This window comes from Polaromonas jejuensis NBRC 106434, from assembly GCF_001598235.1.
Lineage (GTDB): Bacteria > Pseudomonadota > Gammaproteobacteria > Burkholderiales > Burkholderiaceae_C > Polaromonas > Polaromonas jejuensis.
The window spans coordinates 1-56,106 of the sequence record NZ_BCYO01000001.1; the positions used below are offsets into that span (position 1 = coordinate 1).

The following is a 56,106-nucleotide window of genomic DNA, read 5'->3' on the forward strand; positions in this document are numbered from 1 at the left end:
TGGCCGCCGACCGCCCGCAGTTCCTTGATGACTTCAACACGCTCTTCTACGGCACCAACCGCCCGGGCGCCAAGGTGTCGCAAGGCGTATTCAAGCAGACGCTGCAGATCGCCCTGCAAGCCTCCATCAAAGCCACCATCGACTGCGTGACCGCCTTCTCCGAAACCGACTTCCGTCCCGACATGGCGAAGATCGACGTGCCCACGCTTGTGATCCACGGCGACGACGACCAGGTGGTGCCCATCGAGGCCACTGGCAAGCTCGCGGCGGAAATGATCAAGGGCGCGCAGCTCAAGGCCTATGCCGGCGCGCCGCACGCCACCTGCAACACGCACGCCGACCAGGTCAATGCCGACCTGCTGGCGTTCATCCGGGGCTGAGGGACCTGCGCCCCGGGGCGCGCAGGCCGGGTACCGTCGACACCTGAACCGCAGAGCCCTCATCGAGAACCTTTCATGACCACTTCCTCCACACTCGCTTCGATTCAGGACAACCCGTCGGAGCACCGCTTCGAATACGCGTCGCAAGGCGAGCGTGCGGTCACCATCTACGCGCTGGCGGGCAATGTCATAACTTTCCTCCACACGCGGGTGCCCGAAGCCCTGCGAGGGCAAGGCGTCGCCACGCAGTTGGTGTTGGCGAGCCTGGCCTCCGCGCGTGAGCGCGGCCTTCGCGTCATACCGCAGTGCCCCGTGTTCGCGGCCTACATGCGCGCGCATCCCGAGACGCACGACTTGCTGGCCGATGAAGGCTGCGCCTTGCTCGGACTCTGACAACGGAAAGGCTCTCATGACATCGCCCGCTGCCATCGATACGGTTGAGGAACTCCACCGTCCCCGGGTTCGCCTGCTCGGGTCTGCCTATTCCGCGCGGGCCTTCGAGATTCGCGACTTCCTGAGCCGAAGCGTCGTCACCTATGACTGGGTCGAGTTGGACGAGGCGGCCGCGCGCCGCATCCTCGGCATTCGTCTCGCCGGGTCCGCCCGAGAGCTCGTCGTAGCTCGCTGCCGCACCCCAATAGAAACCTCCACGGCATTTCTACCGTGAAGGTTTAATTTTTCTTTTCCAACAACTAGCTTACGCTAGCTGAAAAATCAGAAGAAGTGGCGAATGCCCAAGCCGTAGGTAACGATCTTGGTTTCGGCCGCTGCGTTCAACACAAAGGCCTTGGTGTTTTGGGCACCAGCATACAGGCGGGTACGCTTGGACAGGTCATAAGTACCCAAAATTGAGTAGCCTTTGCCCGTGTGGGTCACGTCACCAGCGTCGCTCTTGGAGTGTGCGTAGCCTGCAGAAATGGCAGCAGCACCGAAAGGCACAGACACGCCAAACTGGTATTCCTTGTCTTTGGTCGTGGCGTTCTTGGCGGTTTTGTAGCTACCCACCAGCTTCGCAACGCCAAAATCATAGCTTGCACCAATAAGGTTGAACTTGTTCTTGTCTTGAGTAAGAAGCACAGGATCCTTAGCCTGCTTCTCTTGTTGATATGCATAACCCACCAACAGCGGGCCGTGTTCATACTTCACATGGAGGGAGTAGATGTTTGTTGCATCTGCAGATGCCGTCTTGTTCTCACCCAAGCCAAGAAGAACAGAACCGCTGAAGCCAGCGTATTCAGGCGAAGTGTACTTGATGGAATTGCTGACACGGTCGGTGTAATCAGCCATACCGTTGTCAGCAACAGCGCCGGTGGCAGAAAAGGTGACTGCATCATAGTTGTGGTTAACATCGCCGTGCAGATCGTCAAATGAAGATTCCTGACGACCCATAGTCACGGTACCAAAACCGCCTTGCAGGCCCACGAAGGCATGACGGTCAAACAGAGCGCCTGCAGTTCTGAATTCACCGGTGTCTAGTTTGAAACCGCTTTCGAGCTCGAAGATGGCTTTCAAACCGCCACCCAGGTCTTCAGTGCCCTTCAGGCCAAAACGCGATCCATTGACACCAGACGTGTTGATGACGGTTTGATTGACGCCAACGCCACCAACTGTCTCTTTAGTGCTGCCCAGCCAGGTGTCTGCTGCGCCGTAAAGGGCCACGGAAGATTGTGCATAGGCACCGGCCATTGCACCAAGTGCGGCCAAAGCGATCAGGGTCTTTTTCATTGAGAATTTCTCCAAGTAGTTAAAGTTAAAGATTGCTTACCAGCGCTGGCTTATTGCGACAGAACCGAAGAAATTGCAATAGGCCTGCGCCACAGGGTCTGCTCCACGGAGCGATTGCCGCTTGACCGGAGCCATCTCCAGACGTCGGCCAAGCGGCACTGTCACTTCGCCGCGAAGGTCAGAAGTCGAGCCGGCTCGTTAGAGCATGTAGAACACCCAGGCGGAGATACGCCCGATGAGGCTGGCATGAACACTTTTCCAGTGACTGCATCCACGGACACGGAATGTGCGTTATTCCCCGAAGGCAACTGGGTTACGAGGGTTCGAGTGCCAGCATCGATGATCGCGAGAACGGGCGTGCAAGGGCTTGCGGCGCTGCATGCGCCGTGGTCGTTCGCTTTGCCTGAGGCATTCCAGCGGCTCGCAGCGCTGTAATAGCGATTGGTGGACACGTCATATTCAATCTGATCACCTCCTCCGGCATTGACCGACGCAACGATATTGCCCGTCGTTCGGTTCATGATAAGGACGAGCAAGGGTGCGCCGGCCGTTTCTGGGCGGCAACCCACCGCCACGTCCGTGTTCGGCCCAAGCGCCAGACCAGTCGGATCGCAGTCGCCTAGGCCGAATTCGCGCATGCCAGCCAGAGTCGTGTAATTGACCGTCGCACCAGGGGTAATGGATCGGATAGACGCGCCGGGCATCGCAACCAATTCGCCGTGGGGATTGTCTGTCGTTCCGTCGTTGTTGACGTAGAACGTATCGGATCCCGGATCGTAGCGGCACTGCTCAAGCCCGCCGGACGGCTTTCCTTTTGAGTCTGTAAATGTGACTTGGGCAACGACAGCCTGGGTCGCTGTGTTGATGACGGTCGCAAACGGAGTGTCGGCCTCTGGCGATGAAATCATATACAGGCCGTGTACTGCATCGACGCAGCCCTCATCCGCGCGCGTGCCTGAAGCGCCCACGACAATGGTCTTGATGATTTTCTTCGCGGCTGGATCAATAATCTTGACCGAGTTCACATCGCCAACGTACAGAAGGCTCCCCACCGCATTAATACCGTTCGGACCGGAGCGTGGAATGTCGGCTTTGCCGTTGGTCTTGACGTTGCCGGCAAATGCATTAGGCCCCGATCCTTTGATCTGTCCGACCTGCACGCTGGTTGCTGTGTCAAAGACGTCAATAGCCGCGTTGCTTTTGTCGCTCAGGTAATAGCGGTTGCCGACCACTATCCCCAGATCAAAGGAAAAGTTAGTTCCTGTGCTTACACCTGTGATAGGGCTCGCAGCCAATTGACGGGGCTCCGCGAACGCGCCACCGCTTGCGCAAGCAGATACCGCCAATGCCAGTACTAGGGTTGAAAAAATTCCGTGCTTCATCTATGTCTCCTTGGGTTGAAATCGATAGCCGTCGCCTCAATGGCACGAGAGGGATCGTGACCAGGAGGGCTTCTTCATGGTTGCTCCGATAGGGGTAGCAGTACGCGGAGTTGAGTAAATGTCAAACTGCTACTGCCATCCCGCACAGCCGGGGGTCTCCCATTGGCCACGGTTTAAGATGGGTTCGCCAGCCGCTTGCAATGGCAACGAGTGGTTTCTTCATGTTGGTTTTTTTGATGATGAATTGCTGCAGCGCTGGTTACTCCAACGCCGATCGGCAAGGAAATGGAGGGTGCTTTCTCGGGCTGCTCGTGGCACGTATGGGATCACGCTTACGCAGCGCCTCTGCGCCGAGTGGATCGCAACTCAGCTGTCGAGTCGCAGCCCGGCCCTGCGCTGTTTTCGAAACTCGCACATGTCCCCCGATGACGACCCTGCGGATATGCGACGAGCATGTATCGGTGGTTCGGATCAATCGACCTTCATTCCGATTTTTTTGATCAGCGCGGCAGAGTCGCTCGTTTCAGCGTTGACTAGTGAGGCGAACTGAGCCTGTGGCATGGGCGCGACCTCAGCACCAAGTGTCTCCAACCGCTCACGCACCACGTCTGACTTCAGCGCCTTGATCGTTTCTGCGTGGATACGCTCCACCACGTCCGCTGGCGTCTTGGCTGGCACAAACATACCAACCCAGAAGGTGTAGTCCGAGCCGGTAAAGCCCGCTTCCAGGGTCGTCGGCACGCTGGGCAGCACAGGGGAGCGCTTAGGGGTGCCGACCGCTAGTGCAACCAGTCTGCCAGACTTGATCAGGGGCAGCGCCGAGACCAAAGGCGCGAAAAACCAGTCGATCCGACCCGCCATGACCTCGGTCAAGGCTTCTGGCGTACCTTTGAAAGGGACGTGGATTGCATTGATTCCCACCGAGGCACGAAATTTCTCGGCGTTCAGGTGCGTGGCGCTGCCGTTGCCCGCCGAGGCGTATGTGTACGTCCCCGGCGCCGCCTTCGCCTTTTGAACCAGTTCCTGTACCGTGTGGAAGTCCCTGCCTGTCCCAGTGACCAGCACATTTGGCAAGGTGGCGAGCATCGTGATTGGCGTGAAGTCCTTTAATGTGTCGTACTTCAGCCCTGGGTACAACGCGGCGTTAGCGACATGGCTTGCGGAGTGAATGAGCACCGTGTACCCATCGGCTTTGGCGCTCGCGACCTGGTAGGCACCCAAAGTACCACCTGCTCCGGGTTTGTTATCAATCACGATGGGCTGCTTGAGGGCCTTCGACAGCTGCTCGCTCAGCGCTCGTGCCGTAATATCTGTTGCCGAACCCGCTGTGTATGGGACCAGAAACCTGATGGGTTGCTTCGGATAGGTGTCTTGCGCCCGTACGGGTGATGCACGGCCGACGAGTCCGGCGACCAGGCCGGCCATCAACAGATTAAGCGCATGACGACGGTTCTTGGGAGTGGCTTTCATGGATTTCTCCTGGCTTTTTGAGTACAAATCAATTCACTGCTAGGCCTTGTTGGGCATGACCAGCAGCACGGTTACGGGTGAGCTGGTTTGATTGATTAGCTGCCGCGCCTCTTCGGGCTCTATACGGCAGCTGTCCAGCGGCCTTAGCTTGACCTCCTGTATGAGGGAGCCCCGGCGAGCAACGACTGTCAACTCGCCCGATAGCACCACGTAGAACTTTTCGACGTCGGAGGCCGAAGATGTCGTTCCCCCTCCGGGTTCGATGACGGAGAGTCCGATCCATGCGCTCTGGCTTGGGCCAGCCTCTTTGCCTTGCAGACGTCGCATCACCATGCCTTGGTGACCTGGTGCGTCGTATAGGGGGGCTTTGTTGTGTTCGACGATATTCATCACGCTGCTCCGGACTTAAGGCGCGAAAACGATGCGGTCGCGCGTGCCTGCAAGCACACGGCGATAGGCGGTCGGTGCTTCGTCCAGCGGAATCAGCGTCGCCTCATCAACGCCGAAAGCCTTGAGCGAGCCGTCTTCGAAGCCTGGCAGCAGCAGCGCCAGAATCCGGGCGCACTGGCTTACGTCCAGCTTCAAGGTATCCACACCCAGCATTTGCAGATTTCTTCGATAAAAGGCCAGGATGTCGAAAGGGACGCTGCGCTCAATCGTCGAGATGAGAATTTGCACACCGCCCACTGCGAGACTGTCGATTGCTGTTGCGAAGTACGGTGATCCAACGGTGTTGTAGGCAATGTCGGCGCCTCTTCCGGCCGTCGCCTCAAGAACAGCGGCGGCGAGCTCCTGTTGCGAGCCATTGACCATGTGAACAGGCCCCGTGCTATGCCCCACATAGGCTTCGGCTCCCACTTCCACGCCCACCACGGTGGCGCCTGCTCGGGTGGCAAGTTGAACTGCCGCTTGGCCTACCTTCCCATTCGCGCCGAACACGACCACTGTTTGGCCGGTGCCTTGGAGGCCAGCGCGGCGCAGACCCTCATGCGCGGTGACGAAAGGCACGCCGATCGTCGCAGCCGCGGCGAGCGACATCTTGCTCGCAGTGCGTGTCAGTGCCTGCACCGGAAGCACCAGATAGCGCGCGTGGGTACCGTCACGTGTGATGCCCAGATCACCGCCGGTGCCCCAAACCGCGACACCTATCCACTCGCGCGGCCCGGCAACAACGCGTCCGGCGAAGTCTCGGCCGGGGATTCGCGGCCAAATTGCGCGGGGCATCAATCCGAGCGCCGCCTTCACGTCACTTGGGTTGACCGCGGCCGCGAGTACTTCAATCACGGCTTCGCCGGCTGCCGGCTCGGGCAGGGGCATCTCGACGATCTCGGGCTGCAGCGCATCTGCGGTAGCTGCTTTTTGGTTCAGACGTAACGCGCGTCCAGTAGTTTGGTTTTTCATCATGTATTTCTTTAGGTAAGCAATTGCATAGAACTGGGCGTGCCGATCAAGGTCTATTCGAGGTGCGCAGCCCCCAGCGCTCGCGCGCCTGCTGGGGCGTGGCAAGCCGACCGCCGAGGTCCTCGACGATCCTTCGGGCCTTGTTCACGAGTTCGGCGTTACTCTTGGCCAGGAGGCCGCGGTCCAAATAGACGGTGTCCTCCAAGCCAACGCGCACATTTCCACCGAGCAGGTAGGTCTGTGCCACTGCGGGGAATGCGTGACGACCGATAGCAAACGCTGACCAGTTGGCTGTTGGGGCGATAAGGGAGCGTGCGTGCCACAGGGTTTCGGGCTTGAAGGGCATTGCGTAGCGCACGCCCATCACCAAGGTGTAAAGACCAGGGCCCTCGAGGCTGCCGTCGGCTATCAGCGCCTGCGCGAGCATGAGATCCCCGCTATCGAAGCACTCGAGCTCAGGAACCGTACCAGCGTCGCGTATGACCTTGGCCATCCTGCGAACATTTTTCGGCGTGTTAATGACGACCTGATCTCCCGAGTTCATCGTATTGAAGTCGAGCGAACAGATATCGGGCTTGAGCGCGGCGATATGTTCAACCCGACGCTCTGGAATCATCAAGTTGCTGCCAGGTGCCGCCACCTGTGGATCGTCATCGCTCGGAACGAACCGCCCCCCCGGTCCCGTGGTCAGGTTGATGACGAGATCCGCACGACGAGTCCGAATTTCGGCAACAACTTCAGCGTATAGGTCCACGTTCATGGACGGTCGCCCAGTCTGCGGATCGCGTACATGGATGTGCACTACGGCTGCACCCGCCTCCGCAGCCTCAAGGCATGCGGTGGCGATTTCGGCCGGCGTGATAGGCAGATGCGGCGTCTGGTCAGGCGAGGTCAGGTTGCCTGTGACGGCACAAGTCAGAATGGTGGGTTGGTCCATCGGGTGTCTCCAGCTAACTATGGGTTGGGCGCTTATCCGAGGTGACGCCCACCGTCCACGACGATGATGCTTCCCGTGGCGTAGCGCAAAGAGGTACAGCACGCGACGATCGCCGCTGCGACGTCGTCGGCCACTCCCACGCGCTTAAGAGGAATCGTTTGTCCAACCCGCTCGTTGAACGCCGCATCGCGGCCCGGAACGAAGCCCGTATCCACGACCCCCGGTGATACGGCCAGGCAGCGTATCTGCGGACCCAATGTCTTCGCCAGGGCCTTGGTCAGTGCATCTGTGCCGGCCTTGGCTGCGGAGTAAGCCAGATTGCTGCCCATGCCGGTGAATGCGGCGATGGACGAAACGTTGACCACCACGGAATCGCCCGCGGCTTTCATCTGGGGGGCGAAGGCCCGGATGGCCGCGAACGTGCCGCGCCAATTGGTCGCGAAGATGTCGTCGATCAGCTCGTCGCTCAGGCCGCACAGGTCGGCCGCGGCAACGGGCTTGGTGAAGCCGGCACAGTTGATAAGCACACTGGCATTGCCGGCTTCCTTGCGTACGAGTTCAGCCGCGGCCTCCAGTGAGGAGCTGTCCGTCACCGAGGCCGTGACTGCAAAGTGGCCCGAGCCGGAAAGCGCATCTAAAACTGGCTGAGCGTCTCCCGCATCTTTGCGATGGAGAAGGACGACCCGGGCGCCAAGTTGAGCCGCTCTTTGCGCGGTGGCAAGTCCGATGGCGCCGGTACCACCGGTGATGACTGCGATTTCGCCGTCCAGGCGTTCCCGCGGTGCGAAGGTTCTTGTATTCATGTCGCTCTTTCAGTCAGGGAATTGGGCATTTGGGGACACGGGTAGCACCGGGCTCGAGCCGTAAATCGACGTCGAGCTTGAAACCGCCCTGTCCATCCGGCTCGAAAGTCCGCAGGAGCGAACCAACCGCACCGAAAACGACATCGTCATAGGCGTGCGGGTCTTCTGCGTCGAAGTACTGCGTCGCAAGCACCTTGTGCCCAGGTGCGACAACGATGAAATGCAAATGGGCGGGGCGCATGGAATGGCGCCCTTGTGCGGCGAGCAGATCTCCGCAAGGGCCATCAATGGGCACGGGGTACCCAGCGGGCCGGACGCTGACGAAGGAGAACCGGCCCTGCGCATCAGTTTCGAACCGCCCGCGCAGATTCATCGGTTGTTGGGTCGAGTCCTGGTTCTCGTAGAGACCCTTGGGGGAGGCCTGCCAGGTCTCCACCCGGGCGCCGGCAATTGGCGTTCCATCCAGGGACCGGACATGACCAGTGACTGTCAGCAAGGGGCCCGGTGTATCAGGGGAAGTGATGCATTCGCCGTTTTGACGAAGTGGCTGGTTGGCACGCCAGAACGGGCCAATCAGCGCGGGTTCTGTTCCGCCCGCCTCCAGTGCATGGCGGGCGTCGCGCAGCTGCACCAAGGTCGCGAGTCCTAGAATGTCTGCGAGCAGAATACCTTCATGCTTCTTTGCACCACTCGCTTGCCCAATGCGCACCAGAAAATCCAGCCCATACTCCAGCTCCGAAGGCGTGAGATCGACTTCCAGGGCAAATGCATGCACGTGCTTAATCAGTGAATCCAGGATATGCCGAAGCCGTGGATTGGCGGTTGTCGCGTTCGTCTCGAGGACGGCTTGCAGCAATGCGGCCGGATCTGACGATGGCAGAGCTTTTTTTGGGGGAGGTGGTATTTGCATTTAAGGCACCATTAAGGCAATCGATTGCCTTAAATTTACTTCAAAAACTAAAATGGTGCAAGTTTTTGTCCGTTATTGGATTGTTTTCTCCCTTATTTGAGTTTTTGATCGCCAATATTTCATATTACGAAAGACAAACGTTTGTCCAAAATAACGCCTGACGATAATCAAGCAACCAATCCACCGACGATCGAGGACATCGCCAGGGCGGCCGGCGTCCATCCTGCGTCCGTGTCTCGAGCGCTTCGCGGGATCGACAAGAAGGTGTCTGCGCAAACGCGCCAAAGAATTGAACAGATAGCCAAGGAGATGGGTTACCGCCCCAACGCGGTAGCCGCGTCATTGCGGACCAAGCAGACAAATCTCATTGGCATCGTCGTGCCTGACTTGGGGAATCCCCTTTTTGGCCCCATCGTCCAGGGACTGGAGGTTGAACTGCGAAAGCAGGGGTTGATGTGCCTGGTGATTCAGACACCCGAGGAACCCGACGAAAGGCGGGATGTGGTGGTCGCGCTCGCCAACCGGCAGGTGGGAGGCCTGCTCATCCTCGCGGCGGAGAGTGACGATCCGATGCTGGCGACCGCAGAGCAGCTTTCAATCCCCACAGTCCTGGTTAACCGCGGCTTTGGTGAACGACGGTTTTCTAGTGTGGTCAATGACGATAGCGAAAGCGTTCACCTGGTGCTTGAGCACCTGATGAAGTTGGGTCACAGGGCTATCGCCCACATTGCAGGGCCGAGCAGTTCATCGACGGGACGAGCCCGCCGCCAGGCTTTTGAAGAGTTGAGCGAGAGCCTCGGAATCCAGACACGCGTGGTCGAGGCCCGGGCGTTCACCCGGCAGGAAGGTTTGACGGCGGCGCTTGAGTTATTGAATCAGACCAAGGCGTGCACTGCGATTTTTGGCGCCAATGACTTGATTGCAATGGGCGTATTGGACGCACTTCATCAGCATGGCTTGTCCGTCCCGGGGGATGTATCGGTGGTGGGCCATAACGACATGCCATTTGTCGATCTGATCGCCCCCCCGCTGACGACGGTCCGCATTGCGGTGGACCAAATGAGCCGCCAGGCCGCGCAGCTTCTGCTTGAACATCTGAAGACGCCCGGCCAAGCCCCGAGCAGGCGGGTTCTGACGCCGAAGCTTATTGTCAGATCGTCCACAGCATCCGCTCGAAAGACAAGCTAGCGTCTTTGAAGGCAAGGATTCCGATGCTGGACGGCAGCAGGGTCGAATCCGACGGCGTATTCGCGGCTGGATTTCAACCCGGGACTCCATCAAGTAACGCTCTCAGTTTGCGTAGTTTCCTGTCCTCGCCGCAACCTTGCGCCATCGCGCGGTTTCAGTTTGGATTCGCTCACGGATAGCTTGCGGCGATGCAGTGGAAAAGGCGGGATCGATCCCTTGCATAAGCAGCTTGTCGCGAGTGGATTTCGAGGACAAAATCTGTGCGGTTTCATGTGCAATAAGCGAAACCAGCGCAGGGGGCGTGCCAACGGGGGCAAACAGGCCGTACCACATGCCGGCATCATAGCCATCGATGGTTTCGGCAACGGTGGCGACGCCGGGAAGCTCGGCAATGCGCTTGCGGCTCGCAAGGCCCAGCGCCTTGATTCTCCCTTCCTTGACGAGAGGAATGAGTTGCGGTGAGGGGCCGGCGCCGAGGTCGATGCGCCCGCCTATCAGGTCTTGCAACGCGTCGCCCAGGCCCTTGTAGGTAACCATCGTCACGTCCACGCCGGTCTGCACTTTCAGCAAGTCTATGGTGAGGCTCGTCGTGCTGCCGAAATTCAACTTGCCGGGGTTGGCCTTGCCGTACGCCAGCATTTCGCCTATCGTTTTGAACGGGACTTGATTGGATGCGACGATGAGCACCGCCGAGTCGCCCAGTGCACTGACCGGGACGAAATCGCGCTCAAGGCTGTAGGAAAGCTTGCGATAGAAGGCCGCATTTGCGGCATGCACGCCGCTCAGGATGCCCAGCGTATATCCGTCGGGTGCGGCCTTGGCAAGCACTTCCGCACCGATGTTGCCGGCGGCGCCCGGACGATTCTCCACAATGACAGGCTGTTTGAAGCGTGCGGCCAGGCCATCTGCCAGCGTGCGAGCGAGGATGTCCTGCGCCCCGCCCGCGGGGAATGGAACGATGATTCTGAGGGGTCTGAGCGGAAACACCTGGGCCGAGGCGCAGGCACAAAAGGCGAGCGCCAGTGCAGCACATGCATTGATGAGCGAACGAGAAAAAAAGGACCTGGGATGCATTTGGATCGCCTGGGAAGTGAAGAAAGGATGGGTGCCTACCAAGGAAGCTTAACGTCGAAGCTGCGGGCGACAAGGGCCAGCTCATCGCGTACGGATGGTGGCAGCATGATGCCGGCGGCCTGGCGGCTCCGGGATTCGCGGGTGCCGCGTTCGCCAGGCAGAAGTACTTCGGGCATGCCGTGCGCCACCGGCAGCTTCTTGATCTGCGTCACCAGATCCTCCATGTCACCGAAGAAGTGGCCACCAGCATCGATGCGTGCCACGTCGAGTGCGAGCACGAATGCGTTTTGAAACTGAGGCTGCGAACCCGGCGGCGCCGAAAGCCCTGGCGCAAGAATCGGGTTTCCCGACAGTATGCTGGCCAGCACTTCGACCATCAGTGCCAGCCCTGACCCCTTGGGGCCGCCAAGGGGCGCGGGCATGACGGCCGCGTCGGCATCGGTGGTGAGCTGGCCGTGAGCGTCGAGCGCCCATCCGGCCGGTATCGCCTGTCCCGCCTTGCGCACCTGCATCAGCTTGCCCAGTGAAACCACGCTGGTTGCCATGTCGAAGACGAGTGGCTCAACGCCGGCGCCCCTGGGGGCCGCTATCGAAATCGGGCTCGTGGAAACCGCCGGCCTTGCCGCGCCGTGATAGCCCATCATCGGGCCGGACGCTACGACGGCCATGCCCACAAGACCCTGTGCTGCAATGGCCTGCGTGTAGTAGCCCAGTGCGCCGGTGTGTGTCGTGTTGCGAAGGAGCGCAATACCCACACCACCGTCGCGCGCCAGCTGGATGGACTGCTCAACGGCCTTCCCCATGCCTACCGCACCGGGGCCTCGGCCTGCGTCGAGCATGGCAAAGGCGGGCAACTGAAGTACCACTTCGATGCTCGCGTCGCGTCGCATCTCGCCAGACGCGAGCCATCGCAAGTAGAGGGGAAGCCTCGAAACTCCGTGTGAGCCAGTGCCGCGCAAGTCGGCCCAGATGAGAACATCCGCGACCTGTACGGCCTGAGCAGGATTCAGCCCGGCCGCTTCCAGAAGCATCACGGTGAAGCTATGCAGATCGTGGTGATCCACCGGCGCGAGAGCGCTCATTGGCCGCTGCCTTTCTTCGAGTGTGTTTCGCATGCCTTGTCTTGCCCGGCCAGATTCTTCGCGAGCCAATCGCTCAGGAGATTGAGCGCTATGGTGTTTTCGTCGGCGAAAATGAAATGATCGATGCCTGCGAAAAGGTGAAGATCCACAGGCATCTTCGCGTGCCGAAACAGCTCGATCGACTGACTCGTCGGCGTGACCGAGTCGAACGAGGGATGCAGCAGCAGCAGGGGCCTGGGCGCGATCTGTGCGACCACGTCATTAGGCCGAAAGCGGAACATGCTTTCGACGACCTCGTATGGAAAATCCATGAAGGCGCCGGGCGGTAGTCCTGCGCGCATGTGTTGGGGGATGGGCACGATGTCAAAGCGCGATACGCGCATGGACTCGCCGGCCCGGCTTCGTGCGCGACCATCTTCCATCATCGAAGTGAACTTTTCCCACGCCTGTGGCGACGCGTGCTGTTCGCGGAATTTGCTGGCGCCATCGCCCCAGCCCGCGGATGAGATGCAGGCGGCAATCCGGTTGTCGGTAGCTGCCGCGTACACGGCGATGGCCGCGCCGAAACTGTGGCCGAATATTCCGATTCGGCTGGTGTCGACGTTGGCGTTTGAAAGTAGCCATGTGACGGCGTTGTGCGCGTCACGCACCTGGTCTTCGCACAACACCTTGGCGCGTTCGCCCTCGCTTTCACCGCATCCACGCATGTCGAAACGCAGGGTTGCATAGCCCAGCTTGTCGAGAAAGGCGTGTGTGATCGCCAGGACGTGGTCTTCTTTGTTGGCGCCAAATCCATGTAGCAGGACCACGATGGGATACGAGGCACCAGGCATGGTGGCTGCCAGCTGGTCCGGAATACTGAGGATTCCCGACAGCATCAGGCCGTCAGATGGGATGCGGATGGTTTGTAGCATGGGTATCTATGCGTTCGTGCGCGAGAGGAATTCTTCAACGCTGGTCGCCAGAGCGACCGGCGTCTCGTCCATGGGGTAATGCCCGGAATTGCCTATGACCTGAAGCTCGGCGTTCGGATACCAGCGCATGTAGGTTTGCCGCATGACCTCTTCGGTCAGGCCGGGATCGGCTTCGCCGACGATCACCTTGACTGGCTGCGCCGCACCCGCGATACGGCTTGAGAAGTCGGTCCTTGCCCACGACTCCAGGTAGGTTGCGAACGCGTCCTGGCGTGACCGGTCGAGTGAGCGCTGCGTCATGCAGTCGAGCCAGTGGCCCGAAAGACGTCCACCGGTGCTGCCGTCCAGGATGGCGCGCCGTGCTTGCGGGTTGGCTGCGGCACTGCAGAAGAGTTTCCAGGTTTCATCGCCGAAAGGAACGCCGCTGGCCGGCACTGGCGTCACGGCCACCAAGGCGCGTACACGAGGCGCGGCATCCGCGAGGACGTGCTGTATTGCGCTGCCGCCCATGGAGTGGCCGAGGAGCGAGAAGCGCTCCCATTGCAGCTGGTCTGCAACCGCGATCGCGTCCGATGCTATTTCCGAAATCGTGTAGTTCCCCTGCAGGTGCATCGACCCGCCATAGCCGCGGCAATCCATAAACGCATACGTGAATTTTTGTGGGTCGATCACATCGACGAAAGGTCCCCATCCCTCCGCGCAGCCAAACCAGCCATGAAGGGCCAGGACCTTGATCGGGCCGTGGCCCACCGTTACGACGCTGTTTGCCATGTAATCCTCGCTTCTTGTTTCACGTGTTATCCCGCATTGACCTGCGGATGGTTGCATGCCTAGAATCCCGGCAGACCTTTGAGCTACTTACTGTAGTCAGGGAAAGAGAAAAATGCACAACGCGCCATGCCGATACCGTACCCAATCGTCCGATTCTTTTTTTCTGCGTAGGAAGGTGTGATGAAAGACTCACGCCAATCCTCGGTGATGCAGGGAGAGTTCGGGCGGATCACGCTGAACCTCACAGCGCGCGACCTGGTCGAGCATGCGCATTCGGAGTACAACTTCATCTTCAAGATTGGCGGCGGCGACACCGGGTTCACGGTCAATGGATCGGCATTCGAGCTGAATGACAACAGTGCCATCCTCGTGAATCCGTGGGAGCCCCACGCCAAACTCCAAAGCCGGGGCGCCGCCACGCTGGTGTTGACGGCGCTGCTGAACGGGCCCTGGATGACGCAGGTGTTGGGCGTTCAGTCACCGCCGCGCGCAAAGATGTTTCCGTCCTCTTTGGTTCAATTGACGCCTGAAGTGCGCGAATGCGTCGTGCGAATTGCGATCAGCTTGACCTCTGGTATCGAGATGTCCGATGAGGAGCGCACACCGATCTTGAGGGACCTTGTCCGTGCGCTGGTCAAGGCATACTGCGACCAGGAGTTCTCGAAGAAAGCGCTGCTGGCCGAGCGGCCTATGGATGCGCGCGTCATGCGCGCTACGCGGTTCATGCGCGAGAACGCGGCCAGCAATCCGAGTCTTGAGGATGTGGCTGCGCATGTGGGGCTTTCACGTTCGAGATTTTTCGAGCAGTTCAAGAATTGCCTGGGCGCTTCGCCGCAGCAATACCTGGATTGGGAGCGCATGACCTTGGCCACGCGCATGTTGTCCGATCCGAATTCGCGCGTCACTCAAGTCTCGGACGACCTGGGGTTCTCGGCACCGAGCCATTTCGCACGATTTTTCGCCCGGCACATAGGTTTCCCGCCAAGTGACTTCAAGCGCGGCATGCTGAGCCAGGCCTCACCTGATCAGGCTTGAGCCGCAGCCGGTGGACTCCAGAACGCCGCAGGGAGCAGAATGCGATTTTCCTGGTGCACGGCAAGCCCCGCAACCTTGGCGAGGTAGCTCTGCCATGTGGGATCGGCCGTCAGTCGCGCGCGGCGCGCCAGGCGATCTTCGAAACTGTTGAATCCCCAGAGGTGAATAACCTGGTTCAGTGGGCCGATTTCAGTCACCATGCAACCGAGCCAGTGGCCTAGTATTCTTTTTTGTATCTCCAGCCCTTCCTTCTCGTAGGTCGCCAGGTATTGGCGCATTTTTCCGGGCTCCAGGGTATAGGTGCGTTGTTCGATAAGCATGTCAATCTCAGGTTTGTGTGCGTGCGTACTGCAGAAAACTGTCGTCTGTGAGTGCCTTCAGGTCCGGGACGGAGCGAATATTTCCCATCTTCAGGTGCCACTGAATCAATTCGTCAACCGCGACGAACGATGGAGCGCCGCTCGCGGGGAAGTCGAGCATAGGCGTTTCGGGCCACATCTCCATGTTGTATTTCTTCAATTGCGCCGTAATTTCGGAGGAACCTCTCGCGCCAGGATCGATGAATGCCTGGCGGTAGTCGCGCAACGCGCGCATGTACGCGACCATGTAGCGGCGCCCGGCCTCCCGGTTAGTCTTCGTCAATGAAGGCCCATAGATCAAGTAGCCGTTGGGGAAGTTGGGGCGGAACTTGTCCATGGACATGATGCGCACGCCATTGATTCGCTTGAGCACAAGTGTGGCGTGCGGTTCGTTGATGCAGGCGGCATCGATCGACTTGTTGCCCAGTGCCGCGATGACGTTGGGCAGGCCTAACTGAATGATCTCGAATTCCTTCTCGGTCACGCCGGACTGCAGCGCAAGCTGTGAAACGAACCAGCTGCTTGGCGCGGCCAGGCCCGAGGCGAGCTTCATCCCTTTCAGGTCTGCGGGTGTCTTGTAACGGCCACTCTCGACATGGTCGCGCCGCATCACGAAGCTGATGGAGCCGTGCCCCGGCGAATGCTGGCCCGCCGTCGCGACGATGGTCAGGTCGATGTTGCGGCTGCGCGAGTTGAAGATCATCGGGTTGGGGCCGCTCGCCAGCGTGTCCAGCGCGCCAATCGCCAGCGCCTGCGCGGCTTCACCCGAACCGGGGAAGGCCTTGATCTCAACGTCCAGGCCTTCCTCGCGAAAGTACCCTTTTTCTGCGGCGATGATCGAGACCGCATCGAACATCGCAGCGATGATGCCGACGCGCAGCTTGACCGGTGGCGATAGCGGTATGCGTGCGTTGGGAGCCTTGACGGTCTGGGCATGCAGGAAGGGGTGCGAGAGCGCGAGTGCGACGCTTGAACCCGCCAGCAGCGCCCGGCGTGAGAGCGATTTTGTATTCATGCTTTGTCTCCGGAAAATGTTTTCTGAAGTGCGCTGCCTCAGCGGCGCTTCCACGGAAGCAATCGGGATTCGAGTGCGTCAATCAGCCAGAACGAGGTAATGCCGATGCATGCAATAACGACCAGACCTACGTACATGTCTTCGACTGTCATCAGCTGCCAGGCGCGCCATATCAGGAAGCCGACGCCTGATTGGCTCGACACCATCTCGGCAGTCACCAATAACAGGAGCGAGGAGCCCCAGCCCAAGCGCAGGCCGGCCACGATCATCGGTAGCGCACCGGGAAAGGCGATGGTGGTGTAGGTGGCGATGCGCCCGGCCTTGAAATTGGCGCCAACGTCGAGATAAATCCTGTCGATATTGGAGACGCCCGCGGCTGTCGCGATCAAGACCTGAAAGAAAACGCCAATGGCGATGATGGCCCACTTCGATTCCTCGCCGATGCCGAATACCAGCATCAGCAGGGGCAAAATTGCCACCTTGGGTATCGGAAACAGCGCTCCAACGATCGGCTGTACGGCGGCCCGTACGATGGGTACCAACCCCATGATGGCACCAATAGCGATGGCAGGAATGGCGCCGAGAAGAAAGCCAATGAGCGCTCGCGACAGGCTGATCAGAACGTGGTAGGCCAGCGAGTTGTCCCATGGCATTTTGAATGTCATGTGGTAGAAGGTGTCAACGATGGAGGAGGGCGCTGGAAAGAAGCGTTGGTCCAGCACATTGGACCGCGTCAGCGCCTCCCACAGCCCCAGAAGCAGTACAGGTGCCAGCACGGCGACGACGCGTTCGATGGTTTCCGGTGACACCTTGCGAACGACCAACCGTGACGATGCGCGTACCTCGACCAGCGGGGCGGGTCCAGGGACAGGAAGAACGTTCGGCGTGCTCATGCAAGTTCCTTTGTCAGACGGGCGTGCATCACTTCTTCGCGCAGTTCTTTCCACATCCGCTCGTTGAGCTCCGCATAGCCGGGGCTTGACCGGATCTCGTAGGCGCCGCGTGGACGTTGCAGCGGCACGTCGATGTCCGCTTTCAGCGTTCCGGGGCGTGCGGTCATCACCAGCGCACGGTCGCTGAGTACCAGCGCCTCATCGATCGAATGCGTGATGAACAGAACTGTTTTGCGTGACTCTTCCCAGATACGCAGCAGCTCTTCCTGCAGGATGGCCTTGTTCTGCTCGTCCAAGGCCGCGAACGGTTCGTCCATCAGCAGAATCTCCGGGTCATTGGCGAACGCGCGCGCTATGGAGACGCGTTGCTTCATACCGCCGCTCAGCTGGTGAGGAAATGATCCCGCGAACTGCGAGAGGCCTACTTTTTCCAGGTAGTGGCGTACCGTGTCGCGGCGCTCGGCCTTGGGAACCTTGCGCATGCGCAAACCGTATTCGACATTGTCTGCAACCGTCATCCATGGAAAGATCGACTGTTCCTGGAAGACCATCGACAGCAGCGGCTTGGTCTGGTTGAAATGTGTGAGCCTGAGCTCCCCTGACGTGTGGGTCTCAAGCCCGGAGACGATGCGCAGAAAGGTTGTCTTTCCGCAACCCGATGGACCGACAATGCAGCAAAACTGTCCCCGCTCGATCACAACGTTGACGTCCTGCAGCGCAACCACGCGGCGGCCGCCGGAGACGAACTCCTTGCAGAGATTGCGGGCGGCGATCTGCGGTATGCGAGCGGGCGAGCACAGGTCAGCCATTTGGGGCGAGATCACCGGGTTTTGTGTCATGGTGTCCATTGCGTGTGAAGGTGCGGTCAGGCTTGCTTGCGCAATGACTGCGAGAGCTTCTCTGCCAGCTGTGCCGACAGAATGTTCTTGGGAAGCATGGCGTGCATGGTTTGTGCGGGTACCTCGTTGTAGACCGACCCGCGCTGCCGTGCGAATTTAGTGGCCCGGAAGCTGCCTGCCAGGCTGAACAGCGCATAGACGTCAGCGCGGTCCATCGATAGCGCGGCGCTGACCCAGTCGAGCATGCCGCGTAGCGCGTTGACAAGCGCGTCGTCCAGCGTCTTGCCGAATCCCACCCCGATCCAGTGCGTCGGCGTCTCGGCCAAGGGCAGGCCGGCAGTGACCTTTTTGTGAAGCACATACTGGATACGCAGGTCTTCCATCGCCGTTTCCATCGCGGTCTGGTTGACCATGCCATCGCCTTGCACAGCGTGCGAGTTGCCGGTCCACAAGCGGCCACCCGGATGGAATACGGGGAGGAACAGCGCCGTGCCTTCGACCAGTTCGTGCAAGCCGAGCTTGCCGCCATAGGCGCCATTCAGAATGCCGCTGACCGCCTTGTCGCCTGGTGGCTGGGTCGCAAAGAGCCCTTGTCCGGGGTGCAGCTCAAGCCGAATGCCTGGCGTGAATTCCACGCTCTTGCGGTCCGAGTCGAACTTGAAGTACTTCAGGTAAGGTTTGTCAAAATCCTCGGGGATGGCGCCGACGTTGGCCGGCGCCGAGTTCCATGCCCATTCGATCGGCCGCGCGCGTACCGTGCGGATTTCGACCAGATCGCCGGGCTCGGCATCGCGGATGATGACAGGACCGATGTTCGAGTAGGGGCCGTTGGGATACCGGCGCCGGATCGGCTCGCGCTCGGCAAACGACATACCATAGCGAGGTTCGTTGGCCCAATTTACCCAGGTGTTTGGGTAAGAAACGATGTCACCGGAATCGATGGTGGCCGCGGGGGCGGCTTTCGGGTCGAGCAAACCGACGGTGACGGTTTTGGAGTTCGATTCAACAACATGTGTCCTGCCTGGCGCGGGCGCCTTGTCGATGGCTGGGCCTGAATGGCCGGCTGCTGCGCATCCGGCGAGCGGCGCGACAAGCGCCGCCGCCGCACCTCTCAAAAGATGGCGTCGTCCGGTGGGCATGCCGAGAGACTGGGCTGCGCCCTCAAAGGCGTCCAGGGACACGCTGCAAGATGTCTGACTTTGCATGGTCGGATAGTTTTATGAGGTTCAGGGTCGACTGGACGATGCGCCTATGGCTGCGATACCTGCACGGACTGCGTCTTCGTCAAACTGGCTCGACGCGCCGCTCCCGGCCGCTGCACCCACGAGGAGGCCGTTGATGAATATCGGCAACGAGCCTTGCGAAGGGAACATGGGGCCGCCGTAGCTCAGCGAGCTGATCTGCCCGAATACGATCGGGTTGGCCTTGTAGCGCTCCATCAGCGTCTTGCCTGATTCCCCTCCGGTTGCAACGCTGGCGATGGCTTTTCCGCGTGCTACGTCGAAGGTGCCGAACGGCATCCCGTTCATTCTGGCGCCGGTGATCACATGGCCACCGGAATCGACCACCACCACCGTGACCGCGGTGTTGTTCTGCCTCGCAAAGGCAAACGCCGATTGCATCAGTGCGGTGGCTTGTTCCAGCGACAGATTTGCATTGGCGATCACGCCGGATGCTTGCTGAGCGTGCGCGGTGCCACCGACCAGTTGCAGCAGGACCGACAGCAAGATAGTACTCATGCTCTTTTTCATGGATGTCTCCTCGTGATGCCCGTGTCGGGCGGATGGAACATGGCATATGCCCCGCACAATTCTGGGTCAGAAGCGGTGTCGGATGCCAAATGCGGTGGTTGCCTGCTTGGAGTCCGGGCTGTACAACTTGTCCGCGTAATACATCGCATACAGATCGGTTCGCTTGGACAGGTTGTAGTCGTAGCCGAAGGCAAAGGACTTGCGGCGATCAATCGTCGTGGCAACGCGGTCGTTCGCTCGCATGGTGGCGTACTCCGCCAGGATCGCACCAGAACCGACGGGGACGGCCACGCCGAGTTCGGTGACTTTGCGGTCGGCATTAAGGGCGCTATTCTGATAGGTTTCCCGGACCTTGTGGTACTGCGCAGTGAGCTTGGCTACGCCGAAGTCGTAGGAGCCGCCCACCATCCAGACACCTTGCTTGTGCCCATCGTTTGCAGTGTTGAGGTTGATCTGGCGTGTGGCCACAACCAGGGCGAGTTGCTGGTTGGAATAGCGCAAGGCTCCGTCCGTCGCGACATCGCGCTTGTAGTTGACGCCACTGGGCTCTTCCTGGCCAAGGCTATGCTGCAGGTCGGCTTCAAAGCCATTCATGCGCGGCGATTGGTACTTGATCGAATTGTTCATGCGCGTATCGCCGAGCACGTTATTCTTGAAGGCGTTGGCGAAAATGGGGCTGATGCCTGTGGCGCCTACAAACGGCGTGAAATTGGTAGTCGCCAGTGCATAGGGCGTTGGCATGCGACCCATGGTCAGTTGGCCGTATGGACTATCGATCCCCACAAACGCTGCGCGCGCGAAGAGCGGGTCCGTGTCGTTGCGCCCGGTGGCTCCGGTGTCCACGCGGACAAAGCTCTCGAGCGCGAAAACGGCCTTGTAGCCGCCCCCCAGGTCCTCCGTTCCGCGAACGCCCCAGAACGACGTGGTCAGGCCGCCCGAGTTCACCACATTGGTAGTGACGGACCCCGTAGCCGTGGTGTTCTTGATCTGGCCGGCAAATGTGTCCAGCACGCCGTAGATTTGGACGGTGCCTTGGGCGAACACGTTTGCACAGGCCACGAGTGCGGCGCCTGAAACGATAGTAGAGCGGATGAACATGCTTGCTGGTCTCCTTGGGTCATTTGTGGATAAACAGGTGAATGGATCGTTCGCATCCGTTCACCGCAGATTGCAGAATAGGTGCGACCTGCATTACCGAGTGCACCGGAAGTTCCGCTCAGTTACCACCAAGTCCGATTCTTTTGATTGGATGCCGTGGCGATGCTGAGCAGGCGTGACTGTGCGGCATGCCCGTGCCTGCAGGGGGCGAATGTCCGGTGCATGGACACCGATTGATGTAGGCGCGACGGGCGCGCTCAGTCGTAGGTGAACCCGCGACCTTCCTTGAGGGCTCGCTGGATGGCCTTTGCTTCTCTGTGAAGCAGGCGTGCGATTGACGCGACGCGCTGCTGCGACATACGGCTGTCCACCGCAGCGACGCTGATGGCGCCTATGGTCTGACCCAACGCGTCCCGGATGGCCACGCCCACGGCGCTGACGCCCAAGGTGACGCGATTGCGGATGTAGGCGTATCCGTGCCGGCGGCAGCTGTCAATCGAAGCAAGAAATTCAAACTCGGGCAGCTTGCCCTGTCCCAGCACGAGGGGGGTTACGACCTTGGTGATCCCGGCGCGCTCGTCGTCGGGAAGATCCGACAGTATGGCGAGACCGGCTGCGCCCAACCCCAGCGGCCTCCTGCTCCCGATATCGAGCGTGAATACACGAATGGGGGATGGACCTTCTTGCCGGTCGATGCACACGGCCTCAAAGCCGCTGCGAACCACGAGATAAGCGGTGTCGCCGATTTCCTGAGAAATTCGCAACAGAGAGGGATGGCACGCGCCGCGTATGTCGTACTGTTGGGCGGCGGCCAGGCCCAGTTCGAACGCAAGCGGGCCGAGCGCATAGCGCCGCGTGGCCTGCACTTGACGCACCATCTTTTGGAGCTGCAGGCGCTGCAGCAGCCGATGCACTGTGGGGTGCGGCAGCTGCGTCAGTCGCGCGAGATCCGTCAACCCGAACCCTCGCTCGCCCGCCGTCGCGAGCAGGCGCACCAAGTGGAGCGCGCGCTCGAGGGAGCCCGCGTCCGAGTTGGCGGTGGATCTTGGTTTGCTCATGAACGCATAGTCGATGGCTGGAAATGACGAGGCAAGTGTAGTCGCCGGCTCCGAGAAACGGCATCGGTTTCTTGTGCGGGACTGGAAGTCGCGACCAAAGACATGTCCATCAGATGAACATCCGGATTCGCCGCCGCAAAGGCTGCTTACAGTAGCGCTCAGGCGAGAGAGCCTGTCTTTCTACATGGAGTTTCAGATCATGTTTCACTATTTCCCGGGGAACTACATGTGGTCCTTGGCCGTCAACAGGGCGCTCGCCAGCGGCGGCATGTTTGGCGAAATCAATTGGGCGTGCGAGGGTTTACGTGACGCTTCCCGCAATGGACCACAGGGTGACAATGAAGCTTGGCACTTATCGTGGCTCAGATTGGCAAAGCAGTTGGAGGACATCGCCAAAGATGCTGCATCAAGCGGCCACAAGATCACGGCGCGTGATCACTTCATGCGAGCGGCGCTTTACTACCAATGGGCCGAAGCTTTTCTCAAACCAGATGACGCGCGTTGCGAGCCGGTGTTTGCCAGCCATTTACACGCGTTTGCGCAAGGCGCGCAACGATTCGATCCCCCCATCGAGATAGTGAACATCCCTTTTGAGGGGGCAACGCTCCACGGATACTTCGTGGCAGCGCCCTCCGCCTCGGATGCGCGGCCCGCCGTCGTGTTATCCGACGGCCTCGATGGGACCAAGGAAGAGATGATCTATGTCGCGCTCGCGTTGGCCGAGCGTGGCATCTCAACGCTGGCGATTGACCACCCGGGCCAGGGGGCGACGCTGCGCCTGTCGGGCCTGAAGGCACGCCATGATTCAGAAGTGGCTGCTGGCGCGGCATTGGACTACCTGGCTACGCGCAATGACGTTGATGCGCAGCGCGTGGGCATCGTCGCGGCGAGCATGGGGGGCTACTATGCGCCCCGTGCCGCGGCGTATGAGAAGCGCTTCAAGGCCTGTGTCGCGTGGGGCGCTGTGTATGACTACCACGGCATCTGGGCGCGGCGCTTCAAGGCGCAACCTGGGAAGCCTATCTCGCTGGATGTGACGCAGGCCATGGGCACCACGGGCGACCATATTCTGCACATCCTGGGTATGCCAGATTATGACCGCGCGCTTCGCTATCTGGAGCCCTTTCATTTGCGCGAAGCTGCGAAAAACATTACGTGCGACATCCTTATTTTGCATGGCGAGGATGACAAGCAGACGCCCGCCAGCGAAGCGAAGATGCTGTTCGACAGTATTCCTTCGTCGAGGAAGACGATGCGCGTCTTCACGCGCGCCGAAGGTGGTGCCGCCCATGTACAGCTCGACCGACCCGAACCAGCCTTGAGCATGCTGTGCGACTGGCTTGTCGACAGGCTCTGAGGCGCACATGGCTCAACCGATATAGGAAACTTACCCTTGGGAATTTCAAAATCTGCTGGACCCCAAAGATTGGACGGCAAGGTTGCGGTCGTTACGGGCGGCAGCAGCGGGATCGGTGCGGCATGCGTGCGTGCCCTGGCCGCTGAAGGCGCTAGCGTCGTGATCGGCTACCACCGTGGACAGGCTCGGGCCGAGGACCTGTGCGCGGAGCTGCCAAAGTTAAGCGTCGAACAGGTACACCGTGTGCTACCCATTCCCCTGGGTGACGGCATGGCTCATGCTGAAGTCGCACGGGCTTTGCAGGCCGCAGCAGGCAGGGTCGACATCTTGGTCAACTCGGCGGGATTCACGCGCCGGATTGCGCACACCGACCTGGAGTCCCTCGACGATGCGGTGTTCAACGAAATCCTTGTCGCCAACGCAGGGGGGCCGTTTTCAATTACCCGTGCATTGATGCCGTTGCTGCGTGTATCGGGGGACGCGCTGGTGGTCAACGTGTCGTCCATATCCGCCTTTACCGGATCGGGCAGCAATATCGCTTACTGCGCCGCCAAGGCGGCGCTGGACACCATGACAATTTCGCTCGCGCGTGCCTTTGGGCCTGCTGTGCGTTTTCTTTGCATTTCTCCGGCGGCGGTGGATACCGGCTTCGTCGAAGGTCGAAGCCGTGCGGAGCTTGAGAAGAAATCCGCCCAGACGCCGCTCGGGCGTATCGTGACGCCGGATGACGTGGCGTTGGCAGTGCTCGCCTGCGCCACGCACCTCAAGACAGCAACCGGTACGCGCATCGTCGTGGACGGAGGGCATCAACTGTGACCCAGCTGAATCGCACCCACGATCCGGCCTTGCGCAGTTGGGTCGAATCGGCCAACGCCGAGGGCGCGGACTTCCCAATTCAGAACCTGCCGTTCTGCGTGTTTCGTCGCAAGGGCGTGGACGAACCCGCGCGTTGCGGCGTGGGCATTGGCGATAGCATCCTGGACATCGGCCTCTGCACACCCCTGTTTGACGGCGCCGCGTCACAGGCCGCGATGTCCTGCCGGGAGCCGTCTCTCAACGCTTTGATGGCGCTTGGCCTTGATACTGCCTCCGCATTACGTGCGAGATTGTCGGAGCTCTTGAGTGCAACTCATGTTCAGCATCGGGCTGCGCTGGCCGAAGCGTTGCTACCCATCACGGCGGCGGACCTGGTGCTGCCGGTGCGGGTGGGCGGCTTCACGGACTTCTTCGCATCCGTGCACCATGCAACTAATGCGGGCCGGCTGTTCCGGCCGGACATGCCGCTCCTGCCAAACTATAAGTTTGTGCCGATCGCGTACAACGGCCGCGCGAGCAGCGTGCGTGTCAGCGGGATGCCCGTGCACCGACCGCGCGGCCAGATCAAGGTGCCCAGCCAAGCCGAGCCTGTGTATGCGCCAGCGCAGCGGCTGGACTACGAAGTGGAGCTCGGCATGTATGTCGGCGAAGGTTCGATGGTAGGAAGCCCGATCAACGTGGCCCATGCTAGTCGCCACATCTTTGGATTCTCGCTATTGAACGACTGGTCGGCCCGAGACATCCAGGCCTGGGAGTACCAGCCGCTGGGCCCCTTCCTGGCGAAGAGTTTCGCCACCACAGTGGCTCCCTGGGTAATCACGGCCGAGGCGTTGGCACCGTTTCGCACGGCGGCGATGGCGCGCGCGTCGGTCGACCCGCAACCATTGCCCTACCTGCACGACGTGCTGGATCAGCGCGAAGGCGGTCTGCAGATCCAGATTGACGCTCACTTACGCAGCGCACAGATGGCAGCTCGAGGTCTGCCCGCCAAGCAGCTGTCTCGCTCCAACGCGTCTGCGCTGTATTGGACGTTTGCCCAAATGGTGGCGCACCACACCAGCAATGGCAGTTCGCTGGATACAGGCGACCTGCTTGGCTCGGGAACGATTTCGGGTGAAGCGGACGACGCATTGGGAAGCCTGCTGGAAATAACACGCGGTGGCGCAAGACCATTTGAGCTGGACACAGGTGAGCAGAGAACCTTTCTCTGCGATGGAGACGAAATCGTACTGACAGCCTGCTGCGAGCGGCCAGGGTATGTCCGCATCGGCTTCGGCGAGTGCCGAGCCATGTTGATGGCATGCACGCCAGAGCAGGATTGAAAAGTATCAGGAGTACCTCGCCATGCGTCGGAAACGGGCCGTTCAAAGAAAGCCGCGCAATCGGGCTGCATGGACTTTATAGGGAAAAGGCAAGGCCATTCGTAGCAACAGATCAAGTCACGCAACCTAACAGGAGATCATTATGTTATGCAAGAAACTTCACCACGCCGCTTTTCGTTGCAGGGATGCCGCTGAGACGGCTGCCTTTTATACCGAAATTCTCGGCCTCAAGTTTGCACACGCCATGGGCGAGGACCATGTACCGTCCACAGGAAAGTACAGCCCCCACGTGCATATTTTTTTCGAAATGGAGGATGGCAGCAACATTGCCTTTTTTGAATGCCCCAAAGACCCAGGCAATATGAAGGATCTCGAGTCGCCTGACTGGATCCAGCACTTCGCCTTCGAGGTTGAGAATGTGCAAGCCCTCAATGAGGCCAAGTCCAGGCTTGAAGCCCGCGGCCTGAGTGTCGTTGGGCCAACCAACCATGACGACATCATGCTGTCGATCTATTTTTTCGACCCGTCGGGGCATCGGCTCGAATTGACCGTACGCACCTGTGACCCGGCGCGAGCAGCCCGCTTTGAAATGGAAGCGCCTAAGGTACTGGAGATATGGAACCAGACACACGACTGGTCGCAGCGCGACAAGGCGTTTGGCTCCATGACGGGTTACTCGTAGTTGCTTGTACGGCAGCGGATAACTTCAGAAGCCACCGATGACTGGATATTCGCAATCCCGGCCAGAAAATCGGACGAGGTGGTAACTCGTCGCATGGATTGGTTGGATTGCACTGCCTGCAGGCCCGTACATTTAGCGAGCGCATTCAATTTGCCATTCACGTTAATAAACAGGAGACATGCATGCCCAATTCTTCCGGCCAGGATTCGACGGGCGCGGCCCATGAAATCAACAGCAGCGATCAACAGAAAGTTCGCCGGGCGCTTTTCAAAATTTCTGCTGCAGCCGGCTTGGCGCCCTTTACCAGTCTCCTTCCAGGATGCGCAACTGGAAGTGCGGGAATAGCCGCAGGCACCCTGAAAACGGGCTCACCGATAGGGCGCACTCATCGAGTGATGCCGTCCAAAGACACGGTTCGCGTGGGACAGATGGACCCCGCTGCTCCTGCCGCCGTAGTCATTCGTAGTGGTGATGTTGTCCACTATGACGGGACATGGACGCAGTGGGGAAATGAAGCGAAGTACGGCATGTCGTTTGAAGAACGTGAGCCGATTCGAAAGAAGTACCCCGCGGGCCCCTATTCGCTGATTGGTCCCGTCGAAATTGAAGGTGCAATGCCCGGAGATGTCGTCGAGTGCAGGATGCTGAAGATCCACCCTATCGATTGGGGCTGGAACTCTTCGCCAAAAGGGGTAGGCGCGTTACCCGCGGATTTCCAGAAGCCCTACTTGCGTTACCTGAAATTCAACAAAGAACGCACGGCAGCAGAGTTCTTGCCGGGGGTCACCATTCCACTCGCACCATTTCAAGGTGTGTTCGCTGCACAGCCAGTTGGAGACAAACCAACAAGCGGAATTTTAGCCGGCTCATATGGTGGCAATCTTGATCTTGCGGAATTGATTGTGGGCACCTCGTTGTTTCTTCCAGTTCAGGTCGCCAACGCCAGAATCTGGACAGGCGACTCCAATGGTGCACAGGGCGATGGGGTTGTGAATCAGACGGCGATTGAGACCGCATTGGAAGAATTGCAGGTGCAATACGTTCTACATAGGAAAGTTGCCCTGACCAATCCTATGGTGGAAACCCCGACCCATTGGATAGGGTTAGGCTTCGGTGAATCCCTTGAGACGGCTCTGATATCTTGTCTAAGGCAGGTTATAGCGTGGATATCAAAAGCAACCGCAATTCCCTTGGATGATTGCTATGGAATTTGCAGTGTTGCCGCCAGCTTCAGAATCACGCAGTACTCAAATCAAACTGGAACGGTCTATAGTTCGATACCGCCCAAAGGTGTCCACTGTATGTTGCCTAAGGCGTTGTTCACACCAGAACTGCAAGCCAAATTGGAAAATTCCCTACGTAATGAATGAGTTATCTGGATGCTGTACTCCAGTCGGTAAAAAGCCGCAAGTGATATCGGCCTTAGCGCCGGGCTCGACCAGCTCGTGTTGCTCAGGGATCTTGCGCCGACGGCTTAACGCCCTAGACACTGAAACACCTCGATCAGCACGATCAGGTGTGGCAAGGCTATAACTCGGCTACGCTGGTTGCCGGAGTTGCTGCTGGTGGGCGGCTTATCGTTATTAGCCATGTGCACGCCGGTTTTTCCTGGAAACTGGGCTCTGTATTTCTTGTGAAGCGCTCACGAATGACTGCGGCGCCACCTGCCTGGTGGTGTTCCCAGGGTTTGGGTGAAGACACGTGTGAAATGGCTTTGGTCGGCGAAGCCGCACGCGAAGGCGATATCCGCCAAAGATAAGGTGGAGTTCGTCAGCAGCTTCCGGGCGGAGTCCACGCGCTGCGAGAGTAGCCACTGGTAAGGTGTCTGGCCGGTGGTCTCACAGAAAGCGCGGATAAAGTAGCTGCGGGACATGTTGCATGTGTCGGCGATGTCGGACACGGAGATGCTGCCGTCGAGATGATTTCGTATCAACTCCTTGGCCCTGGACTCCTGCAGCTCCGACAGGCGGCGGCTCTTGCGAGTGTTCGGCAAGGTACTGCCGCCGTAGCTGCCCACCAGATGCGTGCCGATGGCCAGTCCGAGCTGGTCAACGAACAGGGCCTCGGCCTCGGTCGGACGGTCCAGTGCTGGCAGCAGGGCCATCGCAAGGTGTCCAAGTACGTTGTCGACCCTTGCTACCACGCGTTCGAGACCGCGACTGCATGCGCCACGCATGTCGTCTCGGGTACGGTCGATAAACGCATAGGAAATCTCGATCAGCAGGAAGTCGAAAGGCCCATTGAGGTCAGCGCGGTAGTCGTCCGAGAAGTCTCGCAGGTACACGGAACTCATCTCGAAGTCATGCTCGGAGGCGTGGTGCGCGTGAAAGATCCGGCGGCGGTGTCCGGCGCTTAGCGATACCCCTGCCAAGAAGCCTCGGTCGCTCGCCGGCGTTTGCACTTGTCCTAGAGCGGTGCTGTCAGACCGCTTACGGAAAAACCTGATCCCAGAGCCAGAGAGTTCCTGATTTTTCCCCAATAGCCCTGACATGCACCCAAAAGAATCTAGTGACTGAATTGCTGGCCCATTCGCTTGGGGTGTGGCGGACATGGTCGAGTTCTCCAAAAAATAGTCGAAGTAATGTCTGATACAGATTTGCGTTGATATCCCGGTCGCAAGAAGGCTCAAGCGCCGGTTCGAAAAGCCGGCAGCCTCCACGCTCAATTGATGGCCTCTAGCCTGAAGTATCGTTGCGCTGGGGGCTGCCCTGTCATGGTCAACCGGATGATGTCGGCCAGTACGGCTTGGTCTTCGTCAGACATCCGGCTGTTCTGGTCCCCATACTCAACTCGGGACGACACCATGAACCGCTCCTTCTGCAGCACTGGGTTCTCAAGGTCTTCGAAAATGCCCCATTGGTAGGCGCCGTTTTTTCGTCTGATTCGCCCGAGCAGGATAACTTTTTCGAGGAACTCCGCGCGGTTCTGAGACGGAACCTGGTAATCGTTGTAGACGGCGACGGGTCCTTCCCCTTGTATATCGAGGGTCTCGCTGAAGGCCGGCGTCATCGTAGCCAGGGGAAGCGCCGGCGATGGTGTGACGCTGGCACTGCCGGTCGATGGCAGGGTCAGAAAGAGACCACAGGTGGCGCTGGCCGCAAGCGCAAGCAGCGCTATCGTCAGTGCGATCTGGGGGCTGGAGAGCTGGGCGACGAAACCCCAGACAATGCTGCCCGCGCTGACACTGCCAAAAAACGTCAGGGAGTAAATGGCGATGACGCGGCCGCGCACCCAGGTGGGTGTGGCCGGCAGGAGGCTTGCCTGCAGGTTGGAGAGAACCAGTATCCAGCCGGCGCCGGCGAGCGCCATGGTCGCGCACAGGGTTCCAAAGTGCGGAACGTAGGCGAGCGCCGCCAAGTTGGCGATGAAGCACAGGTTGCCCGCGAACATCATGCCTTCCGTTCCCAGTCGGCTCTTGAGTCGCGGCATCAGGCCGATGACGGCGATTGCGCCGAGACCGACGCTGCCCACCAGCATGCCGTATCCGCCCGATGAAAGTCCCATGGCCTTACGTCCGATGAGCGGCAGCAGCGCCCACATCACGCTGGCCGGTAATAGGAACATTAGGCTTCTGCTCAGGATGCGCAGCACCGCCGGCGAAAAGCGTGCGAACTGAATGCCGGTACGCAATGACGACACGAACGCTGTGGCGGAGATGGGCTTGATCGTCCGCACCTCGGGTGTCCAGCGGAGCAGAAGCAAGGCCAATGCGATGAAGGACACCGCATTGAAGGCCAGCGCGAGCGATGGGCTTTGAAGGCCGATAAGGATACCGGCCACGGCCGGCCCCAACGCACGCGCCAGGTTCACGGAAACGCCGTCAAGGCCAAATGCCGATGTTTGCAGTTCCGGCTTGACGAGTTGTGGCACCACGCCCTTCCAGACCGGATCGTAGAACGCGCCGCCCGCACCCATGGCGAAAATGTAGAGAAGTAGCATCCAGGGCGTGATGGGCATTACGAGCGACAGACCGGCCATGAGCGCCGACACGCAGGCCACGAAGAAGGCCGCCGTGACAAGCATGGTGCGCTGATTGAGGCTGTCCGCAAGTACGCCTGCCGGGAAGGCGAACAGCAAGTAAGGCAGGCTGGCCGCGCCTTGCATCAACGATACGAGCAGCGGCGAGTCGGTCGCCGATGTCATCAACCAGCTGGCCGCCATGTCCTGCGTCCAGGTACCGGTATTGGCGATCAGGGTGGCGATCCACAGGGTGCGGAACAGTGGTTCCGCCAAGGGCGCCCAGCTGCCGGGGGCAGATGTGCAGGATGCGCTCATGTCGACTCTTGTTCGTCGATTTCCGACTCGATGGCGGAGCCTTTGTGGGTGACGATCAGCCGGCCCTCGGAGTCGAGCACCACCCGCCGGACTCCGGCCATGTCTTCGACACCCTGCAGCATGAGCAATGCGCGAAGCTGCGGCCCTGTCATCAGCACCTTACGGAGTTCAGCGCCCAGTATCTTTCCGTCGATGACCACGGTAATGGGCTTGCCTTCGATGAAGGCGCTCATGGCGTGGCTGTGAAACGTAAGATAGCGGATGACGCGACTGCACACGACGAGCGTGGCGGCGGAGATCAGGCCCCCAGCGAGCGAGCTGTCCCCGCCAACCATGGAGTTCTGCACGGCGTTGCTGATCAGCAGCATCGCCACCAACTCGGTGGGGCCCATCTGAGCGATCTGGCGGCGACCGGCTATCCGCAGTAGAACCAACACGATCGCATACACGACCAGCGTACGGACGATCAGGTCCAGCGGGGAAACCGTCAGCTCGAATAGGGGCGACAGCATGAATGCAGTCATTTTCCGAAAGCGGTCCTCAGTCCCTTGAGTGAGCTTTCGAAATGTTGCGTGCCTGCCAGGAATATGACCTCCTCCAGAAGGAAGTCTTGCTGCAGACCTCGCGCATGCAGCGTCTGTGCGCGCGAAATGGCCTGTGTCATGCCGCGTGCGAGCGCGACAGATACCTCGGACGCGTCGAACAACGAGAGCCCCGCGTCCTTTAGGCTGGGCGCGAAGCAAAAACTCCAGACGTTGAGCTTGATGGCTTCGCGCGCGGCGACACGACCCACGGCTGTGAGCGTGTCCAATGTCAGCATGGTTGGATCGCCCAATCCAATCAGTAGCAGGTTGCGCGCGGGGATCTGCTGGCGTGCGGGCTGTAGCAACAGCGTCTCGAGCCGTTCACCCCGAAAAATGTCCTCGCGGCGCAGGTCTCGAATGGCGCCCTTGAAGCCCGCATCGACCAATTCGGTGCCGCCGCCGTAGGTCTGGTTCAGCGTCTGGTCGGGAAAACAAACAACCTGCAGTGCGGTGTCCGTTGCTGACGGGCTCATGACTACAGCCTTAAACGTTACTTTCCCGTGCGAGAAGCCTTCGGGGCTGTCGGGATCGAGGTGAGTGGATGTCACGGCAATGGTCCTTGTTGTGTGAATGGGTCAGGATGGATCGGTGCTGATGTCTGGTTTTCCCGCAGCATCGACCATGATCTGGGCACGGCGTTTACCCGCCTGGTCGGTCAGCACCACGCCGGTCGGCCCGCCGTTTTTCAGAAATAGGTAGCTTTGCTGCCCGCCTTCGCCAGCCAGAAACACGTGCGTGCCTTTGGCGTCCAAGCTGATCTCGACGCGTTTCGCGCCGGTGTCCCGGTCGAAGAGTCGCAGGGCGGCGTCACCGCCCGCATCCGCGCCAAGCCACAGCTGTGGTCCGCTGCCCGCGCGGCCCATTGTCAACGCCACGCCATTACCGGTCGCGCCCAAGCGCGCCTGCTCTTGACCGCTGTCATCAAGCAGCTGAATTTCGTGGGCTTTGACTACGATGTGTTCGCCGGATATTGGCATGGTTGGGTTCCTCCTGAGGATGTGAACAGGACCCCGGCGGTTGTGGACGTCACTGGTCGATTCGCCTTGGGCATGACCACGTGGTGAGTCCGTCAGCGCGCTGGGCGGCGCAGAGGTGACAGTCAAGCTAGCATAAGACGGTCTGCCTGAAATGGCTTGTCGAAAAGTACGATTTTTTGACTGCGTACCGGTTCTGCGCGCGGCATCTATGAAGAATGACGGCGTGAGGGCGGAGAAGGCACAAACGGGGAGGCTTAGAAATCCCCGGAAAGCGCACTTTTCGACAAGACGCTCGGATGCCGGCCTCCTATGCTCTTCATCAGCATGCCGAACTGGCCAAGGCCCTGTTCCCAGATACCGGAGTTGCCGACGGGCTGGGCATGGTCTGTAGCAAGAGCAGGTTTTGCCCGACGCCGCCGGCGATGGCCGTTCCACATCCGGAGGACATATCAATGAGTACCACCATTCCCACCGCCACCACGCCGCAGGGGGTCTCCTCCGCGTCCACGTCCGCGCCGGCGACGCCAGATGTCTCCGGGCCCACGGCAAGCCGGAGTGTGAGCATCCTGCTTTCGTTCACGGCGGGCTTCGTAGACACCTTTGGCTTTGTCGCGCTGTTTGGACTATTCACGGCGCACGTCACCGGCAACTTCGTGCTTATAGGCGCGGCGATCGCGGGCGCCGGCAGCGCCGCCCTGCTGGGCAAGTTGCTGGCGCTGCCGACCTTTGTGGTCGGCGTGGTGGCGACCCGTACCTGGCAACTGCGTTGTGAGCGAGAGGGCCGTGCGTCTGGCGTGGCGGTGGTGGTTGTGCAACTACTGCTACTGCTGGCATTCATGGCTAGCGGTGTGCTCGCTACGCCGTTCCTGCGCAGCGACGGCTGGCCAGTTGTCGTGGTGGGCTTGCTGGGCGTGCTCGGAATGTCGGTGCAGAACGCGGCGTCGCGAAGCACCTTCTCGAAGATGAGTCCGTCCACTGTGATGACCGGTAATGTGACTCAGATATGCATGGATCTGGTCGACCTGTTGACGAGGGCGCCCGGATACGCAGCTGCGGCGACGCGTGTCCGTGGCATGTGGCCGGCAATCACGGCCTTCGCCATAGGCTCGTTGGGTGGCGGGCTGGCTTTCAAACCCTTGGGCTTTTGGTCCATCCTGGCACCGGTGGTGGCGCTCGCACTGGTGCTGCACGCGTTGACGCAAACAAGCCCGGCCCCGTAAAAATCACTGACCTGGATGGTGTGCCGGACTTTTCACCGTTCATGCTCGAGACTCCGACCCCACCAAGCCACCAAGTTTCCCCACTGACTCACTAGCGCTGAGGCAATAAGCCATCGGAAACGACTGACAATCGATAACTACATATTGTCGATATCAAGTCATGCCGTGACTGCGACCACTGTCAACTTACCACACCCCCCAATTATCGTAAATAAGCGGTTGAGGACGAGCATAATGCCGTCACGAACATTGCGCTTATGCATCATCGATGCGCTCAACCTCTCACATGCCAAATGGCGTTGCAGGTGGTCTCCCGCAGGCGGCGACAACGTGACGTGGGTAGCCGCCAAGGAAAGCATCGAGTGCCTCCCGCATACAAAAGATACCAGGCTTGCCGCAATAGAAAGATCAGCCATCGATTCGACTCTTAGGAGCCCGTTGCGCAATACAAGACTTGCTGTTCTCACTCCGACATAAACAGAGCCGCTCAGAATAATCGCCAAGGCAGCATAGTCTTTGTATAGAAGGCCTAACGCCAACAAAGCACCGAGAAGTGTTACAACAGCTTCAAGACGCGGCAATGCGCACTATCGCCATCACGTTACGTGCTTGCCAACTTACTACAACGCCCCATTCTCGGAAGTAGGCAGTTGAGGACAAGCGCCATGCCGCACCCAATCAGAAACGACTACCTACGGTGAATCGGCTCCCGCTGAAGTACTTTTCAATCACTTTGGATTTACACCGCGCGGCGTCGTGGATGTCGTGAGAGCGGTCATCTCCAAACGGCCAGGTGTCGCAGCTGATTTCGCAGAAACCGCGAAGGCTCTTGAGGGGTAGACGATTTCATCCACGTGATGAAGGAACTGTTCGACGCTGGTTTTACTTCCGCCTGAGTCGCGGCATATGGCCGTCATTCCCGCCGCGCATCGGCTGGCGAGCAAGCGCATGGCGCTGTTGTCGCAACAAAGCTTCGTGCGCCACCAGATTGACGACCTATTTTCGAGTCTCGGCGCGGCACCCAACGTCGTCCTCGAAACACCGAGTTCATCGATCGCTTGCGCGCTGGTTGCCGAGTCTGGCGATGCGAGTCAAGTAATAGGACACAGTTTTGCGTGAAGACGCGGGCGTACCCGTCCTCAATCGCCCCAGTGTGGTGATTTCCGTCTTCGTCAACGCCAATGTCGGCGGCCCATCGGGGCAGGCTCGATTGATCATCGTCATCCAGAAAATTCGCCAGCTCAGGATGCAATACACCGAGATCAGATTGACCAGCCGCTCGGCTGTGCGCAGCTTGGACTCCTCGGCTTTGCAGCCGGACTTCAGAATCTTGTGGAACGTCTCGATCTTCCACCGCATGGCATATCTGCAGCCGCTGGTCAGCCAAGCCTTCGCATTAACCCGGCCTGGCCCCGCGAACTGCAATCTGATGAGGCTTTCAATCCGTCAGCGGTCTGGCTTGGAACTCGGGATCACCGGAAGCACGATGGCGAGGGGCGTTGCGGCGTTAGCGTGCAGCGTCGTGATCCCACCTACTCGCTCGCTGAGCCTGTCTCGCGGCTCGTCGTGCAAGAACGGTCCACATCCCTTCAGTTCGTTCTTGAAGTTACTCAGACGTGCACCAGTCGATGCAGCGAACTCGTAGTCGCGGCCACGCACCGTCAATCCAATGCGATAACCGGCGGGCACAACGATCGATGTAGGCAACACTTCGATCTGCAGATCGACTGGGATATTCGGTTCGAGCAACTGCTGCTCGTCGTGCGCGTGGAACGGCCGATACGGCAATGACTGCGTCTCATCCAACTTACGGTGTGATGCTCTGAGCCAGCCCTGCGCGACCGGTGTGTGAGGGTCGATAGCGCCCTGAAAAGTCACCTCCCGCATGTCCGGTGTGAACACTCGAACGACCAGAAAGATGTCAGCGTCGTCTGTGCTTGAAGAGACCGTGAGATGCGCCGTCGACGGCCCCGTGATCTCGGTGTCTTCTGCAAGGGGTTCCGACATAAACGTCAAACCGTCGCCGAGTGCCTCAAAGGACAGATGCTGCGGGCCGCCAACCGGTGCCTCGATCGTCAACGCATGCCGTTGCAGATCAATGTAGTAGCGGGTCCATCGAGTGGTCCGCAATGGCCATTCGGGTTCAAATCGTTCGCTGAAGCCATCCACGGTGCGGATTTGCAATTGGACCGGCGGTCTCGCATCCCAGCCATTGTCGATCCCCTTCAGAAAGTGGTCAAAGAACTGGCGTTGCAAGCCCACGCCGTAGTCCGTGTAAAAGTGCGTCCAATGCTCGATGCCGTGCATCTCAAGCCATTTCTGAGGCGATGCAGAGCGCATGAACCCTTCGACATTGCCGCGCAGATGCAAACCCTGGCCGCCCCAGTTGCCAGCAGACAGTAGCGGGGTGCGGATGCGATCCCACTGTGCGGACCGATCGCGGTACCAAGCTTCATCCAGAGGGTGTGCGAGGATGTCGCCGCCGAAGTCACAGCGATTGTTCTGAAGTTCAGCGTCGGACAGTGTTGTTGGCCCACAGACTGTGTCACTCGTCGCTCTGCTCCTTGGCCCCCGCTCGCCAAGTCCGTTTTGGACGCTTTTCACTTGCATGTCGTACCAATTAGCCCAGAACGTGCTTAGCATGCCCCCGTGGTGCGTCGCATCCCTGTAAAAGTCCGATGCCCCTTCCCACACGCACATTGCCGCGAGATGTGGTGGTTGCAAAGAGGCGACCTGCCACTGGTTCATGCCGAAGTACGAGACCCCATTCAGGCCGATCTTTCCGTTACTCCACGGCTGGACTGCCGCCCACTCGATGCATTCGTAGTAGTCACGCGTTTCACGTGGAGAAAAATGCTCCACAAAGCCCTCGGAGCGACCGCATCCACGTGAATCCACCCTAATGCAGACATAGTCGTTAGGCACCCATCTTTCGGGATCCGCGACTTCCCAACTCTGGTAGAGACCGGACGATCCTTCCAAGACCTCTGGAAACTGCTCCACCATGCGGCTCCAAGCGCTCGGGTAGCCATCCTGAAATGCCAGGCCTTTAGCGTACGGGCCGTAGGTCAGCAGAACAGGGAACTGCCCTTCGCGTACGGGGCGGTAGACGTCTGCCCTCATAACGACACCGTCGTCCATGCGAATAGCAACGTCCCAATCAATCTGCATGCCGTCTCGTGTTTCTGATTTTTCCACGTTTGATTCCTTAATTACTGAACCGTAGTTCCTAGTCGAAGTCGTTCACCTCGAAGCGGCTGGCAGCCGTCTTCGCGACGTCTGTTAAGAGGGGGTAGCCCGGGTGTCAGGCGTTCGTTGCGTATGCCAAAGTAGGCAGCAAGGCTCGCACCGCATCGACAAATAATGATCAGTTGATCATTATAATGTTCTTCGCGTGGCTTGTGCATCCAGGGAAAACACCTAGACGAAGAACCCCATGGCTCAATCATCCCGAGTGATCGCACGATCCATATCGGAAACTCTTCCAATCCATGGGACGGCGAGCCCATCCCCGGAGATCGCCTCGGCGACCAATAGACAGGGTGACGGCCGCTTCTGCTCTCGCCGGTTCGGCAACTGTGCGCAGACGAGTGATCCCCTGGGCGAAGCGGTGCACGACTTTATGAACACATAAGTGCGAGTGCGCCTCAATCCCCGTGGCTCTTGGGCTTTGCCGGGATGGGCTTCGCGGCTAGCGTTGCAAGTTAGCCGCGATCGATCAGCAAAACAGCCGGAGCACCAAAGAGGAAAGCGTCTACGCGCATGTCGATCAGGCGGTCCAAATTCTTGGGGGCTGGAAGGTCATACACCCACTTACGTACGCCAATGTAAAAAACGCTGGAGTGCATCGCCCAAATTAACTCGACCTCCTCATCCTCTGCCAAGCTGTCCTTAGGCTCGGGGATGCTGTACTCGAACCTGAGCTCGCGTGCGATGAGAAGAAAGTGCCTCTCTCGCAAGCGGGCAAGGTACCTCTGATTGACGCCTGCACGACCCAGGCCGGCGTACATGAAGATCCGAACCCACTCGCCCCTCAGCACGAAGTTGGCGTAGTCCTTTAGGTAGCGCTTGAGCCGCAGATCGAGTGGTTTGGTGCGATCCGCCAGCCACTCTTCCCATTCCGGATTCCACCGTTTGACAAACACGTCGTCGTAGACCCGGTCCACGAGGGCCTCCTTGTTCGGAAAGTACCTGTAGAGCAACGGCTGGGATACGCCAAGTTCTTTGGCCAGATCGCGCGTGCTTGCTTCGAAGCCATGCTTCGCAAAAAAGGAGATCGCGGATCGAACGATCTCATATTCGCGGTCTTCCGGCGCAAGCCGACGGCGCTGCTTGCGGCCGCGTTCGCCCGTCGCGACCGGCGCTTCGTCAACTGCATTTCGAATTGTCATGGTCTGTGTGCTCTCGGTATTCACAAGGTTGATCCTATAGCTCCGTGAACTTTAGCCTATGCGGTATCAATGTTCGATCGACCAGTTGCCAGGCTGCGTAAAAGGTTGAACTTGGATTCATTTGCTAGGGAAATCCCTTACGAAAACTCAGTATCAAGTGCTTGAAGGTGAAGACGCGCAAGACTACAATTGATCGACTGATCACTTAAAAAGACTTTGCACATGCGGTCTAAAAGCGCTTACCTACTTTTCCCAAACGAGGAGACAAAATGACAATGAATCGCAGAAGCTTTGTTGGGGCAGCAACGACGGCCAGCGTGGCACTGGCTGCCCCTTCGCTGACTTGGGGGCAGAGTGTCGACGAACCGCTACGCGTCGGGTTGCTCACCGCCAAGACTGGACCGTTGGCCTCCGGCGGCCTAGACATGGAGCGCGGCCTGCTGAGCTACCTCGCCGAGCACGACCAACGGATCGGCGGTCGCAGGATTCAGCTGATCGTGTCTGACACCGGTGGCGTCCCCTCTAACGCCCGGACCAAGATGCAGGAGCTTGTGGAGCGCGAAAAGGCGCAGGTCTTGATGGGACCTCTGGCCGCCTTTGAGGCATTGGCCGTCGATGACTATGTGCGGGGCAAGCAGATCCCGATCTTTCCCGTCGCTGCCGCCGAGGACATGACGCAGCGCAAGGTCAACCAGTGGCTGTTTCGCGCGAGCTCCACCTCCGCGCAGTGCGCCCACCCGTTGGCCGACTACTGTGTCAAAAAGCTCAAATACAAGCGAATGATCCTGATTGCGGACGACATCGCCTACGGACATGAAATGACCGCGGGCTTTCAACGCGTGTTTGATCAAGCTGGCGGCAAGGTAGTGCAGAAGCTGTTTCCCCCGCTTACGGCGCCGGATTACGGCACGTTCCTGGCGCAGCTCAATCCCGAAGCCGATGCGATCTTTCTTGGCTTCGCCGGGTCCAACGGGTTCCGGTTCATTCGCCAGTTCAATGAATATGGGCTGCGCGGCAAGCAGGCGTTGGTCGGCGGCATGACCGCGCTCGACGAGGCGGTGCTTCGCAACATGGGGGACGAGGCCCTTGGCATTGTGACGGTGAACTGGTATTCGGCAGAGCTGAGCAATCCGATCAACTCCAGGTTCGTGGGCGCGTTTCGCAAGGCCTATAGCTACGACCCGGGGTTCTACGCCGCATGCACACATGTGAGCGCCTCGGTTCTCGACGCAGCGCTGGCCCCGATAAAAGGCAAGGTCTTCGACAAGGAAGCGCTTCGCAAGGCGCTACGCAAGACCGAAGTGCTCACCGCGCGAGGTCCGGTGAAGTTCGACGAGTATGGAAACGTCGTCGGCAGCGTATATATCCGGCGTGTCGAGCGAAAGGAAGGCCGCCTGGTCAACAGCATCATCGACACCTATCCCGATGTCAGCCAGTTTTGGACCTACGACCCGAAGAAATTCTTGTCGGAGCCCGTTTACTCGCGCGACTGGCCGCCCGCCAAAAATCTCGGCGCCTGACCGTTCCGACGCCCAACCCTCAAGCGCATCCATCCGCGACCCATGTAAGGCTTTGTCACAAAGTGAGAACATGCAATTCTGGATAACTCAAACGCTCAATAGCCTGGCCCTCGGTGGCCTGCTGCTGCTGCTCTCCTCCGGCTTCGCGCTCATCTTCGGCTTGATGCGCATTGCCAATCTGACGCACGGTGCGCTCTTCATGACCGGTGCGTACGTTGCAGCCAGCATGGTCCGCGCAGGCTGGGGCTTTGCACTGGCTGTGACACTTGCAGCGATCACGACGGCAGTGGTCGGCGGATTGATCGAGCGCCTTGTGTTGCGGCGGCTATCGGGAAATGCGCAGGCTCAGGTGCTGGCAACCCTGGGGCTCTCATTCATCGCGGCGGATGCCTGCCTGGTCATCTGGGGCGGCGATCCGATTCCGGTGACGCCGCCGGCTTTCCTGCTGGCGCCGGCGCGCTTGCTCGACTTCAGTTTTCCGAGCTACCGTCTTGCGGTCATTCTCGCTGCGGTCGTTGTCGGTGCCTTGCTCTATTGGCTGATCGAACGCACACGCGTGGGCGCCCGCATTCGCGCTGGCGTCGACGACATGCAGATGGCACGCGCCGTCGGCATCCGCGCTTCGGTTCTCTTTACCAGCGTGTTCTGCCTCGGCGCAATGTTGGCAGGCGTGGGCGGCGCGATCGGCGGGCCTATGTTGTCCGCTTATCCCGGCCTGGATGGCGATATGCTATCGCTGGCGCTCATCGTCGTGATCCTCGGCGGTGTCGGTAGCCTGCTGGGCACGCTGGTGGCAAGTTTCATCATCGGCTTCATCTACACGTTCGGCACCGCGCTCGTCCCGGATCTGGCCTACGTCATTCTTTTTCTCCCCATGATCATCGTCCTGGCATTTCGCCCCAGTGGCCTTTTTGGCGGAGCACGGGCATGAATCGCATCGGCCATGTCGCACTGCTCGTGGTGCTGGCGCTGTTACCGCTCTTCTCGGGCGAGTACTACGTCAACCTAGGTAGCCAGATGCTGATCGCAGTGATCTTTGCATCGAGCCTGAACCTGCTGGTTGGCTATGCCGGCCTGACCTCCCTCGGACACGCCGTGTACCTCGGTCTGTCAGCCTACATCGCGGCGTGCCTGGCGCTGCGATTCGGCATGGGACACGCGCTCGCAGCGCCGATCACGCTGCTGGCCACGACGTTGGTCGGCGGGGTGTTCGGCTGGATCGCGCTGCGCGCATCGGGTTTGAGTTTCCTGATGCTGACGCTCGCCCTGTCACAAGTTGTCTGGGGTCTAGGATACCGATGGACCTCAGTCACCAATGGCGACAACGGCCTGTCCGGTCTGACCCGACCATCGCCCTTCGGCATCGACATGGAGAACAGCAACGCCTACTACTGGTTCGTCCTGCTGATCACTGCGGTGGTGTTATGGATCGTTGCCCGCCTGGTGCGTTCGCCCTTTGGCGCATCCCTTCGCGGAACTCGAGACCAGGAGCGCCGCATGAGTTCGCTTGGCTACAACGTCTGGGGCATTCGCTGGTGCGCATTCGTTACGGCGAGCTTCCTCGGAGCGGTCGCTGGCCTCCTTTACGTTTACTTCCACAAGTACGTACACCCGAGCGTGCTGTCGGTGACAGCATCGGCCGAGGTGTTGCTCAGCGTGATCGCGGGAGGCGCCGGTACGCTGGCAGGACCGGCCGTTGGCGCTGTGCTGGTCGTCTTGCTCAAAAACTATGCATCCGGATACATCGAGCGATGGAATATGCTGCTCGGCGGAGTCTTCGTTTTCATCGTGCTCGTGATGCCCAACGGCATCGCACCAGGGGTGCAAAGCCTCTGGCGACGTCTGGCGGAGAAAAAACAATGACCACAGCGCTCGAAGTGCGAGGTCTGCGAAAGTCGTTCGGCGGCATCGCGGTCACCCAGGACATCTCGCTGACCATGCAGCCCGGCGAACGGCGCCTCATCATCGGGCCGAACGGCGCTGGAAAGACGACCTTGTTCGGACTGATCGGCGGAGAGATACGCGCCGACGGCGGGACGATCACCGTGTTCGGCCAGGACGTCACCAAACTGCCCATGCGCTCGCGCGCCCGGTACGGGATGTCGCGCACCTACCAAATCATCACGCTGTTCCCAAAGGACACGCTAGCCCACAACGTGGTACTCGGCTTGCTTGCGCTGATGCCTCTGCGGAACAACACCATGGTCGACCTTGCGCGGCGGCCCAACCTCCATGACCGCGCGGTGCAGTTGCTCGCTACTGTGGGCCTTGGGGATCGCGCACTCCATCGTGTCTGCGACGTGTCTTATGGCGAGCAACGCCGCGTCGAACTCGCACTCGCGTTGGCGCAGCAGCCTAGGCTGCTGCTGCTGGATGAACCGCTGGCCGGCCTGTCCCAGGACGAACGCCAGTTGGTGAAGAAGCTCATTGAGGACATGCCGCGTGAAACGGCGATCCTGATGATCGAACACGACATGGACATAGCGCTCGAGTTCGCGGACAAAATCACGGTTCTTCACTATGGTCGCGTGATCGTCGAAGGCGATCGACGCACAGTTGTCGAAGACCCAAAGACACGGGAGATCTATCTTGGCCACTGAAGCTTTGAGCGTAAACAATCTAGAGATCTGCTACGGGCAGAGCCGCGCCGTGAATCAGCTTTCGCTGACGTTGGAGGAGGGCTGCGTACTTGCGCTACTGGGGCGCAACGGCGCCGGAAAGAGCACATCGTTGAACACCTTTGCAGGCCTGCTGCAGTCGCGCCGCGGAACCATCAAGGTGTTCGGCCGACAGGTCGAGCGGCTGTCGCCGGAGGCGATCGCGCGTGGGGGCGTGCGCCTCGTGCCGCAAGGACGACGCATCTTTCCCAGTTTAACCGTGCTGGAGAACCTGCAAGTGGCAGAACAGCAAGTCGCAGGTCGCAGCAATTCGTGGAACCTTGGTCGCGTCTACGCGACGTTCGGACGTCTGAAGGAACGCATGAGACAGCGCGCCGGAACGCTCTCGGGCGGCGAGCAGCAGATGCTAGCCATTGGCCGCGCGCTGATGGGAAACCCACGAATTCTCCTGATGGACGAGCCATCCGAAGGATTGGCGCCCATGATCGTCGCAGAAGTCGCGCAGGCCATCAAAACTCTGAAGGCCGATCGATTGTCGATAGTCCTGGTTGAACAGAATTTCAACCTGGCACTCGACGTGGCCGACCAGGTCGTGGTACTCAACACCGGCAGCGTCGTGTGCGCCGGCTCGGCGGCCTCGGTTCGTGCGCAGCCCGACCTCGCCACACGGCATCTCGGCGTTTTCTGAGAAACCAAAAGTCATAGCCGCGACGCCGCTCATTCACTTCTGCAAACTCTTGTCTCCTAGATCCACCGTGCTGTACACCTGCTCACCCACCTGCAAAGACCCTCGCCATCAACATGCCGCGACGAACGATTCGACGTCGTGGAAGCTGGGCAGACCAGCCCGTGCTGCGTCGGCGAACAAAACGCGTTCAGCCGGCGCGTCCGTGCGGACGAGCACTTCGAGCGCACCGGTCATCGACGTTCATTGCCACTATCTGAATCCGGCGATCAGCGCCAAGACCGCCGATCTTCAGATGAGCAAACATGACCCGAGCGTGATCTACGCCAATGAGCTCACTCGGGAGACCAATGTCGCGCAGATGAAGGATCGGGCTTCGAAACTGACGGGCACCGACGAGCGTCTTCAGGACATGGACCGCATGGGCATCGACATCCAAGCCATCAGCCCGGCCCCTTTCCAGTACTTCTATTTCGTCGAAGCAGAACGTGGTGCGGCGTTGGCGCGTGAGGTGAACGAGGGTATCGCGCGCCTGGTCGCCGACACGCCGGCACGTTTCGTCGGGATGGGCTCGGTTCCATTGCAAAACGCGGAGCTTGCAGTTCAGGAAATGGACCATGCCATTAAGGTGCTCGGCCTGCGAGGCATCGAGATCAACACGAACGTGAACGGACGCAACCTGACCGACCCACAACTCGGCCTGGAGCCTTTCTTCGCGCGTGCGAACGAGCTCGGCGCCGTGCTTTTCCTGCACCCGGTGGGATTCTCCGAAGGTGCACGGCTGACCAATCACTACTTCAACAACGTGATAGGCAATCCGCTGGACACGACCATCGCCGTCAGTCACCTGATCTTCGACGGTGTAGTCGACCGGTATCCGAAGATCAAGTTCATCGCCGCGCACGGTGGCGGCTATGTCTCGCATTACTGGGCGCGAATGGACCATGCGTGGCGCGCCCGTCCAGACTGCCGCACCGTGATTCGGCGCGCTCCCTCCACCTACCTCAAAAAATTCTACGTCGACACAGTGGTGTTCGCCCCCGAGATGCTGCGTCACCTGGTCGATACCTTCGGCGCCGAGCGCGTGCTGCTCGGCAGCGACTACCCCTATGACATGGGTGAAGAAGATCCGCGTGGTTTGATAGGCGCCGTCAAGGGGCTGTCCCGCGCAGATCGTTCGTTGATCGAAGGCGGCAATGCCGCCAAGCTATTCACTGTCAAACAGTCGCGCTAAAGCGGCACGTAAATGAAGTTAGGTAAAGAATGACCACGCTGTTCACCCCCTTGTCACTTGGACCCGTCGAACTGGGCAACCGAATAGTCGTCTCACCGATGTGCCAGTATCTGGCCAAGGACGGTGTGCCCGGGGACTGGCATCTGCAACATCTGATGCAGCTTTCCTTGTCGGGTGCTGGCCTTGTGATGCTCGAATCCACTGCCGTGGAGGCCCGCGGCCGGATCACGCATGGCTGCTTGGGCCTGTATTCGGACGAGAGCGAGGAGGCCCTTGGCCGAATACTCTCAGCCTCACGCAGCGCGGCGGCGCCCGGCACGAAGTTCGGAATCCAGTTGGGCCATGCCGGCCGCAAGGCTTCTACCCAAGTTCCATGGAAGGGCGGGGCTCATTTGTCGTCGGGCGATGCGCTTGTGGAAGGGCAGGCGTGGGAAACAGTGGCACCTAGCGCATTGCCGTTCACCTCCACCTGGGCAACGCCGCGAGCGCTGTCGGAGTCGGAAATGGACGAGATCGCCAACGCTTATGTCGATGCCGCTGTCCGTGCGGTTCGTCTTGGATTTGATGTGGTCGAACTGCACAGTGCACACGCGTACCTTCTCCACCAGTTCCTGTCGCCTCTGTCCAATAGGCGGACGGATTCTTTCGGCGGATCGGTGGCGGGCCGGCAACGCTGGCCCTTGGCAGTTGCTGCACGCGTGCGTGCGGCGCTTCCGGACAGCATTGCGTTCGGCCTACGAATCTCCGCGAACGAGTGGACGCCGGGTGGCCTTGACGTGGACCACGCGATTGGGTTCACCCACAGGTTGAAGGAGTTGGGCGCGACGTATGTCTGCGTCAGCTCCGGCTCGGCTGACTTCGGAGCAAAGGTACCTTGGGGACCCGGGTTCCAGGTACCTTTTGCAGATGCAATCAGGCGCGCGACAGGCATTCGGGTGCGTGCGGTGGGAGGGATCGCTGATCCTGTCCAGGCCGAGGAAATTGTGCACTCCGGAAAGGCCGACATGGTGGCGCTGGCGCGCGCGTTCCTAGCGGATCCGCGCTGGGTATGGCGTGCAGCAGAAACCCTTGACGCGCCGACTTACTACCCGCCTCCGTACGAACGTGCAAAGGGCTTGCGGCGCGACGCGGTTCGCGTCGGCTGAACGTAGGCTAGATTCGCCATGTCAGAGCACACAAAACTTGAACTCAACGGAGTGACCACAGCGGTGGATGTTGCTTCGAACACACCACTGATGTACGTTCTCCGCAACGAGCTTGACTGCAAGGGCGTCCGTTTTGGATGCGGCAGTGGGAACTGCGGCGCGTGCACGGTGCTGCTAGACGGCCAGCCGGTTCAGTCTTGCGATACGCCGCTCTGGTCTGTTGCAGAAAAAGTCATAGTGACGCCTGAACACCTTCCGTCCGATGTCATCGGCGCGCACGTCCGGACCGCGTTCCTGAGAGAGCAGGCTGCTCAGTGTGGCTACTGCGTCAACGGAATAATGATGTCTGTCACTGCACTGTTGAAGCGCAATCGGACGCCTGGTGAACTGGAGACGCGCACGGCGCTGAGCCGACATCTGTGTCGCTGTGGCGCTCACGTGCGCATGCTGCGCGCGGTAAAGGTGGCGGCTGAGATGATCGCCCGGGAGGAGGGGCGATGATGCGGATGTTCGCTGCGGCCGCACCGGCAAGCGTTCTGGCCAACGAGCTGCTGAGTGACTGGATTGCGATTTCGTCGGAGCGGTTGACAATTTTCAGCGGAAAAGTGGAATTGGGTCAGGGGATCAACACGGCAATCAGACAGATTGCCTGCGACGAACTCGGCGTGGCGCCAGATCAGTTGGAATTGATCGCTGGCGATACTGCACGCTCCCCCGACGAAGGCTACACCGCTGGAAGCCAGTCCGTCGAGGTGGGCGGTGCATCCATGCGGTGGGTATGTGCCCACGCCTTTGATCTGTTTCGCAACGCCGCCGCCACAAATCTGGGCGCGGCAGTTTCGAGCATCTTCGTTGAGCGCGGCGAGTTTGGCAGCACGAGCACGCCGAACCGGGTGAGCTACTGGGAACTGGCGCCCTTTGTCCAGCTGGCGGTAGTCCTGACAGAAACTCCCGTCGGTAGAGACATCCCGAATGAAGCCAGTGTGGGGACGCCGCTTCGCCGCGATGATCTCGGCTGCAAACTGCTCTGCGCCGCCTATATCCACGATTTCGTACTACCGGGCATGGTGCATGCCCGCATGCTCCGCGGAACGCATCCTTCGCAGCGTGTCGGAGAAGTTCCCGTGGATGCCCTTCGCGCGCTCGACGGCGTAGGGGAAGTGGTGCATAGCGGGAATTTTTTGGCGCTTGTGGGACCGAACGAGGCACGACTGGTGCGGGCGCTTGACAAGGCCAAAAAGCTGTTGACTTGGAGTCAGTCCGATGAGCTTCCGGCGCAGACGGACACTGTCAGTCTTCTGCAGGCGATGCCCCACGCGTCATCGGTAGAACATTCGGCCGGTGCAGCAGCAGTTGGTGCGTTGCAGCATGCGGCAACTTATTCCAGGCCGTATCTCGCGCATGCGTCGATCGGACCCGCCTGCGCCATTGCGTCGCCAGGCGAGGGAACTCTTCAGGTCTGGTCCCATACCCAAGGACCGCACATGCTTCGAAATCAGCTCGCCCTGGCGTTGAGGATGGGCAAAGATAAGGTTGTCGTCACCCATCTGCATGGTTCCGGCTGTTATGGCCACAACGGGGCAGACGACGTTGCGTTTGATGCGGCCTTCATCGCCACCGTCATCGGCAAACCCGTCAGGGTTCAATGGATGCGGGATGAGGAACTGTCGATGGCGCCGTTCGGTTCCGCGAGCGTCGTGTCGATTGTGGGGGCTGTGGACGAGAGTGGCCGAGTATGCGACTGGGATCTACAGGTGTGGAGCCATACCCACATAGCGAGGCCGGGATGGGGCGAGGGCGTCAACCTCCTCGGCGCATGGGCCATCGATCCACCCATGCCCAGGCCACCGTCGCGCGACATGTCGTTGCCTGCCGGCGGTGGGCAGCGCAACGCGGTGGCCATCTATGATTTTCCCCGCCAGCATGTCACCTATCACTTCATCGAACAATCGCCGGTGCGAGTCTCTGCGATCCGTTCGCTGGGGGCGTACGCGAATACGTTCGCTATCGAGTCGTTTGTCGATGAACTTTCAGATCTTGCCCAGGTCGATCCGATTGCGTTTCGACTGTTGCACCTTGGAGACTCCCGGGCGCGCGGCGTGTTGGAGCGCGTGCGCGACATGTGCGGTTGGGCATCGAGGCCGGAGCCTGGAAGCGGGGCAGGCTTAGGGGTCGCGGTCGGACGGTACAAGAACCGCGCTGCCTACTGCGCCGTCGTCGTCAGCGTGGCGGTTGAGGAGAAGGTGCGCGTGGACCGCGTGTGGGCTGCCGTCGACGCAGGTGCGGTGATCAATCCCGACGGCCTATTGAACCAGATCGAGGGGGGCATCATCCAATCCCTGAGCTGGTCGCTTAAAGAGGAAGTCAAATGGAATGCCGAGGGCATCGCCACCAATCACTGGGATACTTATCCCATTCTGAATTTCGACGAGATACCGGAGGTGGAGGTGACGTTGATCGACCGGCCCGAGATGCCCAGCCTGGGAAGCGGCGAAGCTGCGGCGGGTCCGACTGCTGCAGCCGTCGGTAATGCGGTCGCACATGCACTGGGTGCCCGGTGCCGTCATCTGCCTCTGACACCAGAACGTATTTCAGACCTGATCATGAACGCGTGAACCTATGGCCCCGGCGGCTTGTCGGGCCATGCGCATGCGACTTCGTTCGGTAGCCCGAAGTCGACGCTCGAAATTCGGGTGATAAAACCAAACAACTGCCCCGGCTTTCCTAGCGCATTCCATGTTCACGAGGCAACCTGGTGACTCGCAAGATAGACGTCTTCTTTGCACGTCAGGGATTTGATGGGCAGAATCCGGGACGCGCGAAGGATCTCGGCATCACGCACCGTTGTTGTACCGGTACTTTTCGACAAAGGAGCGCTTCAATTTCTTCCGCGTCTACGCCAACCCACAGACTGTGAAAGGTCTTCAGCAGGGGAGTGGAGAAGGCTTTAATCGAATTCGCCCGCCCGATGTCCTCCCACTCCTGTTTAGCGGCTGGGCTGGCAAAGCTGACGATGGAGAGGGGCTCAATCAAGTGCAACCAAAAAGTGCTGCCGATGCTGGATAGAACGGGGTGAACCTCCGCCGCCTATCTCTAAAGAGATAGTTCGGCAGAGCTCATGAGGCGGATGTCGAATTGGCGTAGCGCAAGCAGACTTCATATGTTAAGTGACTCACGCTATTTGGTGTGAGACGCCATACAACCCCCGAAGCCGACTTCCCAAGTCGTTTCAATGTGCCGATGCTGCAGCGACTGCAGCGAACCTCTGAGGACAATCATGAGCAAGACTGACTTAATAACGCCGCAGAACTCCGCTATGCTTCTTATCGACTTTCAACCGGCCATGTACCAAGGCGTACAGAGCCATGACCGGCTGAGCGTCGTGCATAACGTACAAGTTCTCGCCAAATCTGCCAAAGTTTTTAAACTACCGGTTGTGCTCTCGACGGTGGCGAGAGATTCCTTCTCCGGTCCATTCATGCCGGAAGTAGCCGACCTGTATCCGGGTACCGAGATAATTGATCGCACCTCGATCAATGCATGGCTGGATGCCAAGTTTCGCAAAGCAGTGGAAGCCACCGGTCGCAAGAAGCTAATCTTGGCAGGCCTATGGACCGAAGCTTGCGTCCTTTTCCCGACACTGGATCTGCTGAAGGGGGGGTACGAGGTGTACGTTGCGACCGACGCCTGCGGTGACGTGAGCCCAGAAGCACACGAGCGTGCCGTGCAGCGGCTGGTACAGGCCGGCGCGGTTCCCGTAACCTCGCTACAAGTATGTTTTGAACTGCAGCAAGACTGGGCTCGCGGCGAATCCTATGACGGCGTGATGGAAATCCTCAAGGAGCACTCGCCGTATGGCATTCAGGTTCGCTTCTCAAAATGGGCGTTGGGCGAACACGCAAGCGAAGGGGGCTGAAGCGACGAGACGCGAATATCGCGTGGGCGACCGTCTGGTCTCTATGTTGTTTGGGTGCAACCAGGTGCAGCGCGTAGACACCGTGCCGGCTTTGCTCAAGCCGTGGAGGACGTCGGATGGCCAGGAGTGTTTCCTCGAATCGAGTTATCCGCAGCGGTCTTTTTGCAACTGGGCGGATGCTTGCCTAGATTGTTATGTTGGAGAGCGGCCCTCGCCACCCACCACAGCGGGCATCATCTGCCGCATCGTCTCGAGGAAGCGGCTCAGCTTGGCTGGATAGAACCGCGCATAGGGATAGACCAAGTACGCTGGTAGCGGCGCAGCGCGCCATTGCGGGGCCAGATGCAACAGCCGGCCTTGTGCGATCTCGTCCGCCACCAGCCAGGCCGAGACGATGCCGGCGCCCAGGCCCAGCAGTGCCGCGGTGCGCAGCGCGTAGAGACTGTCAGTGCTCATGCGTGGGCGGATCGAGAAGCGGCAGACTTCGCCGTCGGAATCACGCGTGAGCGACACGTCGGTACGGTAGAACGTGCGCAGTGCCAACCACGGCAGCGTCTCCAGTTCGGCAGCGTGCACCGGCGGTGCGGCCCCCTTGAGCACGTCCGGCGCCGCCACCACGATGCGAGGAACCTCGGACAATTGGAGTGCCACGACGGACGGATTGTCCACCACGCCGATTTGGATGGCGCAGTCGATGCCTTCGGCGATGAAATCGGGACGCCGGTCGTGCAACAGCCATTCGACCGCGACGCGCGGATAGCGTCGCAGATAGTCTGCCAGCGGCGCCACCAGTTGCTGCTGGCCGAAGGCGTGCGGCACCAGTACGCGTAGCGTGCCCTCGGGTTCGTCGCCAGCGCCGCGCAGATCGGCTTCCAAGGCTTTCCAGTTGTCCAGCAGTTCCCTGGCGCGTGCGAAACAGCGGTCGCCATCTTCAGTGAGCTTCATCACATGGGTCGAGCGCTGCAGCAGCTTCAGGCCCAGCGAACGCTCCAGCGCCTGCAGGCGGCGGCTTACCGTGGGCTGGGTGGTACCCAGCTGCGCAGCAGCAGCTGAAAGGCTGCCTGTCTCCACGATGCGAATGAAGGTCTGCATCAGTTCGATGCGGTCGACGCCGATCGCCACTCTTTCTTTCATACGTTGAGTGTATATATAAAGTGCGGCGCGTGCTACTACCGCGCGCAAAAGCAAGCGCTCAAAATCCAAGCATTGCCACCAGAAAAGGGTTTTCACCATGTCTTCCATTCAAGCAACGCATACAAAGCCTGTTCCCTTTAAGGGGAATGACGAGAGCCGACAAGCCCTCGACCTGCCCACCCCATTGGTGCTACTGCTAGCCACTGGCGCAGGCATGAGCGTGGCTTCGCTCTACTACAGCCAGCCGATGTTGGGGGTGCTGGGCTCGGACATCCACGCCACGGATCGTGCAGTGGGCCTCGTGCCTACATTGACGCAGTTGGGCTATGCGCTGGGCATCCTGCTGCTGGCGCCGCTGGGCGATCGTTACGACCGGCGCCGTATCATTATGGCCAAGGCGGCAGTGCTGGGCCTGGCGTTGCTGGTGGGAGGCCTCGCACCATCCATCGCGTGGCTTCTGGCCGCGAGCCTGACGATCGGTCTGGCGGCGACCCTGGCCCAGGACATCGTGCCCGCTGCCGCCACGCTGGCGCCAGAGTCGCACCGCGGTAAGGTCGTTGGCACGGTAATGACCGGGCTGCTGCTGGGCATCCTGCTGTCGCGCGTGGTCAGCGGCTTCGTTGCGGAGCACTTCGGCTGGCGGACAATGTACATCGCCGCGGCGGTGGGCATGGGGCTCATTGGCATAACGGTGTGGCGTGGGCTACCGCGCTTCCGCCCCACGACCCACTTGGCCTACGGCGCGCTGCTGGGATCGATGGCTCGACTGTGGCAACGCCACGGCGCATTGCGTCGCGCGGCTTGGTCGCAGGGGTTGCTCTCTGTTGGTTTCAGCGCCTTCTGGTCCACGCTGGCCGTCATGCTGCATGGAGCACCCTTCCACCTCGGCAGCGCGGCCGCGGGGACCTTTGGACTGGCTGGCGCGGCCGGAGCGCTCGCCGCACCGCTGGCCGGCCGTATTGCCGATCGACACGGACCGGAACTGGTCACCCGTCTGGGGGCCGGACTTGCCGCCCTCTCATTCGCGGCCATGGCTCTGGCGCCTTTGGTACCGCTCCATGTGCAGCTGTGGTTGATCGTTGCCAGCGCCATTGGCTTCGACTTTGGAATCCAGGCGGCGCTGGTTGCGCACCAGACCATCGTTTATGGCATCGACCCTAGTGCGCGCAGCCGCCTGAATGCGCTGCTCTTCACGGGCATGTTCATCGGAATGGCCGCCGGGGCCGCGCTCGGCAGCCTGGTACTGGCGCAATGGGGATGGATGGGGGTGGTAGCCCTGGCGACCGCAACGGCTGCAGGCGCATTGATCGTACGGATGTGGAGGGGGACGACGGGAGATCTGACACACCGGGAGCCGCAACGCAAGGTGCGATAGCGCCGGTGCCAGGCTGCATCAAGCGTTCACCCAATTGCCCCTCCAGTTGTGCGATGCGGCGCGAAACCGCGGATCTGGGAAAGTTCATGATGCGATCTTTGGCCCCATTTCCTCTAATTGCAAAGCACTTCCGGGATCTTAATGGAGCGATTTGTGCGAGCCATTCAAACCGGTTGGTGGGGCTCGGGGGGCTGCGGTGTGTTGCGCGATGTCCTGTGACTGGTGCCGTATGCGAACGGGGCAGAAGGCATTAGCGCTTGCGCTTCGATTGGTAGGAGTCCACGCCGACGGGCCACTGCGGCGGCCTCTGTGCGACTGATGGCATCCAGCTTCTCCAAAACTGATTTGACGTGTGACTTCACAGTGCCAATTGCGATGTTGAGCTTTTTACCGATCGCTTTGTTGCAGTCTCCCGCGGACAAAAGCATTAGTACATCCATTTCACGGATCGTCAACGGCGCTCGCGTAAGGCTCTCTGCAAGTCGTTGTGCAGCGAGGGGGCCCAAATGCCGGGCGCCTCGGCGTACCGCCTCAACCGCGACAATTACCTCCTCCAGACGGCATGAGAGCAATACATATCCGTGAACTCCACGCTCCAAGGCATGTCGGATATCGCACTCACTATCTTGCCCAGTGAGGATAAGCACTCGTGGCGTGCCCGAGCCACGGATTATTGGGGCACTGCGGATCTGAGTGGCTGCATTCAGCCCATCGTCATAGTCGACAATAATTACGTCCGTGCTGTGTCGCCTAAGCCAGCCCAAAGTGCTTCCTTCGCGCGGATCCAGATTGGTAATTTCTACGGGGACGACTGACTGATGTCGTAAGGTGGCAACAAGTCCGGCGGCAACAAGTGGGACGCGATGTGCGACCAACACTCTCGTTTTCTCCGTAACGCCCATTTGAATCTCCTGGTTTGCTGAAACGAGACCGCCTGGCGGAAAAAGTAGCGCAAAGCATCGCAGCGAAATATGGGCGTTTCCCTAGAACATTGCGGCGCCTTAAACCGCACAGTAGCGTTCTTGAATCGCCTGATCGGCCAGCATCTCCTGCGCCGTCCCTTGGTAGACGACTTGGCCTTGGTCGAGGATGTAAGCGCGATCCGCAATGCGCAATGCAAGTTCGACGTTTTGCTCGATGAGAAGAATCGTGACGCCAGACTTCTTGAGCGCAGTGAAATACTCGAACATCTCGTCGACGAGCAGCGGCATGATGCCTTCCGACGGCTCGTCCAGAAGAACGAACTTCGGTTTAGAAGCCACCGCGCGGGCAATAGCAAGCATCTGCTGTTCGCCCCCGGACATGGTGATAGCCGCCTGGTCTAGGCGCTCTTTCAGACGAGGAAATGTCTCGGCAATCTCGTCAATAACCTCTGACTCGCGCCTGCGCAGGGGAGACGCCAGCAGACCCAATCGGATGTTTTCGCGAACCGTCAGTCCGGGCACGATGCGCCGTTCCTCCGGCACGTAGGCCAGGCCACGTGCGAAGCGGGTGTGAGCCGGCATGCCGAGAATCTCTTCCCCTTCGAACTTGACGGAGCCCTTCACCTTGGGAATAAGCCCCGCGACGCTCTTGACCGTGGTTGTTTTTCCTGCACCGTTGCGACCGATGAGGCAGACCAGTTCGCCTTTCTTCACCTCCAGGTTGACGTCCTGCAGGATGTGGCTGGGTCCGTACCAGGCATGAAGGTTATTGATTTTCAGCATGGTTGTCTCCTAAGATTAATGGGTGCCTTGACCCAGGTACACGCGTTTGACCAGGTCGTTGGCTCGGATGTCGTCGGGGGTGCCTTCTGCGATGAGCTCGCCGTTATGGAGGACCACGATGCGTTCACTGATACCCATCACCAACTTCATCTTGTGCTCAACCAGCACGACCGTTCGCTGCTCTACGAGCTTGCGGATAAGGTCCATCATCACCTTGGTTTCTTCTGGGCTCATGCCTGCAGTGGGCTCATCCATCAGAAGAAGTTTCGGCTTAGCTGCGAGCGCCACCGCAATCTCCAGGGCGCGCTGCTGGCCGTGTGCCAGTTCACGAGCCAAATGCCGTGCTCTGTCGGCAAGCCCGACCGTCTTCAGCAGCAATGCGGCCTCCTCGTCGAGGCCTTGCAGCGCGGAGCGCCGGCGCCACAACCCGTAGCGCGACACGTGAGCTTGCAGCCCAATGCGTACGTTTTCCAGCGCGGTGAAATTTGGAAAAAGATTGGTAATTTGAAAGGATTTCGCGATGCCAACGTGCGCGAACTCATGAGGTCTCAAGCCAGTAATGTCCCTGCCCATGAAGAAGATTTGTCCTTCGCTAGGCTCAAGCGCACCGGAGAGAACGTTGAAGAAGGTGCTCTTGCCGGCACCGTTGGGTCCGATGATGGAAGTCAGCGTTCCGGCTTGAATTCCTACGCTCACCTCCTTAAGGGCGGTGAAGCCGGAAAAGCGCTTGCAAACGCCGCGCGTCTCAATGATTGCTTCAGCGCTCATAGCGAATCCTTTCGAGGAGCGTGCCCCAAACTCCTTTGGGAAAGAAAAGCACGAAAAAGACGAAAATGCCGCCGACGTAGAGTTGCCAGTGCTCGGTCAAACCCGAGGCCAGGTCCTGAATGAGCAGGAAGAGGGCCGCTCCAACGAAGGGACCGAAGTAGGTTCCCATTCCACCGAGCAGGCACAGCATCACGACCAGTCCGGAGGTCGCGTAGTGCAGGGTCTCGATGGGCACGCTCGACAGATGGATGGCGTTCAGTGCGCCTGCCAAGCCGCAAAAACCAGCCGACAGCCCGAAAGACAGCAGCTTGGTCCGCTCAATGTCGAAGCCGCAGGCTCGGGCCCTGGACTCGTTCTCGCGCACCGCTTCGATAACACCGCCGAATGGGGATGAAAGAATCCGTGACAGCACGGCCATGGCGAACGCGACGAAGCCGAAGACAAAGTAATACTTCTGCATCGGGTCAAGTAAATTTAGCTTGAGTCCGAAAAGGCTTACCTCGCTGACATTGACGCCGCGCAGTCCGTTTTCTCCACCGGAGGCCGGTAACTGGTAAATGAGGAAGTACACGCACTGGGAAAGCGCCAGCGTCACCATCGCGAAGTAGATGCCCCGTGTTCGAATGGCCAACAACCCCATCACGAGCGCCACCAGGCAGGCGGCAACGATGGCTGCCGGAATGGCCAGCCACCACGGCACGCTTAGCTGGGCGATGAGGATACCGGCCGTATATGCGCCAACCCCGAGAAAGGCAGCATGACCGAATGACAGCAAGCCGGTATAGCCAAACAGAAGATTGAAGCCAACCGCGAACAGCCCGTAGATGAGGATGTTGATGGCCAAAGACTGATAAGGCATCAGCCATGGGAAGACCGCGAAGAAGATGAGCGTCGCCAGTATTCTGTGCTTGCCGACCTGGTGCAGCCAGCCCGACGCCAAGCCAGGCTTGGGCGCCGAGACCGGATTGATTGCAGTGTTCATGGTGAGGTCTTTCATGCCATCAGTCCCGCGCGACCAAAGAGACCTTGCGGGCGCACGAGAAGCACCGCGGCCATGATGACGAACATCGACACCTTGGCTGCCTCCGGGAAAAAGAGGACCGCCATGCTCTCGACAACCCCGACCAGCAGCCCCGCGACCACCGCGCCCATCAGTGAGCCCATCCCGCCGACAACTGTCACAACGAATGCAATCGTCAGGACCGAGGTTCCCATTTCCGGAGATACGCCCTGTAGCGGCGCTGACAGAACGCCTGCCAAGGCGGCGATGCCGGTCCCGACACCGAATACGATGAGCCAGACACGCGACACGTCCACGCCGAGAACACGCACGATGACCGGGTCCCGTGCTCCGGCGCGAACGATGAGGCCGAAGGAGGTTTTCTCGATGAGAAGCCAGAGTGCGACCAGAAGTGCGGCCACGACGCCAATCACGAACAGCCGGTAGGTTGGGAAGTCCGCGAAACCCAGGTTGGTGGCACCCTGCAGGACTTCGGATGTTTCGAATGGTATGCCGGCTTTGCCGAAGATGATGCGCACGCCCTCGACCATCATGTAGGCCAAGCCGAACGTCAGAAGCAGTGGATAGTCGATGCCTCGGCCATACAGCGGTCGAATCAGCCAGCGTTCGCAGAGCATGCCGATGGCGGCCACGGCGATGGGCGTTATGACCAGGGCAGCCCAGAAGCTCCCCGTTTTCTCCGTTGCGAACAGGCCGACGTAGGCGCCTACCATGAAGAACGCTCCATGCGCAAAGTTAACGACCGTGAGCATGCCGAAGATGAGCGAGAGGCCCACTGCCAAAAGCACATAGATGGCGCCAAGCGCCAGGCCAGTAAAGAGCTGCAATGCCAGCAGCTGGGGTGTGATGCCGTCCATGGGGATTCCTAATAAGGCCGGTCAAGCGGCTTGCAGGGCGGGGTAGTCGGTATAGCCCTCGGCGCTGCCGCCGTACCAGCCGACGGGGCGAGGCTCGTTGTAGGGGCCGCCTTGGCCTATTCTTGCGGGGAGGTCGGGATTGGCCAGGAAGGGGCGGCCGAAAGCCACCATGTCCAAGCTACCGTCCCAGACCAGCTTCTCGGCGTCGGGCGGGCTCATGCCACCGTTACCTATCAAGACGCCGGAGTAGCGTGGCCGAACGATTTCCAGGATGCGCTGCATGTCGGGAGCACCGGCCCATGCGTTGGTGTCGGCCAGGTGCAGGTAGCCAACGCCGTACGTGGCGAGCATCTCCGCAACGGCGGCATACGTTTCTTCGGGATGTGGGTCTCGAGTGTTGTTGTAAGCGGCGAATGGA

57 protein-coding genes (1 of these 57 only partly in view) are annotated in these 56,106 nt (G+C 59.8%); 22 read left to right on the forward strand and 35 right to left on the reverse strand.

Going from position 1 to position 56,106, the window contains the following annotated elements:
- The 3 genes from PJE01S_RS00005 to PJE01S_RS00015 all read left to right on the forward strand — a co-directional run.
- On the forward strand, positions 1-380 hold a 380-nt coding region (locus PJE01S_RS00005; RefSeq protein WP_157090175.1), incomplete at its 5' end, for an alpha/beta fold hydrolase.
- A 75-nt stretch (positions 381-455) separates the two neighbouring features.
- Positions 456-773, forward strand: a complete 318-nt coding sequence (locus PJE01S_RS00010; RefSeq protein WP_068831094.1) for a GNAT family N-acetyltransferase — start codon at positions 456-458, stop codon at positions 771-773.
- Positions 774-789: 16 nt separating this feature from the next.
- Positions 790-1,047, forward strand: a complete 258-nt coding sequence (locus tag PJE01S_RS00015; protein ID WP_068831095.1) for an uS9 family ribosomal protein — start codon at positions 790-792, stop codon at positions 1,045-1,047.
- Positions 1,048-1,094: 47 nt separating this feature from the next.
- On the opposite strand, the gene PJE01S_RS00020 is transcribed toward PJE01S_RS00015, so the two are convergent.
- The 8 genes from PJE01S_RS00020 to PJE01S_RS00055 all read right to left on the reverse strand — a co-directional run bounded on the left by PJE01S_RS00020 (position 1,095) and on the right by PJE01S_RS00055 (position 9,008).
- Positions 1,095-2,105 carry a porin gene (locus PJE01S_RS00020; protein ID WP_068831096.1) on the reverse strand — a complete coding sequence of 337 codons (1,011 nt, stop codon included), beginning with the start codon at positions 2,103-2,105 and terminating at the stop codon, positions 1,095-1,097.
- 161 nt (positions 2,106-2,266) lie between these two features.
- Positions 2,267-3,487, reverse strand: a complete 1,221-nt coding sequence (locus PJE01S_RS00025) for a YncE family protein (RefSeq protein ID WP_068831097.1) — start codon at positions 3,485-3,487, stop codon at positions 2,267-2,269.
- A gap of 471 nt (positions 3,488-3,958) precedes the next feature.
- Positions 3,959-4,957, reverse strand: a complete 999-nt coding sequence (locus tag PJE01S_RS00030) for a tripartite tricarboxylate transporter substrate binding protein (protein ID WP_068831098.1) — start codon at positions 4,955-4,957, stop codon at positions 3,959-3,961.
- Between the two features lie 39 nt (positions 4,958-4,996).
- Positions 4,997-5,347 carry a cupin domain-containing protein gene (locus PJE01S_RS00035; RefSeq protein ID WP_068831099.1) on the reverse strand — a complete coding sequence of 117 codons (351 nt, stop codon included), beginning with the start codon at positions 5,345-5,347 and terminating at the stop codon, positions 4,997-4,999.
- 15 nt (positions 5,348-5,362) lie between these two features.
- Entirely contained in the window at positions 5,363-6,358 is a 996-nt protein-coding gene (locus tag PJE01S_RS00040) for a quinone oxidoreductase family protein (protein WP_068831100.1), read from the reverse strand.
- Between the two features lie 46 nt (positions 6,359-6,404).
- Positions 6,405-7,295 (reverse strand): beta-keto acid cleavage family enzyme, encoded by an 891-nt coding sequence (locus PJE01S_RS00045; RefSeq protein ID WP_068831101.1) that lies wholly within the window; start codon positions 7,293-7,295, stop codon positions 6,405-6,407.
- Positions 7,296-7,327: 32 nt separating this feature from the next.
- Positions 7,328-8,098, reverse strand: coding sequence for an SDR family NAD(P)-dependent oxidoreductase (locus tag PJE01S_RS00050; protein WP_068831102.1), 771 nt, complete (start codon positions 8,096-8,098; stop codon positions 7,328-7,330).
- Between the two features lie 13 nt (positions 8,099-8,111).
- A complete protein-coding gene (locus PJE01S_RS00055) occupies positions 8,112-9,008 on the reverse strand; it encodes a dioxygenase family protein (RefSeq protein WP_068831103.1) in 897 nt (298 codons plus the stop codon).
- Positions 9,009-9,149: 141 nt separating this feature from the next.
- On the opposite strand from PJE01S_RS00055, the gene PJE01S_RS00060 reads away from it, so the two are divergent.
- The gene (locus PJE01S_RS00060) at positions 9,150-10,196 is read left to right on the forward strand and encodes a LacI family DNA-binding transcriptional regulator (protein WP_068831104.1); all 1,047 of its coding nucleotides are present in this window, start codon (positions 9,150-9,152) and stop codon (positions 10,194-10,196) included.
- Between the two features lie 102 nt (positions 10,197-10,298).
- Here the strand turns inward: PJE01S_RS00060 and PJE01S_RS00065 are convergent, their stop codons facing one another.
- From PJE01S_RS00065 to PJE01S_RS00080, 4 genes are read right to left on the reverse strand one after another with little or no spacing between them, the layout of a single operon-like run.
- Entirely contained in the window at positions 10,299-11,270 is a 972-nt protein-coding gene (locus PJE01S_RS00065) for a tripartite tricarboxylate transporter substrate-binding protein (RefSeq protein ID WP_068831105.1), read from the reverse strand.
- Between the two features lie 35 nt (positions 11,271-11,305).
- Positions 11,306-12,352 (reverse strand): Ldh family oxidoreductase, encoded by a 1,047-nt coding sequence (locus PJE01S_RS00070; protein ID WP_068831106.1) that lies wholly within the window; start codon positions 12,350-12,352, stop codon positions 11,306-11,308.
- A complete protein-coding gene (locus PJE01S_RS00075; protein ID WP_068831107.1) occupies positions 12,349-13,266 on the reverse strand; it encodes an alpha/beta hydrolase in 918 nt (305 codons plus the stop codon). The genes PJE01S_RS00070 and PJE01S_RS00075 overlap by 4 nt, the downstream gene beginning before the upstream one ends.
- Positions 13,267-13,272: 6 nt before the next feature.
- On the reverse strand, positions 13,273-14,037 hold the full coding sequence (locus PJE01S_RS00080) for an alpha/beta fold hydrolase (protein ID WP_068831108.1): 765 nt from the start codon (positions 14,035-14,037) through the stop codon (positions 13,273-13,275).
- Between the two features lie 180 nt (positions 14,038-14,217).
- Here PJE01S_RS00080 and PJE01S_RS00085 point away from each other — a divergent pair, with 180 nt between their 5' ends.
- Positions 14,218-15,072, forward strand: coding sequence for a helix-turn-helix domain-containing protein (locus PJE01S_RS00085; RefSeq protein ID WP_068831109.1), 855 nt, complete (start codon positions 14,218-14,220; stop codon positions 15,070-15,072).
- On the opposite strand, the gene PJE01S_RS00090 is transcribed toward PJE01S_RS00085, so the two are convergent.
- From PJE01S_RS00090 to PJE01S_RS00125, 8 genes are all read right to left on the reverse strand, one after another.
- On the reverse strand, positions 15,063-15,392 hold the full coding sequence (locus PJE01S_RS00090; protein WP_068831110.1) for an NIPSNAP family protein: 330 nt from the start codon (positions 15,390-15,392) through the stop codon (positions 15,063-15,065). The two genes, PJE01S_RS00085 and PJE01S_RS00090, sit on opposite strands and share 10 nt — an antisense overlap.
- Before the next feature lie 7 nt (positions 15,393-15,399).
- Positions 15,400-16,446, reverse strand: coding sequence for an ABC transporter substrate-binding protein (locus PJE01S_RS00095; RefSeq protein ID WP_068831111.1), 1,047 nt, complete (start codon positions 16,444-16,446; stop codon positions 15,400-15,402).
- A gap of 38 nt (positions 16,447-16,484) precedes the next feature.
- The gene (locus tag PJE01S_RS00100; RefSeq protein WP_068831112.1) at positions 16,485-17,339 is read right to left on the reverse strand and encodes an ABC transporter permease; all 855 of its coding nucleotides are present in this window, start codon (positions 17,337-17,339) and stop codon (positions 16,485-16,487) included.
- The gene (locus tag PJE01S_RS00105; RefSeq protein ID WP_245660498.1) at positions 17,336-18,187 is read right to left on the reverse strand and encodes an ABC transporter ATP-binding protein; all 852 of its coding nucleotides are present in this window, start codon (positions 18,185-18,187) and stop codon (positions 17,336-17,338) included. The genes PJE01S_RS00100 and PJE01S_RS00105 overlap by 4 nt, the downstream gene beginning before the upstream one ends.
- A gap of 17 nt (positions 18,188-18,204) precedes the next feature.
- Entirely contained in the window at positions 18,205-19,359 is a 1,155-nt protein-coding gene (locus PJE01S_RS00110) for an acetamidase/formamidase family protein (protein WP_245660500.1), read from the reverse strand.
- A 45-nt stretch (positions 19,360-19,404) separates the two neighbouring features.
- On the reverse strand, positions 19,405-19,929 hold the full coding sequence (locus PJE01S_RS00115) for a GlcG/HbpS family heme-binding protein (protein WP_068831114.1): 525 nt from the start codon (positions 19,927-19,929) through the stop codon (positions 19,405-19,407).
- Between the two features lie 66 nt (positions 19,930-19,995).
- Positions 19,996-21,027, reverse strand: coding sequence for a porin (locus PJE01S_RS00120; protein ID WP_068831115.1), 1,032 nt, complete (start codon positions 21,025-21,027; stop codon positions 19,996-19,998).
- A 257-nt stretch (positions 21,028-21,284) separates the two neighbouring features.
- A complete protein-coding gene (locus tag PJE01S_RS00125) occupies positions 21,285-22,085 on the reverse strand; it encodes an IclR family transcriptional regulator (protein WP_068831116.1) in 801 nt (266 codons plus the stop codon).
- 199 nt (positions 22,086-22,284) lie between these two features.
- Here PJE01S_RS00125 and PJE01S_RS00130 point away from each other — a divergent pair, with 199 nt between their 5' ends.
- From PJE01S_RS00130 to PJE01S_RS00150, 5 genes are all read left to right on the forward strand, one after another.
- The gene (locus PJE01S_RS00130) at positions 22,285-23,442 is read left to right on the forward strand and encodes an alpha/beta hydrolase family protein (protein WP_068831524.1); all 1,158 of its coding nucleotides are present in this window, start codon (positions 22,285-22,287) and stop codon (positions 23,440-23,442) included.
- A 69-nt stretch (positions 23,443-23,511) separates the two neighbouring features.
- A complete protein-coding gene (locus PJE01S_RS00135) occupies positions 23,512-24,258 on the forward strand; it encodes an SDR family NAD(P)-dependent oxidoreductase (RefSeq protein ID WP_157090176.1) in 747 nt (248 codons plus the stop codon).
- Positions 24,255-25,580 carry a fumarylacetoacetase gene (gene fahA, locus PJE01S_RS00140; RefSeq protein WP_068831117.1) on the forward strand — a complete coding sequence of 442 codons (1,326 nt, stop codon included), beginning with the start codon at positions 24,255-24,257 and terminating at the stop codon, positions 25,578-25,580. Before PJE01S_RS00135 ends, fahA begins: the two co-directional genes overlap by 4 nt.
- Before the next feature lie 142 nt (positions 25,581-25,722).
- Positions 25,723-26,262 carry a VOC family protein gene (locus tag PJE01S_RS00145; protein WP_068831118.1) on the forward strand — a complete coding sequence of 180 codons (540 nt, stop codon included), beginning with the start codon at positions 25,723-25,725 and terminating at the stop codon, positions 26,260-26,262.
- A gap of 182 nt (positions 26,263-26,444) precedes the next feature.
- Positions 26,445-27,632, forward strand: a complete 1,188-nt coding sequence (locus PJE01S_RS00150; protein WP_084389270.1) for an acetamidase/formamidase family protein — start codon at positions 26,445-26,447, stop codon at positions 27,630-27,632.
- A gap of 272 nt (positions 27,633-27,904) precedes the next feature.
- Here PJE01S_RS00150 and PJE01S_RS00155 read toward each other — a convergent pair whose 3' ends face one another.
- From PJE01S_RS00155 to PJE01S_RS00175, 5 genes are all read right to left on the reverse strand, one after another.
- Positions 27,905-28,555 (reverse strand): helix-turn-helix domain-containing protein, encoded by a 651-nt coding sequence (locus PJE01S_RS00155; RefSeq protein ID WP_339374656.1) that lies wholly within the window; start codon positions 28,553-28,555, stop codon positions 27,905-27,907.
- 368 nt (positions 28,556-28,923) lie between these two features.
- Positions 28,924-30,537: an MFS transporter gene (locus tag PJE01S_RS00160; RefSeq protein WP_068831120.1), complete on the reverse strand. Its 1,614-nt coding sequence runs from the start codon at positions 30,535-30,537 to the stop codon at positions 28,924-28,926.
- Positions 30,534-31,061, reverse strand: coding sequence for a DUF421 domain-containing protein (locus PJE01S_RS00165; protein WP_084389271.1), 528 nt, complete (start codon positions 31,059-31,061; stop codon positions 30,534-30,536). The genes PJE01S_RS00160 and PJE01S_RS00165 overlap by 4 nt, the downstream gene beginning before the upstream one ends.
- Positions 31,058-31,669: a M17 family peptidase N-terminal domain-containing protein gene (locus PJE01S_RS00170; RefSeq protein ID WP_157090177.1), complete on the reverse strand. Its 612-nt coding sequence runs from the start codon at positions 31,667-31,669 to the stop codon at positions 31,058-31,060. The genes PJE01S_RS00165 and PJE01S_RS00170 overlap by 4 nt, the downstream gene beginning before the upstream one ends.
- A 27-nt stretch (positions 31,670-31,696) precedes the next feature.
- A complete protein-coding gene (locus tag PJE01S_RS00175) occupies positions 31,697-32,098 on the reverse strand; it encodes a hypothetical protein (protein ID WP_068831123.1) in 402 nt (133 codons plus the stop codon).
- Between the two features lie 452 nt (positions 32,099-32,550).
- Here PJE01S_RS00175 and PJE01S_RS00180 point away from each other — a divergent pair, with 452 nt between their 5' ends.
- Positions 32,551-33,318, forward strand: a complete 768-nt coding sequence (locus PJE01S_RS00180; RefSeq protein ID WP_084389308.1) for a YoaK family protein — start codon at positions 32,551-32,553, stop codon at positions 33,316-33,318.
- Positions 33,319-34,365: 1,047 nt separating this feature from the next.
- Here the strand turns inward: PJE01S_RS00180 and PJE01S_RS25640 are convergent.
- The 3 genes from PJE01S_RS25640 to PJE01S_RS00195 all read right to left on the reverse strand — a co-directional run bounded on the left by PJE01S_RS25640 (position 34,366) and on the right by PJE01S_RS00195 (position 37,709).
- The gene (locus PJE01S_RS25640; RefSeq protein WP_174548468.1) at positions 34,366-34,677 is read right to left on the reverse strand and encodes a hypothetical protein; all 312 of its coding nucleotides are present in this window, start codon (positions 34,675-34,677) and stop codon (positions 34,366-34,368) included.
- A gap of 87 nt (positions 34,678-34,764) precedes the next feature.
- Complete coding sequence (locus PJE01S_RS00190; RefSeq protein WP_339374657.1) at positions 34,765-36,516, reverse strand: CocE/NonD family hydrolase; 1,752 nt, start codon at positions 36,514-36,516, stop codon at positions 34,765-34,767.
- A 506-nt stretch (positions 36,517-37,022) separates the two neighbouring features.
- The gene (locus PJE01S_RS00195) at positions 37,023-37,709 is read right to left on the reverse strand and encodes a TetR/AcrR family transcriptional regulator (RefSeq protein WP_068831528.1); all 687 of its coding nucleotides are present in this window, start codon (positions 37,707-37,709) and stop codon (positions 37,023-37,025) included.
- Between the two features lie 269 nt (positions 37,710-37,978).
- Here PJE01S_RS00195 and PJE01S_RS00200 point away from each other — a divergent pair, with 269 nt between their 5' ends.
- From PJE01S_RS00200 to PJE01S_RS00245, 10 genes are all read left to right on the forward strand, one after another.
- Positions 37,979-39,229: an ABC transporter substrate-binding protein gene (locus PJE01S_RS00200; RefSeq protein ID WP_068831126.1), complete on the forward strand. Its 1,251-nt coding sequence runs from the start codon at positions 37,979-37,981 to the stop codon at positions 39,227-39,229.
- Positions 39,230-39,299: 70 nt separating this feature from the next.
- Positions 39,300-40,160 carry a branched-chain amino acid ABC transporter permease gene (locus PJE01S_RS00205; RefSeq protein ID WP_068831127.1) on the forward strand — a complete coding sequence of 287 codons (861 nt, stop codon included), beginning with the start codon at positions 39,300-39,302 and terminating at the stop codon, positions 40,158-40,160.
- On the forward strand, positions 40,157-41,092 hold the full coding sequence (locus tag PJE01S_RS00210; protein WP_068831128.1) for a branched-chain amino acid ABC transporter permease: 936 nt from the start codon (positions 40,157-40,159) through the stop codon (positions 41,090-41,092). Before PJE01S_RS00205 ends, PJE01S_RS00210 begins: the two co-directional genes overlap by 4 nt.
- Complete coding sequence (locus PJE01S_RS00215; protein WP_068831129.1) at positions 41,089-41,829, forward strand: ABC transporter ATP-binding protein; 741 nt, start codon at positions 41,089-41,091, stop codon at positions 41,827-41,829. The genes PJE01S_RS00210 and PJE01S_RS00215 overlap by 4 nt, the downstream gene beginning before the upstream one ends.
- Positions 41,819-42,535, forward strand: a complete 717-nt coding sequence (locus tag PJE01S_RS00220; protein WP_068831130.1) for an ABC transporter ATP-binding protein — start codon at positions 41,819-41,821, stop codon at positions 42,533-42,535. Before PJE01S_RS00215 ends, PJE01S_RS00220 begins: the two co-directional genes overlap by 11 nt.
- Positions 42,492-43,766 carry an amidohydrolase family protein gene (locus tag PJE01S_RS00225; protein ID WP_157090178.1) on the forward strand — a complete coding sequence of 425 codons (1,275 nt, stop codon included), beginning with the start codon at positions 42,492-42,494 and terminating at the stop codon, positions 43,764-43,766. Before PJE01S_RS00220 ends, PJE01S_RS00225 begins: the two co-directional genes overlap by 44 nt.
- Positions 43,767-43,795: 29 nt before the next feature.
- Positions 43,796-44,911: an NADH:flavin oxidoreductase/NADH oxidase gene (locus tag PJE01S_RS00230; protein WP_068831132.1), complete on the forward strand. Its 1,116-nt coding sequence runs from the start codon at positions 43,796-43,798 to the stop codon at positions 44,909-44,911.
- An 18-nt stretch (positions 44,912-44,929) separates the two neighbouring features.
- Positions 44,930-45,412: a (2Fe-2S)-binding protein gene (locus tag PJE01S_RS00235; RefSeq protein ID WP_068831133.1), complete on the forward strand. Its 483-nt coding sequence runs from the start codon at positions 44,930-44,932 to the stop codon at positions 45,410-45,412.
- Positions 45,409-47,526: a xanthine dehydrogenase family protein molybdopterin-binding subunit gene (locus PJE01S_RS00240; RefSeq protein WP_068831134.1), complete on the forward strand. Its 2,118-nt coding sequence runs from the start codon at positions 45,409-45,411 to the stop codon at positions 47,524-47,526. Before PJE01S_RS00235 ends, PJE01S_RS00240 begins: the two co-directional genes overlap by 4 nt.
- Positions 47,527-48,188: 662 nt before the next feature.
- The gene (locus tag PJE01S_RS00245) at positions 48,189-48,827 is read left to right on the forward strand and encodes a hydrolase (RefSeq protein WP_068831135.1); all 639 of its coding nucleotides are present in this window, start codon (positions 48,189-48,191) and stop codon (positions 48,825-48,827) included.
- 192 nt (positions 48,828-49,019) lie between these two features.
- Here PJE01S_RS00245 and PJE01S_RS00250 read toward each other — a convergent pair whose 3' ends face one another.
- Positions 49,020-49,961 (reverse strand): LysR family transcriptional regulator, encoded by a 942-nt coding sequence (locus PJE01S_RS00250; protein WP_084389309.1) that lies wholly within the window; start codon positions 49,959-49,961, stop codon positions 49,020-49,022.
- 97 nt (positions 49,962-50,058) lie between these two features.
- On the opposite strand from PJE01S_RS00250, the gene PJE01S_RS00255 reads away from it, so the two are divergent.
- On the forward strand, positions 50,059-51,336 hold the full coding sequence (locus PJE01S_RS00255; protein ID WP_068831137.1) for an MFS transporter: 1,278 nt from the start codon (positions 50,059-50,061) through the stop codon (positions 51,334-51,336).
- A 164-nt stretch (positions 51,337-51,500) separates the two neighbouring features.
- Here the strand turns inward: PJE01S_RS00255 and PJE01S_RS26245 are convergent, their stop codons facing one another.
- The 6 genes from PJE01S_RS26245 to PJE01S_RS00285 form a co-directional block, all read right to left on the reverse strand.
- Entirely contained in the window at positions 51,501-52,238 is a 738-nt protein-coding gene (locus tag PJE01S_RS26245) for a LuxR C-terminal-related transcriptional regulator (protein WP_084389273.1), read from the reverse strand.
- 99 nt (positions 52,239-52,337) lie between these two features.
- Positions 52,338-53,042 (reverse strand): ABC transporter ATP-binding protein, encoded by a 705-nt coding sequence (locus PJE01S_RS00265; RefSeq protein WP_068831139.1) that lies wholly within the window; start codon positions 53,040-53,042, stop codon positions 52,338-52,340.
- A 15-nt stretch (positions 53,043-53,057) separates the two neighbouring features.
- Positions 53,058-53,810: an ABC transporter ATP-binding protein gene (locus tag PJE01S_RS00270; protein ID WP_068831140.1), complete on the reverse strand. Its 753-nt coding sequence runs from the start codon at positions 53,808-53,810 to the stop codon at positions 53,058-53,060.
- Positions 53,800-54,807 carry a branched-chain amino acid ABC transporter permease gene (locus PJE01S_RS00275; protein WP_245660502.1) on the reverse strand — a complete coding sequence of 336 codons (1,008 nt, stop codon included), beginning with the start codon at positions 54,805-54,807 and terminating at the stop codon, positions 53,800-53,802. Before PJE01S_RS00275 ends, PJE01S_RS00270 begins: the two co-directional genes overlap by 11 nt.
- A complete protein-coding gene (locus tag PJE01S_RS00280; RefSeq protein WP_068831142.1) occupies positions 54,804-55,688 on the reverse strand; it encodes a branched-chain amino acid ABC transporter permease in 885 nt (294 codons plus the stop codon). Before PJE01S_RS00280 ends, PJE01S_RS00275 begins: the two co-directional genes overlap by 4 nt.
- 21 nt (positions 55,689-55,709) lie before the next feature.
- A protein-coding gene (locus PJE01S_RS00285) for an alkene reductase (RefSeq protein WP_068831143.1) crosses the window boundary here: on the reverse strand, positions 55,710-56,106 show its 3' end. The gene runs 704 nt beyond the window's last position; only the last 397 of its 1,101 coding nucleotides appear in the window; its start codon lies off the right edge, out of view; it ends in the stop codon at positions 55,710-55,712.

Coding starts and splice junctions, on each gene's coding strand:
- PJE01S_RS00010 (WP_068831094.1), top strand. CDS start 456: ATGACCACTTCCTCCACACTCGCTTCGATTCAGGACAACCCGTCGGAG.
- PJE01S_RS00015 (WP_068831095.1), top strand. CDS start 790: ATGACATCGCCCGCTGCCATCGATACGGTTGAGGAACTCCACCGTCCC.
- PJE01S_RS00020 (WP_068831096.1), bottom strand. CDS start 2,105: ATGAAAAAGACCCTGATCGCTTTGGCCGCACTTGGTGCAATGGCCGGT.
- PJE01S_RS00025 (WP_068831097.1), bottom strand. CDS start 3,487: ATGAAGCACGGAATTTTTTCAACCCTAGTACTGGCATTGGCGGTATCT.
- PJE01S_RS00030 (WP_068831098.1), bottom strand. CDS start 4,957: ATGAAAGCCACTCCCAAGAACCGTCGTCATGCGCTTAATCTGTTGATG.
- PJE01S_RS00035 (WP_068831099.1), bottom strand. CDS start 5,347: ATGAATATCGTCGAACACAACAAAGCCCCCCTATACGACGCACCAGGT.
- PJE01S_RS00040 (WP_068831100.1), bottom strand. CDS start 6,358: ATGAAAAACCAAACTACTGGACGCGCGTTACGTCTGAACCAAAAAGCA.
- PJE01S_RS00045 (WP_068831101.1), bottom strand. CDS start 7,295: ATGGACCAACCCACCATTCTGACTTGTGCCGTCACAGGCAACCTGACC.
- PJE01S_RS00050 (WP_068831102.1), bottom strand. CDS start 8,098: ATGAATACAAGAACCTTCGCACCGCGGGAACGCCTGGACGGCGAAATC.
- PJE01S_RS00055 (WP_068831103.1), bottom strand. CDS start 9,008: ATGCAAATACCACCTCCCCCAAAAAAAGCTCTGCCATCGTCAGATCCG.
- PJE01S_RS00065 (WP_068831105.1), bottom strand. CDS start 11,270: ATGCATCCCAGGTCCTTTTTTTCTCGTTCGCTCATCAATGCATGTGCT.
- PJE01S_RS00070 (WP_068831106.1), bottom strand. CDS start 12,352: ATGAGCGCTCTCGCGCCGGTGGATCACCACGATCTGCATAGCTTCACC.
- PJE01S_RS00075 (WP_068831107.1), bottom strand. CDS start 13,266: ATGCTACAAACCATCCGCATCCCATCTGACGGCCTGATGCTGTCGGGA.
- PJE01S_RS00080 (WP_068831108.1), bottom strand. CDS start 14,037: ATGGCAAACAGCGTCGTAACGGTGGGCCACGGCCCGATCAAGGTCCTG.
- PJE01S_RS00085 (WP_068831109.1), top strand. CDS start 14,218: ATGAAAGACTCACGCCAATCCTCGGTGATGCAGGGAGAGTTCGGGCGG.
- PJE01S_RS00090 (WP_068831110.1), bottom strand. CDS start 15,392: ATGCTTATCGAACAACGCACCTATACCCTGGAGCCCGGAAAAATGCGC.
- PJE01S_RS00095 (WP_068831111.1), bottom strand. CDS start 16,446: ATGAATACAAAATCGCTCTCACGCCGGGCGCTGCTGGCGGGTTCAAGC.
- PJE01S_RS00100 (WP_068831112.1), bottom strand. CDS start 17,339: ATGAGCACGCCGAACGTTCTTCCTGTCCCTGGACCCGCCCCGCTGGTC.
- PJE01S_RS00105 (WP_245660498.1), bottom strand. CDS start 18,187: ATGGACACCATGACACAAAACCCGGTGATCTCGCCCCAAATGGCTGAC.
- PJE01S_RS00115 (WP_068831114.1), bottom strand. CDS start 19,929: ATGAAAAAGAGCATGAGTACTATCTTGCTGTCGGTCCTGCTGCAACTG.
- PJE01S_RS00120 (WP_068831115.1), bottom strand. CDS start 21,027: ATGTTCATCCGCTCTACTATCGTTTCAGGCGCCGCACTCGTGGCCTGT.
- PJE01S_RS00125 (WP_068831116.1), bottom strand. CDS start 22,085: ATGAGCAAACCAAGATCCACCGCCAACTCGGACGCGGGCTCCCTCGAG.
- PJE01S_RS00130 (WP_068831524.1), top strand. CDS start 22,285: ATGTTTCACTATTTCCCGGGGAACTACATGTGGTCCTTGGCCGTCAAC.
- PJE01S_RS00145 (WP_068831118.1), top strand. CDS start 25,723: ATGTTATGCAAGAAACTTCACCACGCCGCTTTTCGTTGCAGGGATGCC.
- PJE01S_RS00150 (WP_084389270.1), top strand. CDS start 26,445: ATGCCCAATTCTTCCGGCCAGGATTCGACGGGCGCGGCCCATGAAATC.
- PJE01S_RS00155 (WP_339374656.1), bottom strand. CDS start 28,555: ATGAGTTCCGTGTACCTGCGAGACTTCTCGGACGACTACCGCGCTGAC.
- PJE01S_RS00160 (WP_068831120.1), bottom strand. CDS start 30,537: ATGAGCGCATCCTGCACATCTGCCCCCGGCAGCTGGGCGCCCTTGGCG.
- PJE01S_RS00165 (WP_084389271.1), bottom strand. CDS start 31,061: ATGACTGCATTCATGCTGTCGCCCCTATTCGAGCTGACGGTTTCCCCG.
- PJE01S_RS00175 (WP_068831123.1), bottom strand. CDS start 32,098: ATGCCAATATCCGGCGAACACATCGTAGTCAAAGCCCACGAAATTCAG.
- PJE01S_RS00180 (WP_084389308.1), top strand. CDS start 32,551: ATGAGTACCACCATTCCCACCGCCACCACGCCGCAGGGGGTCTCCTCC.
- PJE01S_RS25640 (WP_174548468.1), bottom strand. CDS start 34,677: ATGCGGTGGAAGATCGAGACGTTCCACAAGATTCTGAAGTCCGGCTGC.
- PJE01S_RS00195 (WP_068831528.1), bottom strand. CDS start 37,709: ATGACAATTCGAAATGCAGTTGACGAAGCGCCGGTCGCGACGGGCGAA.
- PJE01S_RS00200 (WP_068831126.1), top strand. CDS start 37,979: ATGACAATGAATCGCAGAAGCTTTGTTGGGGCAGCAACGACGGCCAGC.
- PJE01S_RS00205 (WP_068831127.1), top strand. CDS start 39,300: ATGCAATTCTGGATAACTCAAACGCTCAATAGCCTGGCCCTCGGTGGC.
- PJE01S_RS00210 (WP_068831128.1), top strand. CDS start 40,157: ATGAATCGCATCGGCCATGTCGCACTGCTCGTGGTGCTGGCGCTGTTA.
- PJE01S_RS00215 (WP_068831129.1), top strand. CDS start 41,089: ATGACCACAGCGCTCGAAGTGCGAGGTCTGCGAAAGTCGTTCGGCGGC.
- PJE01S_RS00230 (WP_068831132.1), top strand. CDS start 43,796: ATGACCACGCTGTTCACCCCCTTGTCACTTGGACCCGTCGAACTGGGC.
- PJE01S_RS00235 (WP_068831133.1), top strand. CDS start 44,930: ATGTCAGAGCACACAAAACTTGAACTCAACGGAGTGACCACAGCGGTG.
- PJE01S_RS00240 (WP_068831134.1), top strand. CDS start 45,409: ATGATGCGGATGTTCGCTGCGGCCGCACCGGCAAGCGTTCTGGCCAAC.
- PJE01S_RS00245 (WP_068831135.1), top strand. CDS start 48,189: ATGAGCAAGACTGACTTAATAACGCCGCAGAACTCCGCTATGCTTCTT.
- PJE01S_RS00250 (WP_084389309.1), bottom strand. CDS start 49,961: ATGAAAGAAAGAGTGGCGATCGGCGTCGACCGCATCGAACTGATGCAG.
- PJE01S_RS00255 (WP_068831137.1), top strand. CDS start 50,059: ATGTCTTCCATTCAAGCAACGCATACAAAGCCTGTTCCCTTTAAGGGG.
- PJE01S_RS26245 (WP_084389273.1), bottom strand. CDS start 52,238: ATGGGCGTTACGGAGAAAACGAGAGTGTTGGTCGCACATCGCGTCCCA.
- PJE01S_RS00265 (WP_068831139.1), bottom strand. CDS start 53,042: ATGCTGAAAATCAATAACCTTCATGCCTGGTACGGACCCAGCCACATC.
- PJE01S_RS00270 (WP_068831140.1), bottom strand. CDS start 53,810: ATGAGCGCTGAAGCAATCATTGAGACGCGCGGCGTTTGCAAGCGCTTT.
- PJE01S_RS00275 (WP_245660502.1), bottom strand. CDS start 54,807: ATGAAAGACCTCACCATGAACACTGCAATCAATCCGGTCTCGGCGCCC.
- PJE01S_RS00280 (WP_068831142.1), bottom strand. CDS start 55,688: ATGGACGGCATCACACCCCAGCTGCTGGCATTGCAGCTCTTTACTGGC.